This window comes from Stenotrophomonas sp. GD03930 (genome assembly GCF_029839665.1).
Taxonomy (GTDB): domain Bacteria; phylum Pseudomonadota; class Gammaproteobacteria; order Xanthomonadales; family Xanthomonadaceae; genus Stenotrophomonas; species Stenotrophomonas forensis.
The window spans coordinates 1-55,931 of record NZ_JAOCAV010000006.1 but is presented as its reverse complement, the minus strand read 5'-3'; the positions used below and the strand labels follow the sequence as shown (position 1 = coordinate 55,931).

General features: G+C 66.6%; 54 protein-coding genes and 2 tRNA genes (1 of these 56 running past the window's edge). 29 read left to right on the top strand and 27 right to left on the bottom strand.

Annotated features, from left to right (window positions below; genetic code table 11):
- Positions 1–59, bottom strand: the 5' portion of a protein-coding gene (pgaA, locus tag N5C18_RS21460) for a poly-beta-1,6 N-acetyl-D-glucosamine export porin PgaA (protein WP_279945567.1). It extends 1,969 nt beyond the left edge of the window; the window shows 59 of its 2,028 coding nt (coding positions 1–59); the start codon lies at positions 57–59; its stop codon lies beyond the left edge, outside the window.
- A gap of 341 nt (positions 60–400) precedes the next feature.
- Entirely contained in the window at positions 401–1,606 is a 1,206-nt protein-coding gene (locus tag N5C18_RS21455) for an MFS transporter (RefSeq protein ID WP_053511418.1), read from the bottom strand.
- 323 nt (positions 1,607–1,929) lie between these two features.
- Here N5C18_RS21455 and N5C18_RS21450 point away from each other — a divergent pair, with 323 nt between their 5' ends.
- The 10 genes from N5C18_RS21450 (at position 1,930) to N5C18_RS21405 (ending at position 8,844) form a co-directional block, all read left to right on the top strand.
- The gene (locus N5C18_RS21450; protein WP_053511419.1) at positions 1,930–2,352 is read left to right on the top strand and encodes a PAAR domain-containing protein; all 423 of its coding nucleotides are present in this window, start codon (positions 1,930–1,932) and stop codon (positions 2,350–2,352) included.
- A complete protein-coding gene (locus N5C18_RS21445) occupies positions 2,353–2,823 on the top strand; it encodes a DUF4123 domain-containing protein (protein WP_279945565.1) in 471 nt (156 codons plus the stop codon).
- Positions 2,823–3,158, top strand: a complete 336-nt coding sequence (locus tag N5C18_RS21440) for a hypothetical protein (protein WP_180880689.1) — start codon at positions 2,823–2,825, stop codon at positions 3,156–3,158. Before N5C18_RS21445 ends, N5C18_RS21440 begins: the two co-directional genes overlap by 1 nt.
- Before the next feature lie 8 nt (positions 3,159–3,166).
- Positions 3,167–3,967 carry a Tox-REase-5 domain-containing protein gene (locus N5C18_RS21435; protein ID WP_279945564.1) on the top strand — a complete coding sequence of 267 codons (801 nt, stop codon included), beginning with the start codon at positions 3,167–3,169 and terminating at the stop codon, positions 3,965–3,967.
- Entirely contained in the window at positions 3,964–4,713 is a 750-nt protein-coding gene (locus N5C18_RS21430) for an Imm52 family immunity protein (RefSeq protein ID WP_279945563.1), read from the top strand. The genes N5C18_RS21435 and N5C18_RS21430 overlap by 4 nt, the downstream gene beginning before the upstream one ends.
- A gap of 168 nt (positions 4,714–4,881) precedes the next feature.
- Entirely contained in the window at positions 4,882–5,679 is a 798-nt protein-coding gene (locus tag N5C18_RS21425; protein ID WP_279945562.1) for a Tox-REase-5 domain-containing protein, read from the top strand.
- The gene (locus tag N5C18_RS21420) at positions 5,679–6,428 is read left to right on the top strand and encodes an Imm52 family immunity protein (protein ID WP_279945561.1); all 750 of its coding nucleotides are present in this window, start codon (positions 5,679–5,681) and stop codon (positions 6,426–6,428) included. Before N5C18_RS21425 ends, N5C18_RS21420 begins: the two co-directional genes overlap by 1 nt.
- 11 nt (positions 6,429–6,439) lie before the next feature.
- Positions 6,440–7,189, top strand: coding sequence for an Imm52 family immunity protein (locus N5C18_RS21415; protein WP_279945560.1), 750 nt, complete (start codon positions 6,440–6,442; stop codon positions 7,187–7,189).
- A 68-nt stretch (positions 7,190–7,257) separates the two neighbouring features.
- On the top strand, positions 7,258–8,007 hold the full coding sequence (locus N5C18_RS21410) for an Imm52 family immunity protein (RefSeq protein WP_279945559.1): 750 nt from the start codon (positions 7,258–7,260) through the stop codon (positions 8,005–8,007).
- A 483-nt stretch (positions 8,008–8,490) separates the two neighbouring features.
- Entirely contained in the window at positions 8,491–8,844 is a 354-nt protein-coding gene (locus N5C18_RS21405) for a hypothetical protein (protein ID WP_197564299.1), read from the top strand.
- 131 nt (positions 8,845–8,975) lie between these two features.
- On the opposite strand, the gene N5C18_RS21400 is transcribed toward N5C18_RS21405, so the two are convergent.
- From N5C18_RS21400 to N5C18_RS21380, 5 genes are all read right to left on the bottom strand, one after another.
- Positions 8,976–9,052 (bottom strand) — tRNA-Pro (locus tag N5C18_RS21400).
- Between the two features lie 140 nt (positions 9,053–9,192).
- Positions 9,193–9,269: transfer RNA gene (locus tag N5C18_RS21395), tRNA-Pro, on the bottom strand.
- A gap of 55 nt (positions 9,270–9,324) precedes the next feature.
- A complete protein-coding gene (cydX, locus tag N5C18_RS21390; protein ID WP_008268311.1) occupies positions 9,325–9,441 on the bottom strand; it encodes a cytochrome bd-I oxidase subunit CydX in 117 nt (38 codons plus the stop codon).
- Positions 9,442–9,495: 54 nt separating this feature from the next.
- Positions 9,496–10,647, bottom strand: a complete 1,152-nt coding sequence (gene cydB / locus N5C18_RS21385) for a cytochrome d ubiquinol oxidase subunit II (protein WP_006457007.1) — start codon at positions 10,645–10,647, stop codon at positions 9,496–9,498.
- Positions 10,648–10,662: 15 nt separating this feature from the next.
- A complete protein-coding gene (locus tag N5C18_RS21380) occupies positions 10,663–12,252 on the bottom strand; it encodes a cytochrome ubiquinol oxidase subunit I (RefSeq protein WP_006457005.1) in 1,590 nt (529 codons plus the stop codon).
- Positions 12,253–12,480: 228 nt separating this feature from the next.
- On the opposite strand from N5C18_RS21380, the gene cydD reads away from it, so the two are divergent.
- Both cydD and cydC read left to right on the top strand, forming a co-directional pair.
- Entirely contained in the window at positions 12,481–14,229 is a 1,749-nt protein-coding gene (cydD, locus tag N5C18_RS21375; protein ID WP_164242850.1) for a thiol reductant ABC exporter subunit CydD, read from the top strand.
- The gene (cydC, locus tag N5C18_RS21370) at positions 14,226–15,899 is read left to right on the top strand and encodes a thiol reductant ABC exporter subunit CydC (RefSeq protein WP_164242851.1); all 1,674 of its coding nucleotides are present in this window, start codon (positions 14,226–14,228) and stop codon (positions 15,897–15,899) included. The genes cydD and cydC overlap by 4 nt, the downstream gene beginning before the upstream one ends.
- Positions 15,900–15,970: 71 nt before the next feature.
- Here cydC and N5C18_RS21365 read toward each other — a convergent pair whose 3' ends face one another.
- The 11 genes from N5C18_RS21365 to ccmA form a co-directional block, all read right to left on the bottom strand.
- Positions 15,971–16,315 (bottom strand): DUF1294 domain-containing protein, encoded by a 345-nt coding sequence (locus N5C18_RS21365; protein ID WP_049456024.1) that lies wholly within the window; start codon positions 16,313–16,315, stop codon positions 15,971–15,973.
- Entirely contained in the window at positions 16,316–17,428 is a 1,113-nt protein-coding gene (locus N5C18_RS21360; protein WP_279945558.1) for a homoserine O-acetyltransferase, read from the bottom strand. It abuts the gene before it with no gap.
- A gap of 153 nt (positions 17,429–17,581) precedes the next feature.
- Positions 17,582–18,571 (bottom strand): tetratricopeptide repeat protein, encoded by a 990-nt coding sequence (locus tag N5C18_RS21355; protein ID WP_279945557.1) that lies wholly within the window; start codon positions 18,569–18,571, stop codon positions 17,582–17,584.
- On the bottom strand, positions 18,565–19,014 hold the full coding sequence (locus N5C18_RS21350) for a cytochrome c-type biogenesis protein (RefSeq protein WP_279945556.1): 450 nt from the start codon (positions 19,012–19,014) through the stop codon (positions 18,565–18,567). Before N5C18_RS21350 ends, N5C18_RS21355 begins: the two co-directional genes overlap by 7 nt.
- A gap of 4 nt (positions 19,015–19,018) precedes the next feature.
- The gene (locus tag N5C18_RS21345) at positions 19,019–19,636 is read right to left on the bottom strand and encodes a DsbE family thiol:disulfide interchange protein (RefSeq protein WP_006456733.1); all 618 of its coding nucleotides are present in this window, start codon (positions 19,634–19,636) and stop codon (positions 19,019–19,021) included.
- 8 nt (positions 19,637–19,644) lie between these two features.
- Positions 19,645–21,564, bottom strand: a complete 1,920-nt coding sequence (locus N5C18_RS21340; RefSeq protein WP_279945555.1) for a heme lyase CcmF/NrfE family subunit — start codon at positions 21,562–21,564, stop codon at positions 19,645–19,647.
- The gene (ccmE, locus tag N5C18_RS21335; RefSeq protein WP_279945554.1) at positions 21,565–22,026 is read right to left on the bottom strand and encodes a cytochrome c maturation protein CcmE; all 462 of its coding nucleotides are present in this window, start codon (positions 22,024–22,026) and stop codon (positions 21,565–21,567) included.
- Positions 22,023–22,211, bottom strand: a complete 189-nt coding sequence (ccmD, locus tag N5C18_RS21330) for a heme exporter protein CcmD (protein WP_005410342.1) — start codon at positions 22,209–22,211, stop codon at positions 22,023–22,025. The genes ccmE and ccmD overlap by 4 nt, the downstream gene beginning before the upstream one ends.
- Positions 22,208–22,978, bottom strand: a complete 771-nt coding sequence (gene ccmC, locus N5C18_RS21325; RefSeq protein WP_279945553.1) for a heme ABC transporter permease CcmC — start codon at positions 22,976–22,978, stop codon at positions 22,208–22,210. The genes ccmD and ccmC overlap by 4 nt, the downstream gene beginning before the upstream one ends.
- Before the next feature lie 43 nt (positions 22,979–23,021).
- Positions 23,022–23,717, bottom strand: a complete 696-nt coding sequence (gene ccmB, locus N5C18_RS21320) for a heme exporter protein CcmB (RefSeq protein ID WP_006456616.1) — start codon at positions 23,715–23,717, stop codon at positions 23,022–23,024.
- Positions 23,714–24,343, bottom strand: a complete 630-nt coding sequence (ccmA, locus tag N5C18_RS21315) for a heme ABC exporter ATP-binding protein CcmA (protein ID WP_049456031.1) — start codon at positions 24,341–24,343, stop codon at positions 23,714–23,716. Before ccmA ends, ccmB begins: the two co-directional genes overlap by 4 nt.
- Positions 24,344–24,528: 185 nt before the next feature.
- On the opposite strand from ccmA, the gene N5C18_RS21310 reads away from it, so the two are divergent.
- Genes N5C18_RS21310 through N5C18_RS21300 form a run of 3 tightly spaced genes read left to right on the top strand, consistent with a single transcriptional unit; the run spans position 24,529 to position 26,962 of the window.
- Positions 24,529–25,677 carry a pyridoxal phosphate-dependent aminotransferase gene (locus N5C18_RS21310; RefSeq protein WP_005410338.1) on the top strand — a complete coding sequence of 383 codons (1,149 nt, stop codon included), beginning with the start codon at positions 24,529–24,531 and terminating at the stop codon, positions 25,675–25,677.
- Between the two features lie 14 nt (positions 25,678–25,691).
- Complete coding sequence (locus tag N5C18_RS21305; protein WP_164241227.1) at positions 25,692–26,498, top strand: amidohydrolase; 807 nt, start codon at positions 25,692–25,694, stop codon at positions 26,496–26,498.
- A 26-nt stretch (positions 26,499–26,524) separates the two neighbouring features.
- On the top strand, positions 26,525–26,962 hold the full coding sequence (locus N5C18_RS21300) for a hypothetical protein (protein WP_279945552.1): 438 nt from the start codon (positions 26,525–26,527) through the stop codon (positions 26,960–26,962).
- Positions 26,963–27,113: 151 nt separating this feature from the next.
- On the opposite strand, the gene N5C18_RS21295 is transcribed toward N5C18_RS21300, so the two are convergent.
- The 3 genes from N5C18_RS21295 to N5C18_RS21285 are packed head-to-tail and all read right to left on the bottom strand — an operon-like array spanning position 27,114 to position 30,535.
- Positions 27,114–28,748 (bottom strand): pseudouridine synthase, encoded by a 1,635-nt coding sequence (locus tag N5C18_RS21295; RefSeq protein ID WP_164241226.1) that lies wholly within the window; start codon positions 28,746–28,748, stop codon positions 27,114–27,116.
- The gene (gene scpB, locus N5C18_RS21290) at positions 28,741–29,616 is read right to left on the bottom strand and encodes an SMC-Scp complex subunit ScpB (protein WP_279945551.1); all 876 of its coding nucleotides are present in this window, start codon (positions 29,614–29,616) and stop codon (positions 28,741–28,743) included. The genes N5C18_RS21295 and scpB overlap by 8 nt, the downstream gene beginning before the upstream one ends.
- Before the next feature lie 13 nt (positions 29,617–29,629).
- Positions 29,630–30,535 carry a ScpA family protein gene (locus N5C18_RS21285; protein ID WP_006456456.1) on the bottom strand — a complete coding sequence of 302 codons (906 nt, stop codon included), beginning with the start codon at positions 30,533–30,535 and terminating at the stop codon, positions 29,630–29,632.
- A gap of 376 nt (positions 30,536–30,911) precedes the next feature.
- On the opposite strand from N5C18_RS21285, the gene N5C18_RS21280 reads away from it, so the two are divergent.
- The 10 genes from N5C18_RS21280 (at position 30,912) to N5C18_RS21235 (ending at position 44,769) form a co-directional block, all read left to right on the top strand.
- Positions 30,912–31,211: a YciI family protein gene (locus tag N5C18_RS21280; protein WP_049456038.1), complete on the top strand. Its 300-nt coding sequence runs from the start codon at positions 30,912–30,914 to the stop codon at positions 31,209–31,211.
- A gap of 20 nt (positions 31,212–31,231) precedes the next feature.
- Positions 31,232–31,483: a BolA family transcriptional regulator gene (locus N5C18_RS21275; protein ID WP_279945623.1), complete on the top strand. Its 252-nt coding sequence runs from the start codon at positions 31,232–31,234 to the stop codon at positions 31,481–31,483.
- 149 nt (positions 31,484–31,632) lie between these two features.
- The gene (locus N5C18_RS21270) at positions 31,633–32,670 is read left to right on the top strand and encodes a LacI family DNA-binding transcriptional regulator (RefSeq protein ID WP_006456453.1); all 1,038 of its coding nucleotides are present in this window, start codon (positions 31,633–31,635) and stop codon (positions 32,668–32,670) included.
- A 76-nt stretch (positions 32,671–32,746) separates the two neighbouring features.
- On the top strand, positions 32,747–35,803 hold the full coding sequence (locus tag N5C18_RS21265) for a TonB-dependent receptor (RefSeq protein WP_053510485.1): 3,057 nt from the start codon (positions 32,747–32,749) through the stop codon (positions 35,801–35,803).
- A 251-nt stretch (positions 35,804–36,054) separates the two neighbouring features.
- On the top strand, positions 36,055–37,659 hold the full coding sequence (locus N5C18_RS21260) for a glucoamylase family protein (RefSeq protein WP_053450284.1): 1,605 nt from the start codon (positions 36,055–36,057) through the stop codon (positions 37,657–37,659).
- A 4-nt stretch (positions 37,660–37,663) separates the two neighbouring features.
- Positions 37,664–39,004, top strand: coding sequence for a sugar ABC transporter substrate-binding protein (locus N5C18_RS21255; protein WP_053510487.1), 1,341 nt, complete (start codon positions 37,664–37,666; stop codon positions 39,002–39,004).
- Complete coding sequence (locus N5C18_RS21250) at positions 39,001–39,882, top strand: sugar ABC transporter permease (protein WP_005410323.1); 882 nt, start codon at positions 39,001–39,003, stop codon at positions 39,880–39,882. The genes N5C18_RS21255 and N5C18_RS21250 overlap by 4 nt, the downstream gene beginning before the upstream one ends.
- Positions 39,879–40,715, top strand: coding sequence for a carbohydrate ABC transporter permease (locus N5C18_RS21245; protein ID WP_006456347.1), 837 nt, complete (start codon positions 39,879–39,881; stop codon positions 40,713–40,715). Before N5C18_RS21250 ends, N5C18_RS21245 begins: the two co-directional genes overlap by 4 nt.
- On the top strand, positions 40,712–43,879 hold the full coding sequence (locus N5C18_RS21240) for a discoidin domain-containing protein (RefSeq protein ID WP_053510489.1): 3,168 nt from the start codon (positions 40,712–40,714) through the stop codon (positions 43,877–43,879). The genes N5C18_RS21245 and N5C18_RS21240 overlap by 4 nt, the downstream gene beginning before the upstream one ends.
- A 2-nt stretch (positions 43,880–43,881) precedes the next feature.
- A complete protein-coding gene (locus N5C18_RS21235) occupies positions 43,882–44,769 on the top strand; it encodes an endonuclease/exonuclease/phosphatase family protein (protein ID WP_053510491.1) in 888 nt (295 codons plus the stop codon).
- Positions 44,770–45,046: 277 nt separating this feature from the next.
- Here N5C18_RS21235 and N5C18_RS21230 read toward each other — a convergent pair whose 3' ends face one another.
- Positions 45,047–48,337 carry an Rne/Rng family ribonuclease gene (locus N5C18_RS21230; RefSeq protein WP_279945550.1) on the bottom strand — a complete coding sequence of 1,097 codons (3,291 nt, stop codon included), beginning with the start codon at positions 48,335–48,337 and terminating at the stop codon, positions 45,047–45,049.
- Positions 48,338–48,745: 408 nt separating this feature from the next.
- Between N5C18_RS21230 and N5C18_RS21225 the strand changes: the two genes are divergently transcribed.
- Entirely contained in the window at positions 48,746–49,720 is a 975-nt protein-coding gene (locus N5C18_RS21225; RefSeq protein WP_040007401.1) for an RluA family pseudouridine synthase, read from the top strand.
- Positions 49,721–49,833: 113 nt separating this feature from the next.
- Here the strand turns inward: N5C18_RS21225 and zupT are convergent, their stop codons facing one another.
- From zupT to N5C18_RS21210, 3 genes are all read right to left on the bottom strand, one after another.
- Entirely contained in the window at positions 49,834–50,643 is an 810-nt protein-coding gene (gene zupT, locus N5C18_RS21220; RefSeq protein WP_053512032.1) for a zinc transporter ZupT, read from the bottom strand.
- 98 nt (positions 50,644–50,741) lie between these two features.
- Positions 50,742–51,158, bottom strand: a complete 417-nt coding sequence (locus N5C18_RS21215; RefSeq protein WP_053512033.1) for an energy transducer TonB — start codon at positions 51,156–51,158, stop codon at positions 50,742–50,744.
- Positions 51,155–51,505, bottom strand: a complete 351-nt coding sequence (locus N5C18_RS21210) for a 4a-hydroxytetrahydrobiopterin dehydratase (RefSeq protein WP_049466833.1) — start codon at positions 51,503–51,505, stop codon at positions 51,155–51,157. The genes N5C18_RS21215 and N5C18_RS21210 overlap by 4 nt, the downstream gene beginning before the upstream one ends.
- Positions 51,506–51,595: 90 nt before the next feature.
- Between N5C18_RS21210 and N5C18_RS21205 the strand changes: the two genes are divergently transcribed.
- Both N5C18_RS21205 and N5C18_RS21200 read left to right on the top strand, forming a co-directional pair.
- Positions 51,596–52,195, top strand: a complete 600-nt coding sequence (locus N5C18_RS21205; protein ID WP_006456023.1) for an NfuA family Fe-S biogenesis protein — start codon at positions 51,596–51,598, stop codon at positions 52,193–52,195.
- 10 nt (positions 52,196–52,205) lie between these two features.
- Positions 52,206–53,966 carry a hypothetical protein gene (locus N5C18_RS21200; RefSeq protein WP_279945549.1) on the top strand — a complete coding sequence of 587 codons (1,761 nt, stop codon included), beginning with the start codon at positions 52,206–52,208 and terminating at the stop codon, positions 53,964–53,966.
- Between the two features lie 223 nt (positions 53,967–54,189).
- Here the strand turns inward: N5C18_RS21200 and N5C18_RS21195 are convergent, their stop codons facing one another.
- Together N5C18_RS21195 and N5C18_RS21190 are read right to left on the bottom strand one after the other, a co-directional pair.
- Entirely contained in the window at positions 54,190–54,603 is a 414-nt protein-coding gene (locus N5C18_RS21195; RefSeq protein WP_053450276.1) for a barstar family protein, read from the bottom strand.
- Positions 54,603–55,055 carry a ribonuclease domain-containing protein gene (locus N5C18_RS21190; RefSeq protein WP_164241217.1) on the bottom strand — a complete coding sequence of 151 codons (453 nt, stop codon included), beginning with the start codon at positions 55,053–55,055 and terminating at the stop codon, positions 54,603–54,605. Before N5C18_RS21190 ends, N5C18_RS21195 begins: the two co-directional genes overlap by 1 nt.
- Before the next feature lie 219 nt (positions 55,056–55,274).
- Between N5C18_RS21190 and N5C18_RS21185 the strand changes: the two genes are divergently transcribed.
- Positions 55,275–55,886, top strand: coding sequence for a superoxide dismutase (locus N5C18_RS21185; RefSeq protein WP_005410310.1), 612 nt, complete (start codon positions 55,275–55,277; stop codon positions 55,884–55,886).
- Positions 55,887–55,931: the final 45 nt, after the last annotated feature.

Here is a 55,931-nt window from a genome sequence, read left to right as displayed (position 1 = left end):
CAGGCCAGCGCGGTGCAGGCAAGGCCGACGCAGAGCGCCAGCCGGCGGTGGACAACCATTGGGGACCCCCTTGGCTTCCGAACCAGACAACCATGAAAACTGTGACGCACATCACATGCCAGCTTTTGGCGTGGCCGTGGCCCGCGTCACTCCCTTCGTGCATGCCGCCCAGCAAGGACGGGTACAACCCGGACAGCGACCTGCAATGTCTTGTCTGAAACGAAAGTCCCCCGCACACCGAGTGGTGGCCCGGGCGGCGGTGCCGCCCCCATGCCCGATGCCGGCACGCGGCAAGGATGGGCATTCGTGGGCACTATCCGCCGGGAATTGTCAGTCCGGCGTCAAATTGCGCGTGAAGGCAGAGCGCCCCCGGTCGGGGCCGGCACGCGGCCCCGCTGCATCACCACAGGTCTTCCAGTTTGCGCGGCTTGCAGGCCACCCAGGACGCGCACAGCATCAGGGTGGCACAGCCGAACAGGAAGCTGAACGGGAGGGTCCAGCCGTCGCTGACGGTGTGCAGCCAACCGACCAGGAAGGGCCCCAGGCAGCTGAAGCTGTAGCCCACGCCCTGCATGAAGCCGGAAAGCGCCGCCGAACCAGTGGGGGTGCGGGTGCGCAGATTGATCAGGGTCAGCGCCAGCGGGAAGGTGGATGGGCCGACGCCCAGCAGGCAGGCCCACAGCAGCGGGGCCTTCATCGGCGCCAGCAGCAGGCCGGTGAAGGCGATCACGAACGAGAAGAAGCCGATCAGCACCAGCGGGAACGGGTTCTGCAGGCGCACCGCCATCGACGGAATCACCAGCGAGGGCAGCAGGCCCAGGGCCGAGAACACCGCCACCATCACGCCACCGAAGGCGGGCGTGCCACCGGCCTCGACCACGATGCGCGGCAGCCAGGTGAACATCGAATAGGTCATCAGCGAGGTCATGCCGAACATCAGCGTCATGCTCCAGCCCAGCGAGGTGCGCCAGACCTTGCCATGCGGCTGCGCGGTCGGATCAGTGGCATCGGCCTGCGGCTTCGGTGCGCGCGTGGCCAGCACCAGCCACGGCAGCGCGGCGGCCAGCGCCAGCAGGGCCCACATGCCCAGCGACACCCGCCAGCCCGCGGCGTTGGCCACCGGCACCGCCAGCAGCGCCGGCAGCATCGTGCCCAGCTGCAGCACGCTGATGTAGAGCGTGCTCATGGTGCCGACCTTGTTGGCGAAGTAGCGCTTCACCAGCGGCGGCACCACCACGTTGCCGATGCCCATGCCGGCCAGTGCCACCACCGAACCGAGCAGCAGCGTGCCGACATTGCCGGCGCTGGAGCGCAGCAGCAGGCCGGCCATCGCCATCACCATCGCCAGCAGCGTGGTGCGCTCCAGGCCCAGGCGTCGCGCCAGGGCCGGCGTGGCTACGCCGAACAGCGCGAACGAGGCGGTCGGCAGCATGCCCAGCACGCCGGTCATGGTGGTGCCGAAGCCGAACTGCTGGCCGAGCACGTCCAGCAGCGGCGTGATCGAGGTGACGGCGGTGCGCAGGTTGATCGCGGCCAGCAGGATCGCGGCGAACGCGAGGACGCGACCGTGCAGCAGCGACGGCGAATCGGAAGGGGAGGAACTCATCGGTGGTCCTTGCAGGTGTCGCATGCCGTGTCTTGGCGTGCAGCGCCGCACCGGGCTGTGCCGGCGCGGTGGGTGGGGGAAGGCCCATTGTACGTGGCTGGCGGGGTGAGGTCCCGTCGGCGCGATCTGTCGCGTTCTGCATAGCCGGGTGAGGGCGGCCAGTGCACCATGGATATGCGCCGTGATCCAGCCAACCCCTTGCGTTGCGGGCCATTGCGCGCGTTTGGCCGCGGCATGCACGCCGTGATGGACGCCGCAATGAAGTGCAGGGGGTGTGGGGCGTTGCTAGGTTCGGGCCACATCCATGGGCGAAGGATTGCAGGGTGGCAAGGACGTTGATTGTGGTGGGTGATGCAACCACGGGCGGTGGCAGGGTCATCTGCGGATCGCCGGTTACCGACATCGAGGGCATGCCGGTTGCGCGGGTGGGCGACAAGGCCACCTGCCCCAAGCACCAGCGCGTGGCCACCATCGTCAGTGGCGACATCACGCTGACGTTTGAAGGCCAGCCCGTCGCACGCCATGGCGACAGGCTCTCGTGCGGCTGCTCGCTGATTGCCGGCAAGCAATCCCGCGTCTATGTGGACATGGGCGGGGGAGGTGGCGGGGCTGACGGTGTGTGGCCCGCCGCTGCTGCCTCGGATCTGGCCCCGTTGCCCGTAGCGCTGCAGGCTGCCAAGGAGCCTGTGTGTGAGGAATGCCTGCTGGCCGCTTCGCGCTCCGGCGCACCGTTCCTGGGGCGCTGAATGAATCGATACGTGATTGTCGACGCAGCGGCGTACGCCGACACGCCCAAGGCGCTGGCCTGGTACGCCCAGGACCTGCCGCACCGGTCCCTGTTTGCGCGCCAGCCCGAGGCTGCGCACGCATCCGTCGGCCCGTGGCTGCTGCAGTTGCCCGCGCAGTCCCACACCCAGGTGGATGGATGGTTGCGGGCGCTGGAACTGGACAAGCCGGTCGTGGCCTGGCTGCGCAGTGAGGCCGGCTTTGAAGCCGTGTTCCAGCACCTGGAAGCCTGCCTGGACCTGCACCGCCCCAACGGCACGCTGGCACTGCTGCGCTACTGGGATGGCCGCGTGTTCCTGCGCTTGCAGCGGGCCTTCACGCTGCAGCAGCGCAGGCAGCTGATGGGCCCGCTGCGGCAATGGTGTTTCCAGATGCTGGGCGAGCGCTACACCCTGGATCGCGAAGCGCTGCATGCAACGGAGGCAGGCTGATGTTTGAGATTACAAAGGAACAGGAAGCCCTGCTGCGCCTGCCTGACCCCTCCACGTTCTTCCCGCTGTTGTGCCGGGAGATCCGCGAGGAGTACCCCCGTCAGGTCGGCCATCTGAGCGATGCGGCGCTGATGGACGACGTGGTGAAGAGCCATGACCACGCGGCCTATGTGCGGCGTATCACCCACCTGCCGGTGCTGGTGCGCTGGGTGAAGGCGGACGTGGCATGGGCGCGCGGTCTGCGGGCCGTCCCGGCAGCGGACATGTGGATGCGCAGCGCAAAGAACCCGAACCTGGCAGCGGCGGATCTGCTGTCGAATCTGGCAGGACACTAGGAGCAACGATGGGCACCAGAATCATCGGCCCGCGGCCTTGGCTTGGGCCCGGCATGGGAGGCGGTAACGGCAACGTGGATGAAGACGGCAACCCGGTGGACCCCTATGGCGGGCCGACCACCGGTGACGTGGCCGATGGCATTTGTGATGTAGTGGGCGATATCCAGCAGCGGGTGCGCGGCAAAGCCAAGCCGGATGCGCGCGCTGAGCCGACGGCCAAGGCGCGGGAAGTGGACTGCTCGCAGATGCCCGACGAGACCGCGTGCAACGAGTGCCTGCTGAAGGAAGGGTTCATTGGTCCACCCCGCAGTGGGCGCTATGTCACCCGGCGCAATCTGATCAACTACGAGTACCAGCTGTACATCGCCAACCTGCGCTCGGCACCGCTGCGCTTTGGATTCATGGTGGCGGACAAGGCCGATCCGGCGCGGACGTTCTTCTCAGTGGATACGTTGTTTGACTATCTGCACCGGAAGGGCTTCTCCCGTACGGTGCAGGAGTGGCACTTCAACGCCTGTGAGTTTGATGGGTTCTGGTTGAAGGACTGCACGGTGGTGGAGGCTAAGGGGAGGTATGACCAGTTTCTGGATGAGAACGGAAAGGCGAAATACAAATTTGTGCGGCCCGGGGTCTTCGAGCCGCTAGGGTTGCAGATGACTCGACAGCGTTCCGCTATCGCGATCGCTGAGCCACAGGGAAAGCTCCTGTGGTTTTTCATGCAGCAAAAGACGATGGCAGCGGCCATGCAAATGGGCAACTTGGATCCTTCTCTCTGCAGATATGAACCCTTTCCTGGAGGTGGTGCATGATTCTTGGAGTGGAAACGAAACTCTGGACAACGCCTGTTTCAAAAACACCGGACGAGCTGCTGCGCATCGCTGTGAATTTGACCGCGCTGCTGGCCGAGGTTCACCCGCTGATGAACCGATGGTACGCGCTGCCTTCAAGTAGTAAGGAGGATTCAATTCCGCTGGATGACGAGAATGGTATCTTGGCGCAAATGGCGCAGAAGATTCAAAAAAATCGAAAGCGTTTTGGTGACTTCGAAGAGCTTGGCGCTTCTGTCATGCTGTCCAATGTTGACAATGATCGTGATTGGAAAAAGCCGGGGGTAGTGGTGCTCGGCTTGAATCCGACAACCGGTTTCAATTTCCTCAGCGTGGATGGAATTGACCCATTTGGAGCGTCACTCCCGTCCCTATTGCGCAATGCACTGACGGAAATGGTGAAAGTGGTAGACCCATTCTTCGCAGCTACGGATGTCAAGGCACGATCGCCGGACAAAGGTTTGGTGGATTACCAGCTGGACCGGCGGCTCTACCAGCACAGGCGGTTCTTTGGCTGGATGGGCTTCGTGCCCGCGCAGATCGCCCACGCGCAGATACGCGACGCGCATGCCGTCCACCCGGTCGATGGCCTGGGTACGGTGATCGTCTCGGTGCCGGGTGTATTTGACCCCACCGACGACGCGCAGGTGGACAAGGTGCACCGCGTCGAAATGGATCTGGCCAGCTATGACCTGTTGCCGGTGACAGATCCTAACCTCAAGGGCTGAACAGACCATCCATCTGCCGGTGCTGGTGCGCTGGGTGAAGGCGGACGTGGCGTGGGCGCGCGGTTTGCGGGCCGTCCCGGCAGCGGACATGTGGATGCGCAGCGCAAAGAACCCGAACCTGGCAGCGGCGGATCTGCTGTCGAATCTGGCAGGACACTAGGAGCAACGATGGGCACCAGAATCATCGGCCCGCGGCCTTGGCTTGGGCCCGGCATGGGAGGCGGTAACGGCAGCGTGGATGAAGACGGCAATCCGGTGGAACCCTATGGCGGGCCGACCACCGGTGACGTGGCCGACGGCATTCGCGATGTAGTGGGCGATATCCAGCAGCGGGTGCGCGGCAAAGCCAAGCCGGATGCGCGCGCTGAGCCGACGGCCAAGGCGCGGGAAGTGGACTGCTCGCAGATGCCCGGCGAGACCGCGTGCAACGAGTGCCTGCTGAAGGAAGGGTTCATTGGTCCACCCCGCACTGGGCGCTATGTCACCCGGCGCAATCTGATCAACTACGAGTACCAGCTGTACATCGCCAACCTGCGCTCGGCACCGCTGCGCTTTGGATTCATGGTGGCGGACAAGGCCGATCCGGCGCGGACGTTCTTCTCAGTGGATACGTTGTTTGACTATCTGCACCGGAAGGGCTTCTCCCGTACCGTGCAGGAGTGGCACTTCAACGCCTGTGAGTTTGATGGGTTCTGGTTGAAGGACTGTACGGTGGTGGAGGCGAAGGGGAGGTATGACCATATTTTGAATGAAGCAGGACTTCCCAAGTATGAGTTTGTGGAGCATGGAGTGTTCAGGCCTTGGGGGGTGCAGATGAACAGGCAGCGCGGCGCTATCGGTGTTGCTGGTCGGCAGGCAAAGCTACTGTGGTGCTTCATGCAGCATCGAACGATGGCGGCAGCCATTGAAACGGAATACGTCGATCCAATGCTTTGCAGGCACATACCATTCCGTGGAGATATTTGATGATTGTCAGTGCTCAAACAAACATGCGAACGGATCCTGTTTCTCGAACACCTGACCAGTTGCTCAGTTTGGCGGTACAGGCGACGCAACGTCTCGCGCCGCTTCACCCGTTGATGGCACGGTGGTATGCGCTGCCATCGAACGCAAAGGAAAAGTCAATACCGTTTGAGAATACTGGTGCGATCCTCGCCAGGATGGAGCGGAATATCGAGAAGGATCGAGACAGATTTGGGGATTTCGATGAGCTGGGCGCTTCACTGTTGCTGGCCAACGTAGACAATGATCGTGATTGGCGCACGCCAGGCCTTGTCGTGCTCGGCTTGGATCCCACACTTGGCTCCCATAAGTTTCGTCTTGTTGGGATTGAACCATTTGGTGAGGCTGCGCCAAATTTAATGCTCAATGCAATGATCGGCTTGGTGGAGGAAGTCAAGCCGCGCTATGCCTGTACGGATGTCAAAGCGATGACGCACGAGAAAGCTTTGGTGACGTACCAACTTGATCGGCGCCTGTACCAACACCGTCGGTACTTTGGCTGGATGGGCTTTGTGCCCGCGCAGATCACCCACGCCCAGATACGAGACGCGCACGCCGTCCACCCAGTTGATGGCCTGGGTACGGTCATTGTCTCGGTGCCGGGCGTGTTTGACCCCACCGATGACGCTCAGGTGGACAAGGTGCACCGCGTCGAAATGGATCTGGCCAGCTACGATCTGTTGCCGGTGGCAGATCCGAACCTCAAGGGTTGAAGGGCCAGCCTATGATCCTTGACGCTCAAATAAATCTACGCACATCGATTGTCTCCCGTACACCGGATGATGTGCTGAGCAAGGCCTTGGATCTGACGGAAAGATTGTCCCGCCTGCACTCTTTGATGAAACGCTGGTATTCGTTGCCATCGCGAAGAAAGGAGAAGTGTATTGCCCTGGAAGATTCTGCTGCAATCCTGTACAGGATGGAGCGGGATATCGAGAAGACGCGTAGGCAATTTGGGGGGGGCGAGGGATTTGGTGCCTCACTGTTGTTGGCCAACGTAGACAATGACCGTGACTGGCGTGAACCCGGGTTGGTTGTGCTCAACGTGAGTCCCGGCGGTGGCTGGACCAGTTTGAGAATTAATGGGCTGGAACCCTTTGGAGAGGACATCTCCTCAATCATGCTTGGCGCGATGATCGAATTGGTCAAGGTAATCCAGCCTGATTTCGCCTGTACCGATGTAAAAGCGCGATCGCCTGAAAGCGAATTGACCTACTACCAGATACACAGACGCCAGTATAAGCATCGGGATTTCTTCGGCTGGATGGGGTATGTCCCGGCTCGGGTTGATCAGACGCAGCTCCCGGATGCGCACGCTGTCCACGCTGTGGACGGCTTGGGCACGGTCATCGTCTCCGTGCCAGGCGTATTTGATCCCTGCGATGATGCGCAGGTGGAGCGCGTTCATCGGCTCGAAAGGGATCTAGCCAGCTACGACCTGTTGCCGGTGACCGATCCTCACTTCAAGGGCTGAGCACGACCACGGCCAGCCCTGTCGCCCCCTCGCGAAGCGCTTCCGTCGCCTATCCATGGAGGAAGCAGATGATCATTCGTGCCCAGGAAAGTCTGTGGACCACCCCCGCCTCACGTTCACCGGATGAGGTGCTGAGCTTGGCCTCGCTAACAGTACAAGGCCTCGCACTACTGCACCCATCGCTGAGAAGATGGTATGCACTGCCTTCAAGTCCTAAGGAAGAGTGTATTTCACTCGACGATTCGAGTGCGCTCCTGTTTCGAATGGAGCAGGATGTTGGCAAAGATCGTAGACGGTTCGGTGATTTTGAAACGTTGGGTGCCTCCCTCACGTTGGCCAACGTGGACAATGATCGGGACTGGCGCAAGCCGGGATTGGCCGTGTTGGATTTGAACCCAACAACAGGATTCAATTCCTTCAGTCTCGTCAGGCCCGAGCCCTTTGGCGAGGCAATTCCTTCCCTGATGGTCAACGCTTTAATTGGGCTGGTGAAGACAATACGGCCCTCGTTCGCGTGCGTTGATGTGAAGTCCCGAACGCCCGAGAAGGGGCTTGTGACCTATCAGATAGACCGCCGCCTGTATCAACACCGGGAATTCTTCGGTTGGATGGGCTTTGTGCCCGCGCAGATCACCCACGCGCAGATCCGCGACGCGCATGCCGTCCATCCGGTTGATGGCCTGGGAACGGTGATCGTCTCGGTGCCGGGTGTGTTTGACCCCGCCGACGACGCGCAGGTGGAGCGCGTTCATCGGCTCGAAAGGGATCTGGCCAGCTACAACCTGTTGCCGGTGACCGATCCTCACTTCAAGGGCTGAGCACAGCCACGACCGGCCCGCACCCACGCGAAGCGCCTCCGCCGCGCGCAGGGTGACGTAATCCGCACGACCCCCATCCTGCCGCGCGCCACAACGGCGCCTGCGGCTTAACACCTGCCAAGCCATTGCGCCCCTAGGTTCTGGACGTCCGCAGGGGCTGTGCAACAATGTCGCGAATCGTACGAATTGTTGCAGTGGCGCGTTTGCCCATTGGCACATCGTACGTTGGCGTTTACACCTTCGCATGCCACCGGAAAAGGGTGGCCGGGACTGCAAACCCGAGCTTCAGCGTGTTTTACGCTTGCCAGCCGGCGTCGCTTCACGCGGCGCCGGCTGGCATTCCGTCCGCGTTCCATGGCGGGCGGTGCGTGGGGGTGTGCGCGAGCACATCCGCCCGAACGCTGAAGCCGGGTTTTTGCAGCCACGTATCGCCCGCCGCCCTTGTTCGGCGGCATCACCGTGTTCCTTGCATGGAGAATGCCCATGAAGACGTCTGATTCTTCCTTCCCGCCTACCGGTCACGCGCCGGCCAATGCCGATGTGGCAGGCGAGCCCATCACCTTCGTCGCGCAGTTGTGTGGCATCGACAGCGGGGGCGCATCGGATGGACGGCCCTGGCCCGAACGCCAGCTCAATCCCGGCCGTTGCATGGCCCTGGCCGATGCCGATTGCGCATTGGCCGGGCTGCGCACCGTACATGCCATTCTGCTGGCTGCCGAGCGGGCGCGGCAGGATGGCGGGCCGGACCAGGATGTGGGCGACCACGTGATCGAGGGTCTGATCCAGGCCAGTCGCGCGCTGGGCCTGTATGCCGGCCTTAACGTGCGGCCCTGCTGACTCCGGGCCGTGTGGCGGGGCAGGGCGGCTGCCTTGTCCCGTTGCTGCCATTCACTGGCAGTTGCCGGGGCGCCAGGCACAAAAAAACCCGGAGGACTGTTGTCTTCCAGGCTTCTTGGTGACCACCGAAGTGGTCGGGGAGACAGGATTCGAACCTGCGACCTCTACGTCCCGAACGTAGCGCTCTACCAGACTGAGCTACACCCCGAAGGGAGCCGCCTATTCTAGCGATCTACCCCGATGGCGGCAAGGGGTAAATGCTGTTTTCTTCACACTGCCGAAGCAGTGCCACTTCAGGGAACAAAAAAGCCTGGACGACTTCACCAGGCTTCAATGCGACCACATGAGTGGTCGGGGAGACAGGATTCGAACCTGCGACCTCTACGTCCCGAACGTAGCGCTCTACCAGACTGAGCTACACCCCGAAGGAGCCGCCTAAGATACCGTGTGAAGGCCAAGGCGGCAAGGCTTTTTTACGACTCAGTGACGATTTTCCTTCTCGATACGGTTCTGCTCGCGGGCTTCGAACCACATGCCGTTGAGGATGGCCACCGTCGAGGCGAGGCCGGCACCGAGAATCCAGGCGAAATACCACATGATCAATCTCCTTTGTCCAGGGGATGTGCCGGCCGTGGGCCGGCACACCGGCCATCAGTAAGCGTTCGGGTTGTTGCCCATCTCTTCGCTGGTGGTCTTGCCCTTCAGCACGCGGTACACCCAGGTGGTGTAGGCGAGGATGATCGGCAGGAACACCGCCGTGGCCAGCAGCATGATCCACAGGGTCAGGTGGCTGGACGAGGCATCCCACACGGTCAGGCTGGAGGTGGGCTGGCTCGAGGACGGCAGCAGGAACGGGAAGATCGCAAAGCCGACGGTCAGGATGATGCCGGCGATCGCTGCACCCGAGGCGATGAAGGCCAGGCCGCCGCGACGGGCACGCAGCAGCACCGCACTGGCCAGCAGTCCGGCCAGGCCGAGCAGCGGGGCCAGGATCGTGGCCGGCATCGCGCTGTAGTTGCGCATCCAGCCACCGGCGGCGCCGAGTTCGGCGGTCTTCAGCAGCGGGTTGGTGGCGCCATCGGTGACCACCTGCGAGGTGATCTGGTAACCCGGCAGGCCGAAGGCCACCCAGGCACCGCCGACCGCGAACAGCACGAAGGCGATGATCGCGGCGATGCTGCCGAAGCGGGCGGCACGTTCGGCCACCGGGCCGTCGGTCTTGATCACCAGCATGGCGGCACCGTGCGCGACCAGCATCGACACGCTGAGCAGGCCGGCCAGCAGTGCGAAGGGCATCAGCAGGCCGAAGAACGAGCCGGTGTAGAAGATGCGCATGCTGTCATCGAAGTGGAACGGCACGCCCAGCACCACGTTGCCCACCGCCACGCCCATGATCAGCGCCGGGATGAAGCCGCCGATGAACAGCGCCCAGTCCCAGGTGTTGCGCCAGCGTTCGCTGGGCATCTTGCTGCGGAACTTGAAACCGACCGGACGCAGGATCAGCGCGAACAGGATCACGAACATCGCCAGGTAGAACCCGGAGAAGCTGACCGCATACAGCGGCGGCCAGGCGGCGAAGATCGCACCGCCACCGAGCACCAGCCACACCTGGTTGCCTTCCCAGACCGGGCCGATGGTGTTGATCACCAACCGGCGCTCGGCATCGTTGCGGGCGACGAAGGGCAGCAGCGTGCCCACGCCCAGGTCGAAACCATCCATCACGGCGAAGCCGATCAGCAGGATGCCGAGCAGCAGCCACCAGATCACGCGCAGCGTGGTGTAGTCCAGAAGAATGAAATCCATCTTGGTTCTCCTGCCTCAGGCCTGGCCGGCGGCCGGCGCCGAGGCATTGTGGGAAGCATGCGGCTGGGGCGACTGCAGCGACGGCAGCACCTCGTCCGGACCCTTGCGGATCGCCTTGAGCATCAGCTTGATCTCGACCACGATCAGCGCGGTGTAGATCGCGGTGAAGCCGGCCAGGGTCAGCACGATTTCGTGCAGGGCCAGGCCTGATGCCGCATAGAAGGTCGGCAGCACGCCATCAACCGCCCACGGCTGGCGACCGTACTCGGCCACGAACCAGCCACACTCGATGGCGATCCACGGCGCCGGCAGCGTCCACAGGGCCACCTTCAGGAACCAGCGCTTGTCCTGGAAGTTGTTGCGGCACGAGTAGTAGAAGGCCAGCGCGAAGAAGGCGATCAGGTAGAAGCCGAGGCCGGCCATCACGCGGAAGGTCCAGAACAGCGGCATCACGCGCGGCACGGTGTCCATCGCCGCCTGCGAGATCTCCTGCGGGGTGGCGTTGAGGATGTCATCGCGGTAGCGCTTGAGCAGCAGGCCGTGGCCCAGGTCCTGCCAGTGGCGATCGAACATCTCGCGCGCTTCCACGTCGTTCTTGTTGGCGCGCAGGCGTTCCAGTGCGCCGTAGGCCAGCTGGCCGCCACGCACGCGGTGCTCGGCACGCTCGACCAGCTCCAGGATGCCCGGAATCGGCTGGTTCAACGAGCGGGTGGCGATCAGGCCCATCAGGTACGGGATCTTCACCGCGTAGTCGTTCTGGTGGGTCTGCTGGTTGGGGATGCCGAAGGCGGTGAAGTCGGCCGGCGCACGCTCGGTCTCCCACATCGCTTCGATCGCAGCCAGCTTCATCTTCTGGTGTTCGCTGGCGGCGTAACCGCTCTCGTCACCCAGCACCACCACCGACAGCGAGGACAGCAGGCCGAACGCTGCGGCCACCGCGAACGAGCGACGGGCCAGGTCCTTGTGCTTGTTGCGCAGCAGGAACAGGGCGCTGATCGCCATCACGAACACCGCACCGGTTACGTAACCGGCGCTGACGGTGTGCACGAACTTGGCCTGTGCCACCGGGTTGAACACCACCGCCATGAAGTCGACGACTTCCATGCGCATGGTTTCCGGATTGAACACCGCACCGGTCGGGTTCTGCATCCAGCCGTTGGCGATCAGGATCCAGATCGCCGACAGGTTGGTGCCCAGCGCCATCAGCCAGGTCACCATCAGGTGCTTGACCTTGCTCAGGCGGTTCCAGCCGAAGAAGAACAGGCCGACGAAGGTGGCTTCCAGGAAGAACGCCATCAGGCCTTCGATGGCCAGCGGCGCACCGAAGATGTCACCCACGTAGTGGCTGTAGTAGGACCAGTTCATGCCGAACTGGAATTCCATCACGATGCCGGTGGCGACGCCCATGGCGAAGTTGATGCCGAACAGGACGCCCCAGAACAGGGTCATCCTGCGCCAGATCTCCTTGCCGGTCATCACGTACACGCTCTCCATGATGGCCACCATGAAGGACAGGCCGAGGGTGAGCGGTACGAATAGGAAGTGGTACATCGCGGTCAGCGCGAATTGCAGCCGCGACAGTTCTACGACTGTCTGATCAATCATGGCCTGGCTACCTCGTTGGATAGTGCCGTTGCAGGTGGCGGGAAGGGTGGTCTACGACGTGAATGATGTGACCGACTACTTCAAACAGCCTTGATCCAGATCAATGTATGAACAGGTGACCCGGTTGATCGTATGCCAACCTGATGAAGACTGCGACTGCCGGCCGCAGGGGCCGGCTATTGCCTGCGCCTACAATGCCGTGTCTCCCCCGCTGCCCGTGAAGACCTCTTGAGCGCTGCCGAAACAACCCCCGACGGCCTTTCCCAGGAAGCCGAAACGACCCGCCAGCGGCGCGCCCGCACTGCATGGCTGGCCGATCTGGCGCGGCCCGCCCGGGGCCGCCAGCGCCTGGCGGCGCTGTGCATCAGCCTGTCCGGGGCGCTGCTGATCGGCCAGGCCGCCGCCATTGCCTGGCTGGTGCAGCAGGTGCTGGTGGAGCGCGCGCCGCTGGCGTCGGGCCTGCCGGTGCTGGGCGGACTGGCGCTGATCCTGGTGCTGCGCACGCTGCTGGGCAGCGCCACCCAGGCCGCAGCCGGTGATGTGGCCGATGCTGCGCGGCTGGCACTGCGCGAACGTGTGTTCGCGCGCCTGCTGGGCCATGGCCCGCTGTGGCTGCGCCAGCGTCGCACCGGCGAGCTGGGCGAACTGGTGCTGCATCACGGCGATGCGATCGAGAATTATTACAGCGGCTTCCTGCCGGTACGCACCGAGGTGGTGGTGGTGCCGCTGCTGATCCTGGCCGCAGTGGCCTGGGTCGACTGGGTGGTGGCGCTGATCCTGTTGTTCACCGCGCCGCTGGTGCCGTTCTTCATGATGCTGGTCGGGTGGGGCGCTGAAGCGGCCGGTCGCGCCCAGCTGGGGGAACTGGCGCGGATGAGCGGCCACTTCGCCGATCGCATCAAGGGCCTGGGCCTGCTGCGCCTGTACGGCCGTGGCGAAGCCGAACTGGCCGGCGTGGAGGCCGCCGCCGAAGGCGTGCGCCTGCGCACGCTGAAGGTGCTGCGGATCGCGTTCCTGTCATCCACGGTGCTGGAATTCTTCGCCTCGGTGAGCGTGGCGATGGTTGCGCTGTACCTCGGCCTGAGCTACCTGGGCATGATGTCGCTGCATGCAGCGGTGCCGACGCTGGGCGCCGGCCTGTTCTGCCTGCTGCTGGCCCCGGAGTTCTACGCACCACTGCGGCGGTTGGCCGCGCACTACCACGACCGTGCCAACGCCCTGGCGGCGGCCGCCGAAGTGGAGCGCCTGCTGCAGTCGCTGCCCGACGAACAGGGCCTGCTCCTCGACAACGAGGGCGCCGCGCTGGCGGTGGAGCCGGCCGAGGCCGCCTTGCCGCCGCTGCGCGCGCAGGGGCTGGTGCTGCGTCCGCTGGGCGCACCGCACGATGTGCTGCAGGATCTGGATGTACTGCTGGAACCGGGCCAGCGGCTGGCCCTGGTGGGCCCCAGCGGGTCTGGCAAGAGCACGCTGCTGGAAGCGCTGGCCGGCTGGTTGCCGCCACGCGCCGGCAAGCTGCAGCTGCGCCCCGGCGTGCAGGTGGCCTATGCCAGCCAGCGTCCCTACCTGTTCCACGGCAGCATTGCCGACAACCTGCGGTTGGCCGACCCCGGTGCCAGCGATGCACGGCTGCGCGCGGTGGCCGAGGCGGCGCAGGTGCTGCAGTTCGCGCAACGACTGCCGCAGGGGCTGGACACGGTGATCGGCGAGCGCGGCTTCGGCCTGTCCGGTGGCGAAGCGCGCCGCATCGGCCTGGCGCGCCTGCTGCTGCGCGACCCGCAGGTGCTGCTGCTGGACGAGCCGACCGCCTTCCTCGATGCCGATACCGAAGCCGCGCTGCTGCGCAGCCTGGCCGCGTATGCGCGGGGCCGCAGCGTGGTGGTCGCCACCCACAGCCCGGCGGTGATCGCCTGGGCCGACCGTTGCCTGCTGCTGCCGGAAGGACGCTTGGTCGAGCCGGCACAGGCGGTGCGCGCATGAGCCGTTCACCCGATTCACTGCGTGCAGTGTTCCTGCGCCATCGTCCGCGTCTGCTGCTGACGATGCTGCTGCTGTGGACCACGATGCTGGCCGGCACCGCGCTGCTGGGCCTGTCCGGTGGTTTCCTTACTGCGGCCGCGCTGGCCGGTGCCGCCGGGCTTGGCCAGGGCTTCAATTTCTTCTCGCCCTCGGCCGGCATCCGCGGCCTGACCATGGCACGCATCGTGTCGCGCTATTTCGAGAAACTGGTTGGACACGACGCCACCCTGCGCATTGCCCGCGACCTGCGCGTGTGGTTCTTCCGCCGCGCGCTGCCACTGGCGCCGGCACGGTTGGGGGCCACGCGTACCGGCGACCTGCTGGCACGCCTGCTCGGTGACATCGGAGAGGTGGATGGCCTGCTGGTGCGTGCCATCGGGCCCTTGGTGGCGCTGGGTGCGTTGTCGCTGGTCGCGGTGGTTTCAGCAGCGCTGATCCTGCCGTCGGCGGCCGTGCTGCTGGCGGTGCTGGCATTGCTGATCGCCGTCGGTGTGCCGTGGCTGGGCGTGCGCGGTCGCGATGATGAAGAAGCAGACCGCGCCGCGCATCGCGCCGCGTTGCGCACCGCTGCATTCGAAGGACTGGAAGGGGCCGGGGATCTGGCCGCGCTGCATGCCGATGCGGCGTGGCAGTTGAAGGTGCGGGTAGCGGCCAAGCAGCTGGCCTCGCGCGACCGTCGCCGGCGCTGGCGCCTGATCGCAGCCTCGACCCTGCATGGCCTGGTGGCTGGGCTCGGCCTGGTGGCGATGCTGGCGTTGGCCCTGCATGCGGCCGAACAGCAGCGCATCGCGCCGGAAATGGCCGCCGGCCTGGTGTTCCTCACCGTGGCGTTGATCGAGTTGTGGGCGGGCATGGGCCTGGCCTGGCAGTCGCTGCAGTCCGGGCGCATCGCCGCCGATCGCTTGCAGGCCATCGTTGAGCAATCGCCAACGGTGGAGGATCCGTCGACGCCGCACGCCGTACCACAGGCGGCGCGCGTGCATTGGGACGATGTGCATTTCCAGTGGCCGGGCGCGGCGCGGCCGGTGCTGTCCGGCCTGCAGCTGACCCTGGCACCGGGCGAGCGCATCGCGATCCGTGGCGACAGCGGCAGCGGCAAGACCACCTTGTCCAGCCTGCTGCTGCGGCTATGGGATCCGCAGCAGGGGCGAATTACCTACGGCGGCCGCGACCTGCGCGATTTCGCCCAGGCCGAGTGGCATCGGCAGCTGGCGTGGCTGCCGCAGAACGCGCCGGTGTTTGCCGGCACGGTGGCCGAGAACCTGCGGCTGGGTGATCCCGACGCCAACGACGTCGAGCTGTGGGCAGTACTACGCCGGGTACGCCTGGCCGAATGGGCCGAGCGCAATGGCGGCCTGCAGGCCTGGGTTGGTGAGAACGGTGCGACGATGTCGGCCGGGCAGGCGCGGCGCCTGGCACTGGCGCGCGCGCTGTTGCGCAATGCGCCGATCCTGTTGCTGGACGAACCGACCGAGGGGCTGGACGTGGATACCGCACGCGCGCTGCTGCAGGACCTGTCCGGACTGCTGGACGGTCGCAGCCTGCTGATGATCACCCATGATGATCTGCCCGACGGCGTGGTCGATGCGCAGTACCGGTTGCGTGACGGGGTTCTGATCCGCGAACCGTGAATGGTAGTGCCGGCCGCTGGCCGGCAACCCCATGATTGCCGGCCCGCGGCCGGCACTACCGATTGCGAGCGTTACCGCGAGAATTCGCGCAGCATCACCGCGATCGAGGCCACGTTGGCCAGCACGCACAGCCAGAACACCCACTGGAACGCGGCCTTGCGATGCTTGTGACGAAACAGGGCCTGGCCCAGCAGCGCGCCTGGCCAGCCTCCGGCGAAGGCCAGCAGCTGCAGGGTGCGCTCGGGAATGCGCCATTGCTTTCGCTGCGCCGCACGCTTGTCATGGCCATACAGCCCGAACGACACCACGCTGGCCAGCAGGCACCAGCCGCCCAGCCACAGTGGCAGCACGCCGCTGACCATCAGCGCGATCAGCGCACCGAAGGCGGCGAGCCCGAGATTGCGCCGCCACGCCACTTACAGCGCGTCGAGGAAGCCGCGCACGGCCGGGCCGAAACGCTCGAAATCAACAAGGAACGCATCGTGGCCCTGCGGCGACTCCAGGCCGACGAAGCGCGCATCGGCACCGCCGGCACGCAGGCCGTCGGCGACCTGTTGCTGCTGCTGCACCGGGAACAGGATGTCGGTGTTGGCGCCGATCGCCAGCGCCTTTTCCACCCGGATCTTTGCCAGGCCAGCCAGCACATCGCCATCGGCGTACTCGGCCAGATCGAACCAGTCCATCGAGCGGCTCAGGTACAGGTAGCAGTTCGGATCGAAGAAGCGCACGAAGCGCCGCGCGTGGCCCTCCAGGTAACTTTCCACCTGGAATTCAAGGCCGAACGGATCATCGTCGGCCTGGTCCGAATCCAGCCGCACGCGGCCGAAACGACCATCCCATTCCAGTGCCGAGCGATACGTGATGACGCCCAGCTTGCGCGCCATGCGCATGCCCGACTCGGGGTACTCGGCATCATCGTAGTGGCCAGCGTTCCAGCGCGGGTCGAGGCGGATCGCCTCGCGCTGCAGCGAGCGGATCGCGATCGAGAACGGCAATGCCTGCGCGCTGCCGGAGATGTTGACATGGCTGCGCGCGATGCCCGGGTGCAGCATCAGCACCGCCAGCGCGGTCATGCCGCCCATCGAGTTGCCGACCACGCAGGCCAGCTGCGTGATGCCCAGCGCGCGCACCACCTCGATGGCAGCGCGCGCGCCGTCTTCGATCGACAGCTCGGGGAAATCGAGGCGGTAGGGTTCACCGGTAGCGGGGTTGAGCGAGGCCGGACCGGTCGAGCCCTTGCAGCTGCCCAGCGAGTTCACGCACACCACGAACCAGCGATCGGTATCGATCGGCTTGCCGGGCCCGACCATCGCCTCCCACCAGCCCGGTGCCGGGTTGGCATCGTTGGCTGCGGCATGCGCGTCCGGTGACAGGCCGGTCACGATCAGGATCGCATTGCTGGCATCGGCGGCCAGCGTTCCCCAGGTTTCGTAGGCCACGCGTGCGCCATGCAGTGCGCCACCGCGCTTGAACGGGAATGGCGAGGGCAGGGCGTGGAAGCGGGTGCCGGGCGGGATGAATTCGGTCATGCAGTCATTCTAGCGGGGCCGCATGTGGAGCTGGCGACACGCTGGTTTCCATCGACGATGCACCCGGTAGTGCCGGCCGCTGGCCGGCAACCCCATGAACGCTGATGCATCTGCGTGGTTGCCGGCCAGCGGCCGGCACTACCCTGGGGTGTGCTACGGGAACCGCAGTTCCACCACGCCCTCATGCGGCAGGCTCACCTTCACCGGTGTGCTCTGCAGGTCGTCCTCGCTGCGGTTGGCGCTGCCGCTGCGCGAAATGCGTGCCAGCACTTCCACTTCGCGATGCGCCGACAGCGGCGCGGTCGGCATCGGGCTGTCGCCGTCGCCGAGCCCGACCGTGGCCGGGAAGTCCGCCAACGGGAGTTTGCGCGCGGCCACCGGCATCGGCGGCCCACCCACGGCGCGGGCCAGCACGAACACCCGGGTGCTGGCCGGCCACTCCGAGCCCTGCAACGCAGGCAGCTGTACGCGCACCTGCAGCAGTGCCGGTGGCGGCGCAGCGGTTGCATCGGGCGCCTGGCCGGCGGCCTCGCGGGCGATGGCGATCTGTGCCTGCAGCGCCTGCGCGGCGCCGGGCTCCAGCCGCGGCAGCAGGCCGCTCCAGATATCGGCGGCCTCGGCATTCCGGCCGCGCTGGCGCAGCGCGATGCCGAGCAGCCAGCTGGCGCGCTCGGCGTCCGGGGCCAGCGTGCGCGCCTGCTGCAACCAGCCGATTGCGGTGTCATCGAACTGTTTCCCGGGGTCGGCCTGGGCACGTGCCTGTGCGGCTTCCACCAGCACGCCGGGGTCGTCCGGAGCCAGTGCGGCAGCACGTGCGAAGGCCTCTGCGGCGGCGACGGCATTGCCCAGCTCGGCCTGCGAACGGCCCAGCAGTGCCCAGCCATCGGCCCGCTGCGGGTCGCGCTTGAGTGCATCCTGCAACGCCTGCACGCCATCGCGCAGCGTCGCGACCGACGGTGCCGGCTGTACCTGCGCGGCGCGCGGGTCGCCCACCAGCAGGTACAGGCAGGCGCCGGCCACACCGAGTGCCAGCACGCCCACGGCGAAACCCCTGCGGCCGTGGCGGCGCAACGGCCACAGCACCAGCGCCGCCATCAGTGCGGCAACCAAGCCGGCCAGCAGCGGCAGCCAATGACTCACCATTCCTCTCCTTGGTCGGCCTGGCTGGCCGGCGTGGCGGCGACCGTGCGGCCACGCCGCCGGACGATGCCGAACACCACCAGCGCACCGGCCCCCAGCACCAGCAGCGGGCCGCCCCACAGCAGCCAGGTACCCGGCTGCAGCGGTGGCTGGTACAGCACGAACTCACCATAGCGAGTCACCAGGAACTGCTTGATCTGCGCGTCGTCGTGGCCCTGCTGCATCAGCTGCAGTACCTCGCGGCGCAGGTCCTGCGCGATCTGCGCGTTGGAATCGGCCAGTGACTGGTTCTGGCACTGCACGCAGCGCAGCTGTGCGGCCAGGTCATGGAAGCGACGCTCCTCGGCGTCATCGCGGAACTGCAGGGGCTGCGGATCGTGCAGCGGCTGCTGGGCCAGCACGGCCAGCGGCAGCAGTAAAAGCAGCATCGTCAGCAGCCAGCGCATCGGCTCAGGGCGCCGTGTGCAGCGTGCTGCCGGCACTGCCCTGGGCCTTCTCGATCTTCTCCAGCGCCGGAATCAGTTTCTCGTCCACCACGCGCTGGGTCATCGCGCCGCTGTACTTCCAGCGCACGATGCCGCTGCCATCGACCAGGAAGGTTTCCGGTGCGGCGGTCACGCCCCAGTCGATCGCGGTGCGGCCTTCAACATCGCTGAGCACCACCATGAAGGGATTGCCCAGCTGTTCCAGCCAGTGCAGCGCGTCGGTCGGATCGTCCTTCCAGTTGTAGCCGATCACGCGCACGCGCTTGCTCTCGGCGAAGCGGGTCAGCACCGGGTGTTCTTCGCGGCAGGCCGCGCACCAGCTGCCCCACACGTTCAGCAGGTAGGGCGCGCCGCGCAGGTCGTCGCTGTGCACGATCATTTCCGGGTCATGCAGCACCGGCAGCGCAAACGCCGGCGCCGGCTTGTCGATCAGGGCCGAGGGCAGCACGTCGCGCTGCGGATCGCCCGATTTCATCACCCCGTAGATCATCAGCCCGAGCAGGCCGAAGAAGAACAGCACGCCGATCACGATGGCTACCGGCGGCAGCGGGCGGGAGGGGCGCGGGGCGGGGGACTCGGACATGGGAACTCCTACGGACGACGGAAACGGCGGTCGGCGGCGGTGATGAATCCGCCCAGGGCCATCAGCAGCGCGCCCAGCCAGATCCAGCGCACGAACGGCTTGATGTGCACCCGTACCGCCCATGCATTGTTGCCCAGCGGCTCGCCCAATGCCACGTAGACATCACCGTCGAAGCGTGCGTCGATGCCGGCCTCGGTCATCACCTGGCCACCGCTGGCGTACTGGCGCTTCTCCGGATGCAGCAGCGCCTGCTCGCGGCCGTTGCGGAACACCCGCAGATGGCCGCGGTCGGAAATGAAATTGGGGCCTTCGCGATGGTCCACGCCTTCGAAGCGCACTTCATGGCGGCCGACCACCAGCTGCTGGCCCGGTGCCAGCGCCACTTCACGCTGCACGTTCAGTGCTTCCACCAGCAAGGCGCCAGCCAGGAACAACGCGATGCCGGCGTGGGCGACGATCATGCCGAGCATCTCGGCGGTGAAGCGGCCGTTGCCGCGCAGCCGCTGCCAGACGAAACGCGCGGTACCGAACCCGACCCAGGCCGCCGCGGCCACGCCGAGGCCGGCCTTCCAGCCATTCTGCGGCGCCTGCCACCAGGCCAGTGCGCCGAGCACGATGGCCAGTGCCAGCCACGGTGCCAGCAGCGCGAAGGCACGCGAGGGCTGGTCGCGCTGCCACTTCACCAGTGGGCCGAACGGCAGCAGCAGGATCATCGGTGCCATCAGCAGCAGGAACAGGCTGCCGAAGTAGGGCGGACCGACCGAGATCTTGCCCAGCGACAGCGCATCGGCCAGCAGCGGGTACAGCGTGCCCAGGAGCACCATCGCGCAGGCGGTGGCCAGCAGCAGGTTGTTGGCCAGCAGCAGGGTTTCGCGCGAGGTGGCGGTGAAGCCACGGCGCGGATCGTCGGCGTCCACGCTCAGCTGGCTGGCGCGCAGCGCATACAGCAACAGGCTGCCACCGACCAGCACTGACAGGAACACCAGGATGAACAGGCCGCGCGACGGATCTGCAGCGAACGAATGCACGCTGGTCAGCACGCCGGAGCGCACCAGGAAGGTGCCGAGCAGGGACAGCGCGAAGGCGGCGATCGCCAGCAGCAGGGTCCAGCTGCCGAAGGTGCCGCGCTTTTCGGTGACCGCCTGCGAGTGGATCAGTGCTGCACCAACCAGCCACGGCATGAAGCTGGCGTTCTCCACCGGGTCCCAGAACCACCAGCCGCCCCAGCCCAGCTCGTAGTACGCCCACCAGCTGCCCAGCGCGATGCCCAGGGTCAGGAAGCCCCAGGCGACGTTGGTCCATGGCCGCGTCCAGCGCAGCCAGCGCGCGTCGACGCGGCCTTCCAGCAGCGCCGCCACCGCGAACGCGAACGGTACCGCGAAGCCGACATAGCCCAGGTACAGCATCGGCGGATGGATGATCAGCCCCGGGTCCTGCAGCAGCGGATTGAGGTCGCGGCCTTCCAGTGGCACCGGATTCAGGCGCAGGAACGGGTTGGAGGTGAAGATCAGGAAGGCGAGGAAGCCGACGCTGACCACACCCATCACCGCCAGTACGCGCGCCTGCACCGGTGCCGGCAGGTGCCGCGAGAACAGCGCTACCGCGCCGGTCCACAGCGCCAATACCAGTGCCCACATCAGCAGCGAGCCTTCGTGCGCGCCCCACACCGCCGAATAGCGGTAGATCATCGGCAGCAGCGAATTGGAGTTCTCGGCCACGTAGCGCACCGAGAAATCCTGCTGCACGAATGCGGCGGTGAGCACGGCGAACGCGCCGGCGACCAGCAGCAGCTGGGCAAAGGCGGCCGGTCGCGCCACCGCCATCCAGGCCGGGTTGTTGCGATGCGCGCCCACCAGCGGCAGGCCAGCCTGCAGCAGCGAGGCCAGCAACGCGCACAACAGCAGGACCTGACCCAGTTCGGGCAGCACTCAGCGCACCTCGGGTGCCGTCACCGGCACGTCGTGCTTGCGATGGGCATCGCCCATCTTGTCGGCCACTTCCTTCGGCACGTACTTCTCATCGTGCTTGGCCAGCACTTCATCGGCGACGAAAATCCCGTCCTGCAGCCGGCCGCTGGCGACCACGGCGGTGCCTTCGGCAAACATGTCCGGCAGGATCCGCGAGGTGGTCACCGGCAGCTGTGCATCGCCGTCGGTCACTTCGAAGCGCGCCTCCAGCGAGCCGACCGGGCGATTGAAGGAGCCTTTCACCACCATGCCACCGAGGCGGAAGCGCGACTGCGCATCGACATCGCCACGCAGCACTTCGGCGGGCGTGTACAGGTAGGCGATGTTGCGCTCCAGCGCCATCGCCACCAGCGCGGTGGCCAGGCCGGACGCGAGCAGGGCAAGCAGTACCCACACCAGGCGGCGACGCTGAACCGGGGTCATCGTTCCAGCTCCGTCGACAGCGGCGCGGCCGCATCCTGCCGGCCGGCACGGGTCTGCTGGCGCTGCTGCCGGGCCAGGGCCAAGCGGCGCGCCACGCGCAGGCGCAGCCACGAGCCGATGGCGTCGGCGCCAAGTACCAGCACGAACACGGCGTAGGCGCCGATCACATAGGGCAGGTGGGTCATGGCTGGGCCTCCCGGGCCGGGTGCGTGGCATCGACGCGACCGCCGACCCAGGCCTTGCCGGCCTCGCGGTCGAGGTTGTCGGCGCGCGCCTTGGCCAGTACCGAACCGGCGAACCAGAACTTGGTGCCGATCACCATCCACCACAGCGGCGCGATCATCGCGCTGCTGATCGCCGATTCACCGAACACGTTGATCGACTGGCGCTGGTGCAGGCCACCCCACCAGTCCACCGAATAGCGGATCACCGGCAGCAGGCTGACGCCGACGATGGCCAGCAGGCCGGCCGCGCGTGCGGCGCTGCGGCGGTCCTCGATGGCGTGGTACAGGCCGATCACGCCCAGGTACAGGAACAGCAGCACCAGCTCGCTGGTCATGCGCGGGTCCCAGTCCCACCAGGTGCCCCAGGTGCCCTTGCCCCAGATGCTGCCGGTCAGCAGGGTGATCAGGGTGAAGCCGGCACCCATCGGCGCACAGGCCATGGCCAGGATCTCACAGACCTTGATCCGCCAGATCAGGGCAATGGCGGCATACAGCGCCATCAGCGCGAATACGAACAGGCTCATCCAGGCACTGGGCACATGGATGTAGAGGATGCGGAAGCTGTCCAGCTGCTTGGCTTCCGGTGGCACCACCAGCAGCGCCTGCCACATGCCGACCAGCAGCACCGGTACCGCGGCGAGATAGAACACCCGCGACCAGCGGGCAGCGAATCGGTCGAACGTGGGGGGCGAACCGAGTTGGTGGAACCAGCGGACAATCGGATTCATGCGTGGCGGCTATCCAGCAGGGGTGGATTGGCTCTCAGCTCGGTCAACTCAGAGAAATGCGTATTGCAGCGGCGGTGGCCAGCGGAGCCAGCACCAGCGCGACCAGCAGGCCGGCGCCCAGCATCAGCAGCGCACCGACCGGATCCTGTCCGCGTCCGGCTGCCGCCAGGCTGCCCGCGCCGAACACCAGCACCGGCACGTACAGCGGCAACGACAGCAACGCCACGAGAATACCAGAGCGTCGGATGCCTACGGTCAGCGCGGCGACCACGCCACCGATCAGGCTCAGCAACGGCGTTCCCAGCAGCAACGATGCCAGCAACATCGGCAGCTGGTCATGCGGCAGATGCAGCATTTCCGCCAGCAACGGGCTGACCACGATCAACGGCAGCGCGGTGGTGGCCCAATGCAGCAGCACGCGCACCAGCACCAGCCACGCCAACGGTACCGGCGCCAGCAGCCATTGCTCCAGCGAGCCGTCTTCGGCATCGGAACGGAACAGCGAATCCAGCGACAGCTGGCCGGCCAGCAGCACCGCCAGCCACAGCACCGCACCGGCGGTGGCGGCCAGCAGTTGCGGCTCGCGGCCCTGGGCCAATGCGAACAACACCACCACCAGCACGGCAAACAGCAGCGGCTGCAGTGCATCGCCGCGACGGCGCCAGAGCAGGCGCAGGTCGCGCTTGAGCAGGGCGCCCGCGGTCTGCCACAGGCCCGGTTCGGTGCCCGGCGCGATCATGCGGCACCGCCGAGGTCGAGCTGGCGGGTGCGTACCGGCGGCGCGGCATAGGCGCCATGGGTGGTGACCAGCGCCGCGCCCCCGGCGCGCAGATGCGCCGAGATCATCCGGTTGACCAGAGTGATGCCCTCCAGGTCGAGGTTGGCGTAGGGTTCGTCGAGCAGCCACAGCGGTGCGGGCGACAGCCAGATGCGCGCCAGCGCCAACCGCCGCTTCTGCCCGGCGGACAGGTGACGGACCAGGGTGTCCTCGTAGCCGGCCAGGCCGACGATGGCCAGCGCGTTGCCGGGCATCTGCCGTGCACGGCGGCCGTGCAGGCCACACAGGAAGTGCAGGTTCTCCAGCGTATCCAGATCCGGCTTCAAGGCCGGCAGATGGCTGAGGTAGGCGACGTAGCGCGCGCGCTCGGCAGTGCTGGCCGGCTTGCCGTCGATCCGCACCTGGCCCGCGCCGGGCCGGGCCAGGCCGGCCAGCACGCGCAGCAGGGTGGTCTTGCCGGCGCCATTGCCGCCCTGCACCAGCAGGGCTTCGCCGGCGTCCACGTGGAAATCCAGCGGGCCGAACACGGGCTCGTCATTGCGGGAGAAGCTCAGGCCGCTGGCGGCCAGCAATGCAGGGGTGTTCAAGGGGCAGGGATCTTCATGCCGGAGTGCGGCGGCAATTGTAGCGGCGAATGCCCGTGGTAGTGCCGGCCGCTGGCCGGCAGTTCGCCCGGCGCCGGTTGTCTGGCCGCTGTTGCCGGCCAGCGGCCGGCACTACGGAAGCACGGATTGCGTAAACTCGCAGGTCTGTTCCCCCACAGCCCAGGCCGATGCAACCGAACACCAAGCTGCCCAAGGTCGGTACCACGATCTTCACCGTGATGTCCCAGCTCGCCGCCGAACACGGCGCGGTCAACCTCGGCCAGGGCTTCCCGGACTTTTCCGCGCCGCAGCGCCTGATCGATGAAACCGCCAGGGCGATGGCCGCCGGGCTGAACCAGTACCCGCCGATGACCGGCGTGGCGCCGCTGCGCCAGGCCATCGCGCAGAAGGCGCTGGACTGCTACGGCGCGCAGGTGGATGCCGACAGCGAGATCACCGTCACCAGCGGCGGCACCGAGGCCATCTTCAACGCCATCCACGCCGTGGTGCGTGCCGGCGAGGAAGTGATCGTGCTCGACCCGGCCTACGACTGCTACGAGCCGGCGATCGACCTGGCCGGCGCCAAGGCCGTGCATGTGTCGCTGGACCCGCAGACCTTCGCCGTCGACTGGGATCGCGTGCGTGCGGCGATCACCCCGCGCACCCGCATGCTGATCGTCAACACCCCGCACAACCCGTCCGGCGCGATGCTGTCGGCGCAGGACATGCAGGCGCTGGCCGAGCTGCTGCGCGGCACGCAGATCTACCTGATCTCCGATGAGGTGTACGAGCACATCATCTATGACGGCCGCCGCCACGAGTCGGCGCTGCGCTACCCGGAACTGCGCGAGCGTGCGTTCGTGATCTCCAGCTTCGGCAAGACCTACCACTGCACCGGCTGGAAGATCGGTTATGCGATCGCGCCGCCGGCGCTGACCGCCGAGTTCCGCAAGGTCCACCAGTACAACACCTTCACCAGCTTCGGCCCGGCACAGTACGGTTTCGCCGCGATGATCCGTGACGAGCCCGAGCATCACCTGGAGCTGGGCGCGTTCTACCAGGCCAAGCGCGATCGCTTCCGCGAGCAACTGGCCGGCACCCGGCTGAAGGCGCTGCCGGTGCCGGGCGGCTATTTCCAGCTGGTCGATTACTCGGCCATCAGCGATCTGCCGGACCATGAGTTCGTGAAGTGGCTGACCATCGAGAAGGGCGTCACCGCCATTCCGCTGTCGCCGTTCTACGAGAACCCGCCGGCCGGCCAGCGCCTGGTGCGGCTGTGCTTCGCCAAGAACGAAGCGACCATGGACGCGGCGATCGAACGCCTGCGTTTGCTGTGAGTGGGGCGCTGAACATGCAGGACCTGCGCATTTCCCTCGTCCAGGGCGACACCCGCTGGCACGACCCGGCCGCCAACCGTGCCTATTACGGTGCGTTGCTGGCGCCGCTGGCCGGCACCACCGACCTGGTGATCCTGCCGGAGACCTTCACCAGTGGCTTCTCCAACGAAGCCATCGCCCAGGCCGAAGGCATGGACGGCCCGACCGTGGCCTGGGTGCGTGAGCAGGCCAAGGCGTTGAACGCGGCAGTGATCGGCAGCGTGCAGCTGCGTGAGGGCGAGGGCGTCTACAACCGCCTGCTGTTCGCCACGCCGGACGGTGCACTGCAGTACTACGACAAGCGTCACCTGTTCCGCTATGGCGGCGAACACGAGCGCTATGCCGCCGGCCGCGAGCGCCTGAGCGTGGAGTGGAAGGGCTGGCGGATCAATCCGCAGGTCTGCTACGACCTGCGCTTCCCGGTGTTCTGCCGCAACCGCTACAACGTCGAGCGCCCCGGGCAGCTGGACTTCGACCTGCAGATCTTCGTCGCCAACTGGCCGTCGGCGCGTGCCTACGCGTGGAAGACGCTGCTGCGTGCGCGGGCCATCGAGAACCTGTGCTTCGTGGCGGCGGTCAACCGCATCGGCGTGGACGGCAACCAGCTGCATTACGCTGGCGACAGTGCCGTGATTGATTTCCTTGGCCAGCCGCAGGTGGAGATCCGCGAGCGCGAGCAGGTGGTGACCACCACGATCTCTGCCGAGGCGCTGGCCGCGCACCGCGCACGCTTCCCTGCGATGCTCGATGCCGATGCCTTCCACCTGGACGAGCGCGCCTGAGTGCTGCCTTCCCGCCGGATGACACCATGAAATTCTCCCTGCTGCTGGCCCTGGGCCTGCTCGCCACCGCGCTGACCGCTCCTGCGGCGCAGGCGGCCGGCAACATCGACTGCGACCTGCGCTACAACCTGTCCGGCTGGTCGCTGTTCTACAAGACCGCCTCGGGTACCGGCACCATCCAGTGCACCAACGGCGCGCGCATTCCGGTGCGCATCAAGGTCACCGGCGGTGGCCTGACCGCTGGCAAATCGAAGATCGTCGACGGCAAGGGCCGCTTCACCGGCGCCTATTCGCTGGACGACCTGCTCGGCAAGTACGTGGCGCTGGGGGCGCACGCCGGCGCGATCCGCTCCGGTGGTGCCGTGGCGATGACCAAGGGCGACGTGTCGCTGGCGCTGGCCGGTAGCGGCCGTGGCTGGGACCTGGGTGTGGACGGCTCCTCGTTCGTGATCCGGCGCCGCTGAACCCGCGAAAAGGGGACGGAGGGAATTAAGTCGTTTTTGCCGTTCGGCGCGCACTGTGGCAAAAACGACTTAATTCCCTCCGTCCCCTTTTTCTTGCGCAACGAAAAACCCCGGCCGGAGCCGGGGTTTCTCATTTCAAGCGTATCGGCGATCAGCCGCCGCGCGGGCCGCTGCGGCGCGGGCCGCCCGGACCGCGGTTGCCGCCGGGGCCACCCGGGCCACGGTTGCCACCCGGACCACCGGGACCACGGTTACCGCCCGGGCCACGGTTGCCGCCGCCCGGACCACGGCCGCCCGGACGTGCACCGTGTGCCGGCTTCGGGCTGCCGTACGGGTTGAAGCCCGGGGTCGCGTGATCGGACGGGAAGCTGGGGGCATTGCCCGGATGGCCGTACGGGTGCTTGTTGCCCTGGCCCTGCGAGCGGTTGCCCGCGCCGGCCGGACGACCCTGGCCGCCTGCGCCGCCACGGCCTTCACCACCGAAACCGCCACGGCCCTGGCCGCCACCGGCGCCTGCGCCCGGACCCTTCGGCTTGCCGTACGGACGGCCCTGGCCGCCTGCACCCGGACCACGGGCACCCGGGCCACGCGCGCCCGGACCGGCGTTGCGATGGCCGCTCGGGCCGGTGCTCACGCCATCCGGCACGTACCAGGTGCGGAATGCCGCCGGATTGCCTTCCGGCAGCGAACGGTCGTTCTTCTGCGCGCGCTGCTTGAACGGCTTCTGCGACTGCTTGGCCGCGGCTTCACCGCTGACCGTCAGGCCGCCCTTGAAACCGCCGCCCTTGCCACCGCGACCACGGCCGCGATCTTCGCGCACGTTGTCGAAGCGACGCAGCTCGCGGCCTTCATCAGCGGTGTTGTGGCCGTTGACGTAGGCATTGCCACGGCCACCCTCGCGCACGCGCACGGTGGTCTTGGCGGCGCGGCGCTGGCCGATCACCGGCTGCAGGGTCAGCGCCGACGGCGCGCCTTCTTCCAGCTTCAGCTGCGCGCGCAGGGCTTCCACCTGGGCGGTACCCAGTTCCACCGAATGGCCGCGGGCCAGTTCGCGCGGCAGGCTGACCTTGCCGTAGCGGGTGCGCTTCAGGCGGCTGACCTGGCAGCCCTGCGATTCCCACAGGCGGCGCACTTCGCGGTTGCGGCCTTCCTTCACCACGACGCGGAACCAGTCGTGCGAATCCGTGCCGCCGATGCGCTCGATCTCGTCGAACTTGGCCGGGCCGTCTTCCAGTGCAACGCCGCGGGAGAGGCGGTCGACGATGGCATCGGAGACCTTTTCCTCGCCTTCCGGGGCACGCACGCGCACCACGTACTCGCGCTCGACCTCGAACGACGGGTGCATCATGGCGTTGGCCAGCTCACCGTCGGTGGTGGCCAGCAGCAGGCCGGTGGTGTTGATGTCGAGGCGGCCGATCGCGATCCAGCGCGCGCCCTTCAGCGGCGGCAGCGATTCGAACACGGTCGGGCGGCCTTCGGGGTCTTCGCGGGTGGTCACTTCGCCTTCCGGCTTGTTGTAGACCAGCACGCGCGACGGCTCGGCCAGGGCGGTGGCGACGAAGCCGCGGCCGTCCAGCTCGATCTTGTCGCCGCTCTTGACCGACATGCCGGTCTGCGCGACTTCACCGTTGACCTTGACCAGGCCTTCGGCGATGCGCTGTTCCAGCGCGCGGCGCGAGCCGAGGCCGGCCTGGGCCAGCACCTTGTGCAGGCGCTCTTCCAGCTTGAACTGTTCGGAGGTGGCTTCGCGCTTCAGCGAGAGCTTGTTACGGGGGGTGTCACTCATCAGTTTTGCTCCGGCCGACGGTTTCGAGGTCGGCCTCTGGTTCGGAATCGGCTTGGTCAACAGCCACGGTCGTCATCGCGACGGCGTTGTCTTCGCGTTCGTTCACTGGCACCGCGCGCTCGCCCGGCGCGGAATCGGGATGCCCATCATCGAAGGGCGAAGGTGCTTGCTCATCGGAGGCCGAGGCAGGGGCTGCATCGGCGGAATCGGGGGTGTCACTGCCGGAACTGCCGGCATCATCGTTTGCGGCAGCGCCATCGGCGCCGGCCGAGATGTCCGGACCGTCAGCACCGGCGGCGGCCGGTACGTGGCGGTCCAGGGCCAGCTGGGGGTCCAGCTCGCCCAGGTCCTTCAGTTCCGACAACGGCGGCAGTTCGTCCAGGCGCTTCAGGCCGAAGTAGTCCAGGAAGCCCTTGGTGGTACCGAACAGGGCCGGCTTGCCGGGTACGTCGCGGTGGCCGACCACGCGGATCCACTCGCGCTCTTCCAGCGCCTGGATGATGTTGCTGCTGACCGCCACGCCACGCACCTGCTCGATCTCGCCGCGGGTGATCGGCTGCCGGTAGGCGATCAGCGCCAGGGTTTCCAGGGTGGCGCGGGTGTAGCGGGTCTTGCGTTCGGTCCACAACCGGCTGATCCAGCCATGCACTTCGCCGGTGACCTGGTAGCGGAAGCCGGAGGCGACCTCGACCAGTTCCACGCCGCGGCCTGCGCAGGCTTCCCGCAGGCGTTCCAGCGCACGTTCGATGCTGCCCGGCGGTGCCGGTTCCTCTTCCGGGAACAGGTCCTTCAGCTGGGCCAGGGTGAGCGGCTGGCTGGAGGCCAGCAGGGCACCCTCGACAATGCGGTCGATCAGCGATTGATCCATCGGCAGTCAGCGCTCACTCGTCCGCATTGGCGGCGTCGTTGTCGTCGAACTCGCTGCTGAACTGCAGCGGGGCATTGGTGTTGCCGGCCGCCAGCGACTTCACGTAGATCGGCGCCAGCGGTTCTTCCTGGACGATGTCCAGCAGCTGTTCCTTGGCCAGTTCCAGCACCGCCAGGAACGTGACCAGCACGCCCAGCTTGCCTTCTTCAGCAGTGAACAGCCCTTCAAAACGATAGAACTTGCCATCTTCAAGCCGGCCGAGCACTTCGCCCATGCGTTGCCGCACGCTCAGTGCCTCGCGCTTGATGGCGTGGCCGCTGAACAGCTCGGCGCGCTTGAGCACGTCGTGCAGCGCCAGCAGCATTTCCTTCAGGTCCACCGGCGGCGGCAGCTTCACCGTAGCGCGTTCGGGCATGAAGGCGTGTGCCAGGCTGGTGTCGCGGTCCTGGCGGGGCAGGGCGTCGATGTCCTCGGCGGCCTGCTTGAAACGTTCGTACTCCTGCAGGCGGCGCACCAGTTCGGCGCGCGGGTCGGCTTCGTCGCCTTCCTCGCTTACCGGGCGCGGCAGCAGCATGCGCGACTTCACCTCGGCCAGGATCGCGGCCATCACAAGGTATTCGGCAGCAAGCTCGAAGCGCAGCTCGCGCATCACGGTGATGTATTCCACGTACTGCCGGGTGATCTCGGCCACGGGGATGTCCAGCACGTCCAGGTTCTGCCGGCGGATCAGGTACAGCAGCAGGTCCAGCGGGCCTTCGAAGGCATCCAGGATGACTTCCAGCGCGTCCGGCGGAATGTACAGGTCCTGCGGAATCTGCAGGACCGGTTGCCCATGCACCACAGCCAGCGGCATTTCCTGCTGCTGGGGGGCGGGCGGCCGGGTTGGCGGGTTCGCGTCGAGCGCGAGTTCGGAAGTCATCTAATGGACATCAGGATTGCAACGGACCAGTCGCGGCACCAGGATCGCCGGGCCATCGCCACGGAGCCCCAAGGCACCAGACACGCCGGGATCGGCGCGATTCCACACATATCAAACAGCAGGACGCGCCGCAGGGAACGGCAGCGACAGAACTACGGGGAGGTCGTCTACGTGGCCCGGCCAGGTGGTCCGGTTTTGAAGCAGCGGGACGGTCGTCGGGGGCTGCGTTGGCCGCAAAAACCGACGGGCTGCTGCATCCAGCCACGTGCAATGGAGTCTAGGGTAAGCCTTTGTCGCGCCAGTGTCCAGCCGGGCCGGGGCAGCGGGCGCATTGGCTAGAATCTGCGCACCCGACAACGCAAGCGAGGAAATGCCGGTGTGGTATGTGATCGAAGGGTATGACGGCCAGGACGTGCTGGCGCAACGGCTGCAGGCGCGGCCGGAACACCTGGCGCGGCTGCACGCGCTGCGTGACGAGGGGCGCCTGCTGCTGGCCGGGCCGTGCCCGGCGGTGGACAGCGAAGACCCCGGCCCGGCCGGTTTCAGTGGTTCGGTGGTGATCGCGCAGTTCGAATCGCTGGTACAGGCCCAGGCCTGGGCCGATGCCGATCCGTACGTGGCCGCAGGCGTCTACACCCGCGTGCAGGTGCGTCCGTTCCGCAAGGTACTGCCGTGAACGCGGAACGGATCGAACGGATGCGTGATGCGCTGCAACAGGCACTGGCGCCGAGCGTGCTCGAGATCGAGGACGACAGCCATCGCCATGCCGGGCATGCCGGCGCGCGCGACGGGCGCGGCCATTTCAACGTGCATGTGGTGAGTGAACGCTTCGCCGGACTGGGCCCGCTGGCCCGGCATCGCGCGGTCTACGCCGCGCTGGGGTCGATGATGGACGCCGATATCCACGCCTTGTCCATCCGCGCACAGACCCCGTCAGAACAGGGCTGAGCCCTTGTCCCGCACTGTCCTGGCCGGTCCCTGCGGGGCCCCGCCATGGACAGATTTCCATGTCCATTTCAGGACATTCGCCTAACGGACTGTTTACAAGCCCAGATGGAAACGCTTACATTCCGCGCCAATGCTGGTAGGTCCAAGCCGTGGAGGGCGGCTTCGTGAACAAGGCAGCTATCACAATCAAAGACGTCGCTCGCGAAGCCCGGGTCTCCGTGGCCACGGTTTCCCGCGCGCTCAACGGGCATGAAAATGTCGCCGAACCGGTCCGCCAGCTTGTGCTGGAGGTGGCCGCACGGCTGCGTTACACCCCGCACGCCGCCGCCCGCAGCCTGAGCAGCCGCCGCACCAATACGGTGGGCGTGGTGCTTCCGGACCTGTACGGCGAATTCTTCTCCGAGCTGATGCGCGGCATCGACAACGTTGCCCGCAACCGCCGCCAGCACCTGCTGGTGTCCAGCTACCACGGTGACCAGGAGCAGCAGGGCGCGGCCCTGCGTGCCATGCGCGGCCGCGTCGACGGCCTGCTGGTGCTGTCGCCCTATGCCGAGAGCCCGGGCTTCCTGACCGACAACCTGCCGCAGTCGCTGCCGACGGTGTTGATCAACACCTATCTGCCCGGGCAGGACCACCCGGTGCTGAGCATCGACGACCATGCCGGCGCGATGGCGATGACCCGCCACCTGCTGGATGCCGGCCACCGCCGCATTGCGTTCATTTCTGGCCCGGACCTCAACTTCGACGCGCGCGAGCGCCTGCGCGGCTTCCGTGACGCGCTGGCCGCATTCGGCAGTGGCGCCGAGGGCATCGAGCTGCCCGGTGATTTCGACGAAGCTTCCGGCCATCGCGCCGGTCAGGAGTTGCTGGCAGCCGGAGCGCTGCCCGATGCCGTGTTCGCCGCCAACGACATGATGGCCCTGGGTTGCCTGTATGCGTTCACCCAGGCAGGGGTCCATGTGCCGTCCGATGTCGCCCTGGCGGGTTTCGATGACATTCCACTGGCGCGTTTCGTCCACCCGTCGCTGACCACCATGCAGGTCAGCATCGCCGAGCTTGGCGATCGGGCCATGACGCGCCTGATGCAGTTGATGGACGGCACCTCCACGGACGGGACAGGGGACAAGCAGACCCTGGTTCCCCGCTTGATAGTTCGCGATTCCACCACTCCGCCATCCGGCCGTTGAAGCCAGAGGCGTTCCTTCTTTTTTGATTGATCGCAGGGACCGCGCAAGCGGTCACCGCCACCCGGAGATTGAGTTGATGATGCACACCACCTTCCGCACGCCGGCACGCCGGCTGCTGAGCACCGCACTGGTCAGCTGCCTGATGCTGGCCGCCGCTCCGAACGTCATGGCGCAGTCGGCCAATGCCAGCCTTCGTGGCCAGGTGGCCGGCGCCCAGGCAGGCACCGAAGTCACCGCCACCAACGTGGCCACCGGCATCGTCCGCCGCGGCACCATCCGTGCCGATGGCAGCTACTCGCTGATGGGCCTGGACCCGGGTACCTATGACGTGGTCGCCAATGGCCAGTCGCAGAAGGTCACCGTCACCGTGGCCTCGACCGCTACCCTGAACTTCGCCGGTGCGGCCAGCAGCACCCCGGGTTCGACCGCAGCGACCAACCTCGACACCGTCAATGTCGTCGCGCCGACCCTGCTGCAGGAAGTGCGCACCTCCGAAGTCGGCAAGACCGTCAGCCTGCAGCAGATCCAGACCACCCCGCAGGTCTCGCGCAACTTCCTGGAGTTCGCCGACGCGGTCCCGGGCATGATCTTCACCCGTGATGCCAAGGGCAACACCTCGCTGCGCGGCGGTGCCACCAATGCCGATGGCACCAATGTCTACATCGATGGCGTGGGCCAGAAGAGTTACGTGAAGGGCGGCGGCGTCGCCGGCCAGTCCGGCAGCGCGGGCAACCCGTTCCCGCAGCTGGCCATCGGCGAGTACAAGGTCATCACCGGCAACTACAAGGCCGAGTATGGCCAGGTCTCCAGTGCCGCCGTCACCGCGGCGACCAAGTCGGGCACCAACGAGTTCAAGGGTGAGGCGTTCTACCGCTACACCGATGAAGACATGCGTGCGATGACCCCGGCCGAGCGCCAGCCGAACAAGTCAAAGATGGTCTCGGCCGAGAAGGAATACGGCTTCGCCCTGGGCGGCCCGATCATCCAGGACAAGGCCCACTTCTTCGTCACCTATGAAGCCAAGCGCTTCGACCTGCCGGTGACCATCGCGCCGCACGGCGCGGTGACCAGCAAGGCCGACCGCGTGCCGGCCGACGCACAGGCGGGCCTGGGCCCGGCCAGCCAGCCGTTCCAGCAGGACCTGATCTTCGGCAAGATCGACTTCGAGCCGACCGACAACGACCGCCTGGAACTGACCTTCCAGGACCGTGACGAAACCCAGCAGCAGTTCTCGGACCAGACCGCGCCGATGCACGGCAAGGAAACCAAGAACACCGACCGTCGTTACGCGTTGCGCTGGAACCACAGCGGTGAGCGTTACTACAACGAGCTGATGGTCACCCACGAGGATTCGTTCAACAATCCCAAGCCGCTGAGCATGGGCAACGGCTTCAACTACACTGCTCCGGACGGCGCCAACGAAGAGCGCCCGATCGTCTCGATCGGCGGCTCGTCGGCGATGTCGTCGCAGGTGAAGGGCCAGAAGGGCTGGTCGATCGAAGACAACCTGACCCTGGATGGCATCCAGTGGGCCGGTGACCACACCATCAAGATGGGTGCCAAGTACAAGCAGATCGACCTGTACGCCTCTGATGCGGCGCAGATCAATCCGCAGTTCTACTACACCATCGACAACCCGACCTTCCCGGACAGCATTCCGTACAAGGCGCAGTTCGTGAAGCCGGTGACCGGCGTGTCCGGCGTGTCCGGCGAAGTGCGCTCGAAGGTCAAGCAGATCGGCCTGTTCATCCAGGACGACTGGCAGGTCAACGACCACCTGCAGCTGAACCTCGGCCTGCGCTGGGACTACGAGAAGAACCCGTCCTACCTGGACTTCGTGACCCCGCCGGAAGTGGTCAATGCGCTGTTCGCGCAGGACCCGCGTGCTGCGGCTGGCCAGAGCTACGCCGATACGCTGGCGCTGAGCGGCCTGAACATCAACGACTACATCAGCAACGGCCACAACCGCAAGGCGTTCAAGGATGCCTGGCAGCCGCGCCTGGGCTTCTCGTATGACATCAATGCCGACGAGCAGCACGTGATCCACGGTGGTGCGGGCCGTTCCTACGACCGCGACCTGTTCGACTACCTGCAGCTGGAAACCACCAAGCTGGCGCTGCCGCAGCCGACCATCTACTTCCGCAACCCGGCCACCGGCCAGTGCTTCCAGGGCAACGCCGCCTGCTATGACTGGAATCCGAACCTGCTCAACGGCATCGGCAACCTGCAGAGCCTGGTCGGTTCGACCAGCAATGCCGGCCTGGAAGTGGACCTGCTGAACAACAACCTGAAGGTGCCTTACGCCGACCAGTTCAGCCTGGGCATGAGCAACCAGATCGGCGAGTGGCTGACCGACGCCACCATCTCGCGCACGCTGACCTACGACGGCTTCGCCTTCACCCTGGGCAACCGCTATCCGACCGGCAACTTCTTCGATGACCCGCGCCTGTGCGGCGGTACCCAGGCGGGCCTGGGCCAGGCCTGGAGCTGCAACGTGCCGGGCTTCGGCAGCCTGATCATCGGCCAGCAGGGCATCAAGACCCGCGCCACCCAGATCCTGCTGTCGGCGCAGAAGCCGTTCACCCAGGAAAGCGGTTGGGGCACCTCGATCGCCTACACCTGGACCACCGCCCGCCACAACCGTGACATCAACGAGCACTACGCGTTCGACCGCGGCGTGATCGGTGACTACCCGACCATCCGCTCCAACGGCGCGCCGCGCCACCGCCTGGTGGTGACCGGATCGTACGCGGGCTTCTGGGGCATCACCTTCGGTGGCAAGCTGACCCTGGCCACCCCGACCGCGATCAACGACTGGTACGGCGTGCCGCAGGCCAACGGCTTCGACCTGCCGACCCCGATGGCGGCGGTTCCGGGTGGCAATGGCCGGTTCCTGCTGGGTGGCAAGATCTTCGGCTACCGCTCGGTCGACCTGCAGGCCACCAAGACGTTCAAGATGCCGGGCGATACCGAGCTGTATGCGCGTATCGACATCATCAACGTGTTCAACTTCGACAACTTCTCGAACTACAACTACTACAAGAACGGCAAGCTGACCGCGAGCTACAACGAGACCGGCGACATCGTCGGTACGCCGCGCCAGGTGAAGGCCGAAGTGGGCTTCCGCTTCTAAGCGGTCCAGCCTGCAGCAGTACTCCGATGCCGCCGGTCCGCCGGCGGCATCGGCAGGATGAACAACGGCAATGGCCGGCCCGGTGCCGGTCCATTGCCCACGCCGCTGCCGGCCAGGGGGCAGCGGCGTGGGCAATGATCGCGGTGTCAAACCACGTTTTTCGTGGTTTTTTCAGCCTGCACCTTGTAAACGATTTCAGATCATTGGACGTTATGCTTTCCCATCGATCAGACCACCGGAGGAACCGCGCCATGCAGGCACGCCATCTGTTGTCCGCCGCAGCGTTGAGCCTGGCCGTGGCCGCCTGCCAGCCGGCCCAGCAGGAGCCTGCCAAGCCGCGGCCGCCGGTGATCCTGATCGAGGCCGATGCACCGCCGCGGCCGATGAAGCCGGAGCTGCCGCCGCTGTTCGACGACATCGAGCGCCGCACCTTCCAGTTCTTCTGGGACACCACCAACGAGATCAACGGCCTGACCCCGGACCGCTATCCGTCGCGGCCGTTTGCCAGCATCGCCTCGGTCGGCTTCGCGCTGACCGCCTATCCGATCGGCATCGAGAACGGCTGGGTCAGCCGCAACCAGGCGATCGACCGCACCCTGACCACGCTGAAGTTCTTCCGCGACGTGCCGATGGGCCCGCAGCGCACCGGCAAGGCCGGCTACAAGGGCTTCTACTACCACTTCCTGGACATGCAGGAAGGCCGTCGCTACGACAGCTGGGTCGAGCTTTCGTCGGTGGATACCGCGTTGCTGATGATGGGCGTGCTGTTCGCGCAGTCGTACTACGATGGCGACGATCCGCGCGAGAAGGAAATCCGCCAGATCGCCGACACGCTGTACAGGAAGATCGACTGGCCGTGGCTGCAGCAGCGTGCACCGCTGATCTCGATGGGCTGGTTCCCCGAAAGCGGCTTCATCGACCATGACTGGATGGGCTACAACGAGGCGATGATGGTCTACATCCTTGCCCTGGGCTCGCCGACGCACCCGGTCAGCCCGGATGCCTGGACGGTATGGACGCGGACCTACGACAACGACTGGGGTGTCTACCAGGGCCAGGAATACCTGTCCTTCGGCCCGCTGTTCGGCCACCAGTACAGCCACGTCTGGATCGACTTCCGCGATATCCAGGACGCGTACATGCGCGAGCGCGGCAGCACCTATTTCCTCAACAGCCGTTCGGCCGCGCTGGCCCAGCGCGAGTACGCCATCGCCAACCCGATGCAGTGGAAGGACTATGGCGAGAACGTGTGGGGCCTGACCGCCAGCGACGGCCCGCAGAACACCACCCAGGAATACCGCGGCGAGCAGCGCCAGTTCCGCCATTACTCTTCGCGCGGCGCCGGCCTGCGCGAGAACTTCGATGACGGCACCATCGCCCCGACCGCCGCGATCGCGTCGGTGGTGTTCGCGCCCGAGCAGGTGATCCCGGCCACGCTGGAGATGCACAAGCGCTATGGCGACTACATCTATTCCAGCTACGGTTTCCTGGATTCGTTCAATCCCAGCTTCAACTACGACATTCCGATCAAGACCGGCCGCCTGGTGCCGGATCGTGGCTGGGTCGCCAGTGACTACATCGCCATCGACCAGGGCCCGATCCTGACCATGATCGCCAACTACCGGAATGATTTCGTGTGGGAAGTGATGAAGAAAAATCCGTACATCCGCAAGGGGCTGGAGCGGGCCGGGTTCAGTGGTGGCTGGCTGGCGCCGGAAGGCTCGTTCCAGCCGCTTGAACTGCAGAAGGACGAAAAGGCCGCGGCGGCACGCGCGGTGGGTATCGCCGAATCACGCGCGGCTGCCGCGCAGGAACAGAAGAACAATGCCAACCGCACCACAGGCCAGGGCAAGTAACCCGATGCCGAACTGGATCGACCGCCTGCGCCGCTGGGCGCTGCCTGCCCTGGCCGCACTGGCCATGGCCGGCTGCGCCCGTACCGAGCCGGGCACCACCACCGTGCGTTTCTGGGCGATGGGCCGTGAAGCCGAGGTGGTCAGCGAGCTGATCCATGAGTTCGAGGCCGAGAACCCCGGCATCAAGGTGGATGTGCAGAACATTCCCTGGACCGCCGCGCACGAGAAGCTGCTGACGGCGTTCGCCGCCGACGGGCTGCCCGACGTATGCCAGCTCGGCAACACCTGGGTGCCCGAGTTCGCCGAACTCGACGCGCTGACGCCGCTGCAGCCGTTCGTGCAGCGTTCGTCCGTGGTGGACCCGAAGGACTACTTCCAGGGCATCTGGGATACCAACGTGATCCATGGCGAGCTGGTCGGCGTGCCGTGGTATGTCGATACCCGCCTGATCTACTACCGCAAGGACCTGCTGGCCAAGGCCGGCTACGACCATCCGCCGCGCACCTGGCAGGAGTGGGACGAGCAGATGGCCGCGATCAAGAAGATGCAGGGGCCGAACCGCTACGCGGTGCTGATGCCGATCAACGAGTTCGAGCAGCAGCTGTCGCTGGCGCTGCAGCAGCCCGATCCGCTGCTGCGCGACGATGACACCCGCGGCAATTTCGCCAGCCCGGGGTTCCGCCGCACGCTGGCCTTCTACGCCAACATGTTCGAGCAGGGCTGGGCGCCGAAGATGTCCGAGACGCAGATTTCCAACGTCTGGGACGAGTTCTTCCGGGGCTTCAACGTGTTCTACATCTCCGGCCCCTGGAACATCCGCGAGTTCAAGAAGCTGCAGCCGAAGGAGCTGGAAGGGCAGTGGGGCACCGCCGCATTGCCGGGCCCGGACGGCCCCGGGGCCGGCATCGCCGGTGGCACCAGCCTGGTGATCTTCCGCAAGTCGCAGCAGAAGGAAGCCTCGTGGAAGCTGATCGAGTTCCTGTCGCGGCCGGAAATCCAGGCGCGCTTCCACTCGATCATCGGTGACCTGCCGCCGCGCCGCAGTACCTGGAATGCGCCGTCGCTGGCCAACGATCCGCTGGCGGTTGCGTTCCGTGACCAGCTGGAGCGGGTCAAGCCGACGCCGAAGGTGCTCGAGTGGGAGCGCATCGTGCAGGAAATGCGCATCGTCACCGAGAAGGTGGTGCGTGGTGGCCTGCCGCAGGACAAGGCGGTGGAAGAGCTGGACCAGCGCGTGGACAAGGTGCTGGCCAAGCGCCGCTGGATGCATGAACAACAACGCCTGCAGCAGCGTGCGCCGTCGCCGCAATCAAGCAGTGCCGTGGCCGCCGGGAGCGCGCAATGAAACGTACTTCACTTGCCGGCTGGATCTTCGCCGGCCCTTCGCTGATCGTGCTGGGGGTGTTCTTCGGCCTGCCGGTGGCCTCGGCGCTGGCGCTGAGCGTGACCGACTTCGACCTCTACGCGCTGGCTGACAGCAGCAACCTGCGCTTCGTCGGCCTGGGCAACTACATCGATCTGCTGCAGACACCGATGTTCTGGAAGTCGTTGTGGAACACCACCTACTTCGTGCTGATCGGCGTGCCGTTGTCGATCGGCGTGTCGCTGGGCGCGGCGATGCTGCTCAATGCACCGGCAGCGCGCTTCAAGGCGCTGTTCCGCACCGCGCTGTTCGCCCCGGTGGTGACCACCCTGGTGGCGGTGGCAGTGATCTGGCGCTACCTGTTCCATACCAGCTACGGGCTGGTGAACTACGGACTGGGCCATCTGGGCATCAGCCCGATCGACTGGCTGGGCGATCCCAACTGGGCGATGCCGACCATCATGCTGTTCGCGGTGTGGAAGAACTTCGGCTACAACATGGTGATCTTCCTGGCCGGCCTGCAGGCGATCCCGCATGACCTTTACGAGGCCGCGCGCATCGACGGCGCCTCGCGCTGGAAGCAGTTCCTGCACATCACCCTGCCGATGCTCGGCCCGGTGCTGCTGGTGGTCGGGGTCATTACCGTGTCCGGCTACTTCCAGCTGTTCGCAGAGCCTTACGTGATGACCCGTGGCGACCCGCTGCAGAGCACCGTCAGCGTGCTGTATTTCATGTTCGAGGAAGGCTTCAAGTGGTGGAACCTGGGACGCGCCTCCGCGGTGGCGTTCCTGCTGTTCCTGATCATCCTGGCGGTGACCACCGTGATGCTGCGTTTCGGCCGCAAGAGGCAGTTGGTATGAGTCGTGAAATCGGCCAGTCGCGCTGGTACCCGTGGATGATCAATGGTGCGTTGCTGGTGCTGGCCCTGGTCAGCCTGGCGCCGCTGCTGTGGATGGTGTCGGTCTCGTTCATGCCGCAGGGCGAGGCCAGCCATTTTCCGCCGCCGCTGCTGCCTTCGAGCATCACCACGCACAACTACCATGAGCTGTTCGCGCGCACCGGCATGGGCGGCAACTTCGCCAACAGCCTGCTGGTGTCGCTGGGCATCACCATCGGTTCGCTGCTGCTCAACACCATGGCCGGCTATGCCTTCGCCAAGCTGAACTTCGTCGGCCGCGAGCGTCTGTTCCAGGTGCTGATGGCCGCGCTGGTTATCCCGGCGCAGGTGGCGATGCTGCCGCTGTTCCTGCTGATGAAGCAGCTGGGCCTGGTCAACAGTTTCGGCGGCGTGATCGTGCCGGCGCTGGCCAGCGTGTTCGGTATCTTCCTGGTCCGCCAGTACGCGCGTTCGATCCCGGACGAGCTGCTGGAAGCGGCGCGCATCGACGGGGCAGGGGAGCTGCGCATCTTCTTCCAGATCGTTCTGCCGATGCTCAAGCCGGTGCTGGTGACCTTGGCGATCTTCACTTTCATGGGCGCGTGGAACGATTTCATGTGGCCGTTGATCGTGTTGACCGACCAGGAGCACTACACTTTGCCGGTGGCACTGGCCACCCTCTCGCGCGAACACATCATGGACGTGGAAATGATGATGGCCGGCGCGGTGGTCACCGTGGTCCCGGTGCTGGCGCTGTTCCTGGTGCTGCAGCGGTATTACATACAAGGTCTGTTGCTGGGGAGCGTCAAAGGATGAAGCGAGCGATCGCCGTTGGACTGGGCCTGTTGTGGACCTCCCTGGCGATCGCCGCGCCGCCGGCGCTGCCGGCACCGAAAGTGCTGGACGATTTCGACGATATCGGCGCCTGGAAACTGGTGCTGTCCGACCAGGTCAGTGGTTCGTTGCGCCCGGTCAGTGGTGCCGGTGGTGGCCGCGCGCTGTGCCTGGACTACGATTTCCACAAGGTTTCCGGCTACGTCGGCATCCGTCGCGCGCTCAACATCGAGTACCCGGTCAACTATCGCTTCGGCTTCCAGCTGCGCGGTGATTCGCCGGGCAATGACCTGCAGTTCAAGCTGATCGACGCCAGCGGCGACAACGTGTGGTGGGTCAACCGTCCCGGCTACAGCTTCCCCAAGGCGTGGACGCCGGTCGAATACCGCCGCCGGCAGATCGACAAGGCATGGGGGCCGTCGCCCGAGAAGGAGATGGCGCGCAGTGCCGCCGTCGAGTTCACGATCTACAGCAAGGTCGGCGGCCGGGGCACGGTGTGCTTCGACAGGCTGACCCTGCAGGGCCTGCCGCCGCAGGATGATTCAGCGCTGGTGCCATCGGTGATCGCCGATACCGCCACCGCGCTGCAGGACCGCATGATCGACGGCAAGAGCGATACGTTCTGGATCAGCGGGGGCGTCAAGCAGCAGACCATCAGCCTGGACCTGCACAAGAGCCGCGAAATCGGCGGTGCGGTGGTCGACTGGCTGCCGGATCTGGAAGCGCGCCGCTATACCGTGCGTACCTCGGAGGATGGCCGCGACTGGCGCACCGTACGCGAAGTGACCAGCGGTGCCGGTGGCCGCGACTGGCTGGCGCTGCCGGATACCGACGCACGCTACGTGCGCTTCGACCTGCAGGATGGCCCGAACTGGCGCTATGGCATCCGTGACATCGCGCTCAAGCCGCTGGCCTTCGCTGCCACTCCGAATGCGTTCCTGTCGTCGGTGGCCGCCGACCTGCCGCGTGGTGCACTGCCGCGCGCCTATGTCGGTGAACAGCCGTACTGGACCCTGCTGGGCCTCGATGGCGGCCAGGAGCAGGCGCTGATCAGTGAGGACGGCGCACTGGAGCCGGCCAAGGGCAGCTTCAGCATCGAACCGTTCATCCGGCTCGATGGCAAGCTGCTGGACTGGTCGAAAGTGGCCATCACCCAGTCGCTGCAGGACCACTATCTGCCGATCGCCAACGTCGACTGGGTACACGAGAAGGTCGGCCTGGCCGTGACCAGCTTCGTGCAGGGCACGCCGGAGCGCGCGCAGCTGATCGGCCGCTACCGGCTGAGCAATCCGGACAAGGTCGCGCACGAGTACACCCTGGCACTGGCGATCCGCCCGTGGCAGGTCAACCCGCCGACCCAGTTCCTCAACACCGTCGGCGGCTTCAGCCGCATCGATGCGCTGGATGTCGGCGAACAGCTGGTGCGGATCAATGGTGAGCCGCGCATCTACCCGCTGCAGGTGCCGGACGCGCGCTTCGCCAGCACGTTCGACGGCAAGCTCGATGCGATGCATCTGGCCAGCGGCAAGTACCCGGCCACCACGGCGGTGAAGGACAGCACCGGCATGGCGTCGGGCGCGCTGATGTATACGATCAAGCTGGAGCCCGGCCAGAGCCGCGAAGTGGCGGTGGTATTGCCGCAGACCGGTGGCTGGGCGCCCAAGGCGCTGGATGTGGCCAAGGCCCAGGCACAGGTGGCCGAGCAGTGGCGACAGAAGCTGGGCGTGGTCTCGCTGCAGGTACCGGCGGCCGGCCAGGCCCTGGTCGACACCCTGCGTACCGCGGTGGCGCACATGCTGATCTCGCGCGTTGGGCCGCGCCTGCAGCCGGGTACGCGTTCCTACGCGCGCAGCTGGATCCGCGATGGCGCGATGATTTCCGAAGGCCTGCTGCGCATGGGCCGTAGCGACGCCGTGCGTGACTACATCAACTGGTATGCGCCGTACCAGTTCGAGAACGGCAAGGTGCCGTGCTGCGTCGATGCGCGCGGCAGCGACCCGGTGCCGGAGAACGACAGCCACGGCGAGCTGATCTACAGCATTGCCGAGTATGGGCGCTACACCGGCGACAGCACCTTCGTCGAACTGATGTGGCCGCACGTGCAGGGCGCCTACACCTACATGGAGCAACTGCGCGCCAGCGAGCGCACCGAGGAAAACCGGGCGCGCAACCCGGCCTTCTACGGCATGATGCCGGCCTCGATCAGCCACGAAGGCTATTCGGCCAAGCCGATGCATTCGTACTGGGACAACTTCTGGGCACTGCGCGGTTACAAGGACGCCGCGCTGCTGGCGACCCAGCTGGGCAAGGTCGAGGCGATGCAGATCGCCGAATCGCGCGACCAGTTCCGCGATGACCTGCAGGCGTCGTTGCTGTCTGCGATGCAGCAGCACAACATCGATTACCTGCCGGGTTCGGCCGAGCTGGGCGATTTCGATGCGACCTCGACCACCATCGCGCTGGCCCCTGGCGGTGAGCAGGGCCGCCTGCCGCAGCAGGCACTGGAAGCAACCTTCGAGCGCTACTGGAAGGAATTCGTGGCCCGCCGCGATGGCAAGCGGGAGTGGAAGGACTACACCCCGTACGAGTGGCGCAACGTGGCCGCGTTCGTGCGCCTGGGCTGGCGCGACCGTGCCTGGCAGGCCACCGGGTTCTTCTTCAAGGACCGTGCGCCGCAGGCCTGGAACCAGTGGGCCGAAGTGGTGTCACGCACGCCGCGCAAGCCGTTCTTCGTGGGTGACCTGCCGCATGCCTGGGTTGCCTCGGACTTCGTGCGCTCGGCGCTGGACATGTTCGCCTACCACCGCGACATGGATGACGCCCTGGTGCTGGCCGCGGGCGTTCCGGCCGCGTGGCTGCAGGGCGAAGGCATCGCCGTGCAGGGCCTGCGAACGCCGCAGGGCCAGCTGAACTACCGCCTGCAGCGCAGTGACAAGCAGCTGGTGCTGGAGCTGCAGCCGGGCCTGGTACCGCCGGTGGGCGGCGTGGTGCTGCCGTGGCCGTATGCCGGTGATCCGGGCGATGCCACCGTCAACGGTGAGGCGGTCGAGTGGATCAACAAGGAACTGCACGTGCACCAGCTGCCGGCGCGGGTCGAGATCGACGTGCCGAGCGCGGTGCGCCGCGCCGAACGCAAGGGACAGTAACGATGAAGCTGCAGCGGGCGAGGGTGCGCACGTCGGTGCGTGCCCTGGGGTTGGCGATTGCAATGGCACTGCCGGGCGTGGTGATGGCGGTCGAGCCCGCGGCCACCGCCGCGTCGGCTGAGGTGAGCAATGCGCCTGGCATGAGCATGGTCACCTTCAACCTGCATCACGACCGCGAAGACTGGCCGAGTCGGCGCCGCACCATCCTGGCCGAGCTCAAGCGTCTGCAGCCGGATGCGGTTGCCCTGCAGGAGGTGATCCAGCGGCGCAATGTCCGCAACCAGGCCCAGTGGCTGGCCAGCCAGCTCGGCTACCGGTATGTGTTCGTGTCCACCGATCCGGTCGGGGCCCCCAAGCGCTACGGCAACGCGTTGCTGACCCGGCGTCCGATCCTGGCTCGCGGCGATCACCTGCTGCAGCCGCTGGACGATTACCGTACCGTCGCCCATCTGCGCATCGACGTCGATGGAACGCCAGTGAATGTCTACGCCACGCATCTCAACGAGCGCAACGACGAGCGTGGCCAGGGCATCCGTCGCAGCCAGGTGGAGGACCTGCTGCGCTACATCACCACGACGTCGGCCGGTGCGCCCGTGGTGATCGCGGGCGATTTCAATGCACTGGTGGATGCCGGCGACCTGAGTGCGCTGCGCAGCCGTTACGGTGACAGCTATGGCAGCGTGCACGTCAATACGGACCTGGCCGGGGTCAGCACCTTGAACCGGCACTATTACCAGGCGCCCTCGCGGATCGACCACATCTTCTTCCAGCAGGACGAGATGGTCGCGCGCGAGGCAAAGCTGCTGTTCGACCAGCCCGACGACAGCGGTCGCTGGGCCTCGGACCACTACGGCGTGTGGACCCGGTTGCAGTTCGCTCCGGCGCGCTGATGTCCCGGTAGGTGCCAACCTTGGTTGGCACGGGCGTGTCCGCGTGCATTCAATCAACGGCGCCAACCCAGGTTGGCCTCTACCAGGGCAGTGACCGTGCGCAGGTGGTGCCCTGGTGGGTGCCAACGTTGGTTGGCACCGGCGTGTCCGCGTACATTCAATCAACGGCGCCAACCAAGGTTGGCCTCTACCAGGGCGAAGCCAGCGCCAATCACACAAACAAAAACGGCGGGGATCATCGATCCCCGCCGTTTCGATTCACACGATCAGGACGCGATCAGTGCGCCGGCGGCGTGCGCTTGGCGGCTTCTTCGTCTTCTTCGTGGGCCTTGGCTTCGGCGGCTTGGGCCGCAGCGTCGGTGTGACCATCGGCAACCGGGTCAATCGACGGTGCCACCACGGCCTCGGCGACCGGGGCAGCGGCTTCCACCGCAGCGGCCTCGACCGCCACCGGGGCGACCGGCTGTTGGGCGACCGACGCGGTCTCGACGACCGGCGTGGCTTCAATCGCCACAGCGGCGTCCACCGCCGGAGCGGTCTCCACCACCGGAGCAGCCTCAACGGCCACCGGCTGGGCTTCCGCCACGGGGGTAGCGTCAACAGCCACCGGCTTCGATTCCACCACCGGCGCAGCCTCGACCATGGTCGGCTTCGCCTCAACCACCGGAGCGGCTTCGACGGCCGGAGCAGCCTCGACCACCGCCGGCGACGTTTCCGTCACCGGAGCCGTAACGGCCACCGGCTGCACCGGGGTCGCAGCGTCGATGGCATCGAGCATGCTGGTCTGCACCGGCGAAGGTGCCGGTTCGGCCTTGGTGGCGGCTTCAATCGGAGCCTGCACCTCGGCCACGACCGGGGCGGCGGCTTCGACCACGGCGCTGCTCACCACGGCAACCGGTGCGGCGGCAACGGCGGCGGCAGCGCGAACCGGCTTTGCGGCGTCGGCAGCGGCGGGCTCGACTTCATCATCGAAATCGAATTCCGGCTGCGAACGGACCGGCTGCGCAGTGGCGGCCGGCGCAATGCCGGCAGCGCTGTCGACGTTCGGCTCGGCGCCATCAGCATCATCACCGTCGTCACCGTCGTCCTGGTCATCGCCCAGGACGTCGCTGCCGGCAGCGTTCTCGGCACCACCGCGACGGCGGCGGCGGCCACCACGACGGCCACGACGACGGCGGGTCGCGCCTTCGCCCGCCTGCTCGCCATTGGCGTCGGCTGCAGCCTCTTCAGCAGCGACCGCAACCAATTCGGCCTCGCTGGCCGCATTGGCAGCGGTCTCGACCGGTGCTGCGGCGTCCACCGGAGCGGCGGACACCGGGACCACCGGCGCCACCGGTGCAGTCGCTTCCTGCGCAGTCACCACGTTGGCGGCGACCGCCGTGGCGGCCACGGCTGCAGCCGCAGTCACGGTTTCGGCCGGGACCTCGGCGGCGTTGCGCTGCGGCTTCTCGGCCGGCTTGTCGCCATCCTGCTGCGGGCGCGGCTGCTTCGGCTGCTTCAGCTTCGGCTGCTGCGGGTTCTGGCCCTGCTGCTCGTTGCGCGGCTTGTTCTGCTGCTGCGGCTGCTGGCCATCCTTCTGCTGTGGCTCCTTCTGCTTGCCCTGCTGCGGCTGCTGCTGGGCATTGCCGTTGTTACCGTTGCGGCCGTCCTTGCGCTGCTCACCGCGGTCCTTGCGGTTACCGCCGTCCTTCTGCTGCTGCGCGTTGCCGTTGCCGCCATTGCCACGGTTGTCGTCGCGGCGGTCCTTGCGGTCCTTGTTGCGATCCTTGTTGCGGTCCTTGCGGCCGCCGTCCTGCTGCTGGCGTGCCGCCGGCGCCGCCGGTGCCGGTGCGGGGGCGGGGGCCGGTTCGCCACCGAACACGCGCTTGAGCCAACCGATCACGCCACCGCTCGGAGCCTGCGCCACCGGCGCGGCCACGACCGGGGCCGGAGCAACTGCCGCCGGTTCCACTTCCTCGCGCACCGGGGCCGGAGAGGTGTGCTTGACCTGGGTCACCGCCGGCGGCGGGATGTTCAGCTGGCCCTTGGTCAGGGCGTGCACCGGCAGCTTGCGCGGGGTGCCGCGCTGGTAGCTGGGCTTGTTGCTCTCTTCACCCAGCTCGTTCTCGCGCAGGCGGGTGACGGTGTAGTGCGGGGTGTGCAGCTGCTCGTCGGCGACGATCACGATCGGCGCTTCGTGGCGCTGCTCGATCTCGCGCAGGGCGCTGCGCTTTTCGTTCAGCAGGTAATTGGCGATCTCCACCGGGGCCTGGACCAGCACCTGCCCGGTGTTCTCCTTCATCGCATGCTCTTCGGCGACGCGGATGATCGACAGCGACAGCGACTCGACGCTGCGCATGCGGCCGTGGCCGTCGCAACGCGGGCAGACGATCTGGCTGGACTCGCCCAGGCTCGGACGCAGGCGCTGGCGGCTCATTTCCAGCAGGCCGAAGCGCGAGATGCGGCCGACCTGCACGCGGGCGCGGTCGTACTTCAGCGCGTTGGCCAGGCGGTTCTCGACCTCGCGCTGGTGCTTGTTGGAGGCCATGTCGATGAAATCGATCACCACCAGGCCGCCGAGGTCGCGCAGGCGCAGCTGGCGGGCCACTTCCTCGGCCGCTTCCAGGTTGGTCTGGAACGCGGTGTCCTCGATGTCGCTGCCCTTGGTGGCGCGAGAGGAGTTGACGTCGACCGCGGTCAGCGCTTCGGTCTGGTCGACCACGATCGAGCCACCCGACGGCAGGCGCACGTTGCGCTCGTAGGCGCCTTCGATCTGCGACTCGATCTGGAAGCGGTTGAACAGCGGGATGTCGTCCTTGTAGTGCTTGAGCTTGCGCAGGGTCTGCGGCATCACCTGCTGCATGAACTCGCGGGCGTGCTCGTACATCTCCTCGGTGTCGACCAGGATCTCGCCGATGTCGGCGCGCAGGTAGTCACGCAGGGCGCGTACGATCAGGCGCGATTCCTGGTAGATCAGGAACGGGGCCGGCTTGCTCAGCGCGGCCTCGGCGATGGCACGCCAGACGTTGAGCAGGTAGTCCAGGTCCCACTGCAGCTCTTCGGCATCGCGGCCGACGCCGGCGGTGCGGATGATCACGCCCATGTCGTCGGGGATGTTCAGCTTGTCCAGGGCGTCCTTCAGTGCGGCCCGGTCTTCGCCTTCGATGCGACGGGAGACACCGCCCGCGCTCGGCGAGTTCGGCATCAGCACCATGTAGCGGCCGGCCAGCGAGATGAACGTGGTCAGGGCGGCGCCCTTGTTGCCGCGCTCTTCCTTGTCCACCTGGACGACGATTTCCTGGCCTTCCCGCAGCAGCTCGCGGATGCCGGCCTTGTTGTGGTCGACACCGGCCTGGAAGTAGTCGCGGGAGATTTCCTTCAGCGGCAGGAAGCCATGGCGGCCACCACCGTATTCGACGAAGGCCGCTTCCAGCGAGGGCTCGATGCGGAAGATCCGGCCCTTGTAGATGTTGGACTTCTTCTGTTCCTTCGACGGCTGTTCGATGTCGATGTCATACAACGACTGGCCATCCACGATGGCAACACGCAGCTCTTCAGCCTGCGTGGCGTTGATCAGCATTCGCTTCATTGTTGCGTTCCTCGCAAGCGGCTACCGCGCGGAACGCCATGGGGTTTCGCCTCTGGACACGGCTCGCCGCCCATTCGCGCAAGCGCGGGGAGGGCGGCTTGGGTTTCCAGCGCTACGACACCACGGCAGGCCGCGGGAGCGCTTCACTCTTATGGGTTTTTGGGTGTTGCAGGGCCGCAGGCAGCTGTCAGCCAGGCTGGAGCGCCACGCGGGACATGTTCAGCACGGTTGCGTGTCAGGCATCCGGCGATGGCCGGGAAGGCCGGTGAGCCGCTAACATGGCCGCCCCGCGGGCGGTGGTCGCGCACTGTGCCGGATTCGTCGGAAGCTGGGCTTCTGGCCCTGAGTAACTTCCAACGAAATCAATCCCTTATCTCGCCCCCCGAGTGTAACAGAATAAACAGCCTGATGACCGCCCAAGACCCCACCAAGCCCGCTGGCGACAAGCCTTCCGTGCGCATGATCACCGTTCCCGCCGACCGCGCCGGCCAGCGCCTGGACAACTTCCTGCTTGGCCAGCTGAAAGGCGCCCCGCGCAGCCTGGTCTACAAGCTGGTGCGCAGCGGACAGGTGCGGGTGAACGGCGGCCGGGCCAAGGCCGAACGCAAGCTGGAGGCCGGAGACGAGGTGCGTGTGCCGCCGGTTCGTCTCACCGAAGAGGGAGACAAGGCAGGTCCGCCGGAGGCGTTCATGCGCCGGCTGGAGCAGGCCATCGTCTTCGAGGACGCCCGCCTGCTGGCCCTGAACAAGCCCACCGGCGTGGCCAGCCACGGTGGCAGCGGCATCAGTTTCGGCGCCATCGAGACCCTGCGTGCGCTGCGCCCGGGGCAGACCCTGGAGCTGGTCCACCGGTTGGATCGCGACACATCGGGCCTGCTGATCGTGGCCAAGAAGCGCTCGGCGCTGAGCGAGCTGCAGGCGCTGCTGCGTGAAGACCACGGCGCCGGCATCCGCAAGCGCTACCTGACCCTGCTGACCGGGCGCATGCCCGACGGCGTGATGACGGTCGATGCGCCGCTGCACGTGGGCCTGCGCCAGGGCGGCGAGCGCCATGTGCAGGTCAACGCGATCGGCAAGGAATCGATCAGCCACTTCCGCGTGCTGGAGCGTCGCGGAGGGCATTCGTACTGCGAGGTCCGCATCGAGACCGGCCGCACCCACCAGATCCGCGTGCATGCCCAGCACCTGGGGCATCCGGTGGCCGGTGACGACAAGTACGGCGATCCGGTCGTCAATAAGCGGCTTCGTGAGCAGATCGGGCTGAAGCGCCTGTTCCTGCACGCAGCCTCGCTGGAGTTCGCGCTGGACGACGGCAAGAGCCCGTACGTGCTGAACGCGCCGCTGGCCGATGAGCTGGTCGAGGCGCTGGATCGGCTGAAGTAGGCAGGACAGGCAGCGCGCCGTATCCCCTTGTAGAGTCGAGCTTGCTCGACTGCTGTTCGGTCGAGGAATGTCAGTCGAGCAAGCTCGACTCTACGGGGCGGGCCTGGAATTGCTCACCACTTGAACAGCACCAGGCTGATTGCCAGCGTGCCCATGCCCGCAACCAACCCGTACACGGTTTCGTGGCCCTTGGCATAGCGCTTGGCCGCCGGCAGCAGCTCGTCCAGTGCCAGGAACACCATCACGCCGGCAATCAGCCCGAACACCCAGCCGAAGGTGGCGTGCGACAGCGATCCGGACAGCAGCCAGTAGCCCAGCGCCGCGCCCACCGGCTCGGCGAGGCCCGACAGCAGGCTGGCGCTGAACGCATAGAGCTTGTTCTGGGTGGCGAAGTACACCGGCACCGCGATCGCGATGCCCTCGGGGATGTTGTGGATGGCGATGGCGAAGGCCAGCGGCATGCCCACCGACGGGCTCTCCAGGGTCGCGAAGAACGTTGCCAGCCCTTCCGGGAAGTTGTGCGCAGTGATGGCGATCGAGGTCAGCAGCGCGACCCGCTTCAGGTACTCGCGGCTGTTCTCGCGGAACGCAGGGTCCTGCTTGTCCAGGCTGTCATGCGGGTTGGGGATGAAGTGGTCGATCAGCACGATCACGATCACGCCCAGCAGGAACGCCAGGGTGCCGTAGGTGAAGCCGGTGCGCTCGCCATAGGCCAGCGCGAAGGATGTAATGGACTTGTTGAGGATCTCCGACAGCGACACATACACCATCGCGCCGCCGGCGAAGGCCAGGCCGAAGGCCAGCAGGCGCGGATTGGGCCGGCGCGAGAACAGCACCAGCAGGCTGCCGATGGCGGTGGCCAGACCGGCCGCGAGGGTGACCGCGAGCGCGATCCAGACGTTTTCCGGGGGAATCTGCAGCATGTACCGACGCGATCCTGGTCAACAGACAACCGCCCTGGGCAAGGCCGGGGCGGCGAGGGCGAGGCGGGCGTCGGCTTGCCTCGTCGGGGCGCGCGCGATCAACCGCCGCGGCGCAAGCGTTCTTCGATGGCGAAGCACTGGTCCGGCTTCGGCTGCGGTGGGTTGAAGCTGACCGGCACCTGGATGGTGGCCGGCACCGGCTGGCCGTTGCGGGTGGCGGCGTTGAACTGCCAGCCCTGCACGGCGGCCTTGGCCAGCTCGTCCAGCTGCGGGTTGCCGGCGCCGGTCAGAAGGGCGACCTCGCTCGGCTTGCCGTCGGTACCGATGGTGACCTTGAAGGTGCTGGTGCCGCCCACGCCCATGCAGGCCAGTTCCAGCGGGTACTGCGGCGGCGGCGTCTTCACCGCGGCCACTTCGGTCGGCGGCGGCGGTGGCGGTGCCGGCGGTTCGGATGCGCCGCAGCCGGCCAGGCCGGTCGCAGCGAACAGGGACAGGCTCAGCAGGCGTACGTTCATGGCAGTTGCTCCGTCAGGGCCGAAGTCTTTGCCGCGCAGATGAAGTCGTTCTCGCTCAGGCCGCCCACGTCGTGGGTGGAGAAGCGCACGACCGCGCGGTCGTAGTGCACGCCCAGGTCCGGATGGTGGTCCTCGCGGTGGGCGATCCAGGCCAGCGCGTTCACGAAGGCCATGGTGGCGTAGTAATCCTTGAAGCGGAAGGTGCGCGACAGGGCCTGGCCACCCTCGCTCAGCTCCCAGCCGGGAACCTGCGGCAGCAGTTCGGCCAGGCGGGCTTCGCCAAGCTTATGGTCGCTGCCTTTGCGCGGCACGCAACGGGCCTGGGCCAGTGGAATCAGGTCGGCCATGGGAATCTCCACCTCGTGTTGACTGAACAATGCGCCGGACGGTGTATAAACCGAATGAGCGGCTGACGCTTACTTGGCTAGAATAGCCTGATGATCCAGATCTCCGACACTGCCCAGACCCATTTCCGCAAGTTGATCGAACGCGAGGGCGTGCCCGGCATGGGCGTGCGTCTCAGCGCGGTCGATCCCGGTACCCCGCGCGCCGATGCCCGGCTGGAATTCGCCGAACCGACCGATCTGCTCGGCGACGAGTGGGCGGTGGACTGCGATGGTTTCACCCTCTATGTCGATGCCAGCAGCGTCGGCTGGCTCGATGGCGCCGAGATCGACATCGTCGCCGGCACCGCCGGTGCCCAGCAGCTGACCATCAAGGCGCCGCGCATCAAGGGCGAAGCGCCCGGCGATGCCGCCTCGCTGGTCGAGCGCGTGCATTGGGTGGTCGAGAACGAAATCAATCCGCAGCTGGCCTCGCATGGCGGCAAGGTGGCCGTGCAGGAAGTCTCGGCCGACGGCGTGGTGCTGCTGCGCTTCGGTGGTGGCTGCCAGGGCTGCGGCATGGCCGACGTGACCCTCAAGCAGGGCATCGAGAAGACCCTGATGGGCCGCGTGCCGGGCGTGACCGCTGTACGTGATGCGACCGACCACGACAGTGGCCACGCGCCGTACATCCCTCGCGGCAACGCCGCCTGATCGCTGACGCGTGCCACTGACCCGGGCCGAGCAGCTCATCGACCTGCTGCTGGCGCGCCAGCAGCCCGGGGCCGTCCTCGAGAAAACCACGCGCCTGCCGTATGGCTGGGCGCTGTGGCTGCGCTCGCTCGGTCCATTGCCGCGGCCGCTGCATGCGCGGGACGTCATCGACGTGCTGCTGCCGCGTCCGTTGCCCGGGCCGCCCGGGCAATCGCCGCGTTTGTCCCCGTGGCAGGCGCTGCGCCGGCTGTTCTGGCAGGACTGGGATGCCGCACCGCGTGATCAGCGCTGGATGCGCTGGACCTCGGCTCTGGCCAGTGCGCTGTTGCATCTGCTGTTCTTCGTGCTGCTGCTGTGGGTGGCGGTGATCCGCACCACGGCGCCGGAGGAAGAGGGCGCTGAAGGCGAGCGCGTGCAGGTGGAATTCGTCGGCCGCGCTACCCAGGAAGGCGGTGGCGACCAGCCGGGCGCCGAAGCCGCTGCCGCCGCGCCGGCAGGGCAGGTGGCGGCCGGCCGCGAGGCGGGAGCCGCCACCGCACCGCAACCGCGTCCCGCCGCAGCGCCGGCGCCGATGCCGGCACCTGCAGCGACCGCCAGCGCGCCAGCACCGCCGGCTGAAGCCGAACCCGCACCGGTCGCGGCGCCGCCGCCGTCGCCGGTGCAGGCCACCGACGTGGCCCAGGCCAGCACCGACTTCGTGGTGCCTCCGGTCAGCGTGCCACGTACCGAGGTCAGCATAGTGCCGCGCGACACCACGCCCACCGTGCGCGAGCGCAGCGTGCAGCCGTTGCAGGCGCCCCCTGTGCCGACGCCGCTGCATGCACCGGCCGTCGCGGTGCGCACGCCGCAGTTGCGTGACATCCAGGTACAGGAGCGCGAAGTCAGTACGGTCGACGCCCCGGTGGCGCCGCAGCCGCTGCGCACCGCGGATGTGCAGGTACGCCTTCCGCAACAGGAACTGCAGGTGCGCGAACGCGAGGTGCAGGCAGTGGTCGATCCGCAGGTGCGGATGGCGACCGTGGCCGGCCGTGAGCCGACTGTACATGCGCCGGCGGGTCGTGATGTGCAGGTGCGCGAACGCGAAGTCGCCTCGGCACCAGCGGCGGCGCCATCACCTTCCAGTGGCAGTGCCCCCGCGGCAACTGCTGCGCCTGCGGCCAGCAGCAGCGCGGCGCAGGCCAGCAGCACGACAGCGCGCACGTCGGCATCCAGTACCGCACCGGCCCAGGCCGGCGCGCGCCCAGCACCCGACCCGGGCAATTGGGCCACGCCTGCCAAGAGCGATGACTGGGGTGCCTCCAGCCGCAACCGCGACGGTGCGAGCAGTGGCGCACACCAGGCCAGTACTTCCGGCAAGGGCAGCGGTCTGTTCAATGCCGATGGCAGCGTGCGGGTGCCGGGGCAGGAGGGCGACGGGCACGCCGAACGGGGCGCACCGGGCGGTGCCAACGATGGCTGGACCAAGGAGCGTATCGCCCAGTCCGGCACCTGGTTGAAGCGGCCGCCGTACGACTACACGCCTACCTCGTTCGACAAGTACTGGGTGCCGCAGGAATCGCTGCTCGCCGAGTGGGTGCGCAAGGGCATCAAGTCGATGGAGATTCCGTTGCCGGGCACCGGCACGAAGATCTCCTGCGTGATCTCGATCCTGCAGGCCGGTGGTGGCTGTGGCCTGACCAACCCGAACATGCAGGACCAGCCCGCGGTGGCGCGTCCGCCGCCGGACATCCCGTTCAAGAAAGAGCTGCAGGAAGACAATGGGAGCCGCTAGCGGCTCCCATTGTCCACGCATGTTTCCTTATCCCCGCGCCGTTGGCGCGCCCCCTTGAACAACAAGGGGGCTCCTCGCCGGAACCATCACGGGATGTGACGGTCGTGCTGACGCGCTTTGGTAGGTGCCAACCTTGGTTGGCACGGAAGCGCCGACCAAGGTCGGCCTCCACCAGGGCATCAGCGCATGCCGACCAAGGTCGGCATCCACCAGGGCAGTGACCTCACGCGCTCTGCGACAGGAACACCCAGAACGGCACGTCACGGCCAACCCAGTCGCGGCTGGTTTCGTCCATCACCTCCAGCAGGGTGTCGAAGTCCTTCTGCGTGGCGGCACGCAGTGCATCGACGTCGGCCAGGAACAGTGCATAGCCGTTGGCCGGCAGCCATTGCAGGTCGCGCAGGTTGTCCGACAGAGCATCCCAGTTGCCGCCGAAGCCTGCCGGGAAATCCAGCTGCGCGGCCAGTCGTGCCAGCAGGGTGCGCTTGTCGGCCACGCCTTCCAGATCGATGCGGATCACCTTCAGGCCGGCATCGCGCATCGCCGCCGCCAGCGCGTCGATGTCGTCGCTGTCGATGGCGTAGACGCCGGCATTGTTGATGTCATGCAGGCCGAGGCCGAAATCATCGTGGCTCATCACTGCGCTCCCTGGGCCGGTACGGTGAAGCTGCGGAACGATTCATAGTGGTCGTCGGTGTAGTACCACGCCTCTGGCGGATCGCCACCGGTGACGATGCGGCGCGTGCCACGGGTGCGTGCGCCAGGCGTGTCGACGGTGTACTCGCGGTAGTAGCCGCGCGCGCGCTGCGGCAGCTGCTGCTCGCGGTTGCCGAAGGTGCTGCCGTCCTGGCGGTGCGGGAACGGACCACCGCGCTGTATCAGCGCGATGGTCTGGCGCGCCTCGGCGGGCAGGAACGCGGGCAACCCGCCATCGGTGCGGGCTGCCGGCGTGGCCGGGGCCTTCGCGGCAGGCGCGCCCTGCAGTTCGGGCGCGAACTGCGGCGCTGGCGCACGCTGCATGAAGTGGTTGGCGACCAGGCCGAGCAGCAGCAGGGCGATGGCGGTGATCAGCAGCCGGGGGTTGCGCATGGGCACGGGCAGGCGAGGGCAAGGCACGCACTGTAACGCCTGCGCGCTGCATGGGGCATGAGGAACGCGCAGCGTCACCGCTGCGTAACAATTGCCGGCATGCTCACCGGCAGGACGCAATTTCCTTTACATCCCCCTTGGTAATCTTGCGGTCTGTCCCCATCATTCACCGCGCACTGCCCGACACCGTCGGGTGCCCTCGCAATCAGGAGATGCATCATGGCCTACACCCTGCCCAAGCTGTCCTACGCCTACGACGCGCTGGAACCGCATATCGATGCGGCGACGATGGAAATCCATCACACCAAGCATCACCAGACCTACATCAACAACGTCAACGCGGCGCTGGAAGGCACCGAGTACGCTGACCTGCCGGTCGAAGAGCTGGTGAAGAAGCTCAAGTCGCTGCCGGAGAACCTGCAGGGCCCGGTGCGCAACAACGGGGGTGGCCATGCCAACCACTCGCTGTTCTGGACTGTGATGGCGCCGAACGCGGGTGGCAACCCGGTGGGCGACGTGGCCAAGGCGATCGACAAGGACCTGGGTGGCTTCGACAAGTTCAAGGATGCCTTCACCAAGGCTGCGCTGACCCGTTTCGGCAGCGGCTGGGCATGGCTGAGCGTCACCCCGGACAAGAAGGTCGTGGTCGAGAGCACCGGCAACCAGGACAGCCCGCTGATGGAAGGCAACACCCCCATCCTCGGCCTGGATGTGTGGGAACACGCGTACTACCTGAAGTACCAGAACCGCCGTCCGGAATACATCGGCGCGTTCTTCAACGTGATCGACTGGAACGAAGTCGAGCGCCGTTACCAGGAAGCGATCGCCTGATCGGCGTCGCGGGTTGAAATGAAAAGGCCGGGGGAAACCCCGGCC

What these genes read in the sequence shown, in the direction of transcription:
- N5C18_RS21455 (WP_053511418.1), bottom strand. Translation starts at nt 1,606, where the DNA reads ATGAGTTCCTCCCCTTCCGATTCGCCGTCGCTGCTGCACGGTCGCGTC.
- N5C18_RS21445 (WP_279945565.1), top strand. Translation starts at nt 2,353, where the DNA reads ATGAATCGATACGTGATTGTCGACGCAGCGGCGTACGCCGACACGCCC.
- N5C18_RS21440 (WP_180880689.1), top strand. Translation starts at nt 2,823, where the DNA reads ATGTTTGAGATTACAAAGGAACAGGAAGCCCTGCTGCGCCTGCCTGAC.
- N5C18_RS21435 (WP_279945564.1), top strand. Translation starts at nt 3,167, where the DNA reads ATGGGCACCAGAATCATCGGCCCGCGGCCTTGGCTTGGGCCCGGCATG.
- N5C18_RS21430 (WP_279945563.1), top strand. Translation starts at nt 3,964, where the DNA reads ATGATTCTTGGAGTGGAAACGAAACTCTGGACAACGCCTGTTTCAAAA.
- N5C18_RS21425 (WP_279945562.1), top strand. Translation starts at nt 4,882, where the DNA reads ATGGGCACCAGAATCATCGGCCCGCGGCCTTGGCTTGGGCCCGGCATG.
- N5C18_RS21420 (WP_279945561.1), top strand. Translation starts at nt 5,679, where the DNA reads ATGATTGTCAGTGCTCAAACAAACATGCGAACGGATCCTGTTTCTCGA.
- N5C18_RS21415 (WP_279945560.1), top strand. Translation starts at nt 6,440, where the DNA reads ATGATCCTTGACGCTCAAATAAATCTACGCACATCGATTGTCTCCCGT.
- N5C18_RS21410 (WP_279945559.1), top strand. Translation starts at nt 7,258, where the DNA reads ATGATCATTCGTGCCCAGGAAAGTCTGTGGACCACCCCCGCCTCACGT.
- N5C18_RS21405 (WP_197564299.1), top strand. Translation starts at nt 8,491, where the DNA reads ATGAAGACGTCTGATTCTTCCTTCCCGCCTACCGGTCACGCGCCGGCC.
- cydX (WP_008268311.1), bottom strand. Translation starts at nt 9,441, where the DNA reads ATGTGGTATTTCGCCTGGATTCTCGGTGCCGGCCTCGCCTCGACGGTG.
- cydB (WP_006457007.1), bottom strand. Translation starts at nt 10,647, where the DNA reads ATGGATTTCATTCTTCTGGACTACACCACGCTGCGCGTGATCTGGTGG.
- N5C18_RS21380 (WP_006457005.1), bottom strand. Translation starts at nt 12,252, where the DNA reads ATGATTGATCAGACAGTCGTAGAACTGTCGCGGCTGCAATTCGCGCTG.
- cydC (WP_164242851.1), top strand. Translation starts at nt 14,226, where the DNA reads ATGAGCCGTTCACCCGATTCACTGCGTGCAGTGTTCCTGCGCCATCGT.
- N5C18_RS21360 (WP_279945558.1), bottom strand. Translation starts at nt 17,428, where the DNA reads ATGACCGAATTCATCCCGCCCGGCACCCGCTTCCACGCCCTGCCCTCG.
- N5C18_RS21355 (WP_279945557.1), bottom strand. Translation starts at nt 18,571, where the DNA reads ATGGTGAGTCATTGGCTGCCGCTGCTGGCCGGCTTGGTTGCCGCACTG.
- N5C18_RS21350 (WP_279945556.1), bottom strand. Translation starts at nt 19,014, where the DNA reads ATGCGCTGGCTGCTGACGATGCTGCTTTTACTGCTGCCGCTGGCCGTG.
- N5C18_RS21345 (WP_006456733.1), bottom strand. Translation starts at nt 19,636, where the DNA reads ATGTCCGAGTCCCCCGCCCCGCGCCCCTCCCGCCCGCTGCCGCCGGTA.
- ccmE (WP_279945554.1), bottom strand. Translation starts at nt 22,026, where the DNA reads ATGACCCCGGTTCAGCGTCGCCGCCTGGTGTGGGTACTGCTTGCCCTG.
- ccmD (WP_005410342.1), bottom strand. Translation starts at nt 22,211, where the DNA reads ATGACCCACCTGCCCTATGTGATCGGCGCCTACGCCGTGTTCGTGCTG.
- ccmC (WP_279945553.1), bottom strand. Translation starts at nt 22,978, where the DNA reads ATGAATCCGATTGTCCGCTGGTTCCACCAACTCGGTTCGCCCCCCACG.
- ccmB (WP_006456616.1), bottom strand. Translation starts at nt 23,717, where the DNA reads ATGATCGCGCCGGGCACCGAACCGGGCCTGTGGCAGACCGCGGGCGCC.
- N5C18_RS21310 (WP_005410338.1), top strand. Translation starts at nt 24,529, where the DNA reads ATGCAACCGAACACCAAGCTGCCCAAGGTCGGTACCACGATCTTCACC.
- N5C18_RS21305 (WP_164241227.1), top strand. Translation starts at nt 25,692, where the DNA reads ATGCAGGACCTGCGCATTTCCCTCGTCCAGGGCGACACCCGCTGGCAC.
- N5C18_RS21300 (WP_279945552.1), top strand. Translation starts at nt 26,525, where the DNA reads ATGAAATTCTCCCTGCTGCTGGCCCTGGGCCTGCTCGCCACCGCGCTG.
- N5C18_RS21295 (WP_164241226.1), bottom strand. Translation starts at nt 28,748, where the DNA reads ATGAGTGACACCCCCCGTAACAAGCTCTCGCTGAAGCGCGAAGCCACC.
- scpB (WP_279945551.1), bottom strand. Translation starts at nt 29,616, where the DNA reads ATGGATCAATCGCTGATCGACCGCATTGTCGAGGGTGCCCTGCTGGCC.
- N5C18_RS21285 (WP_006456456.1), bottom strand. Translation starts at nt 30,535, where the DNA reads ATGACTTCCGAACTCGCGCTCGACGCGAACCCGCCAACCCGGCCGCCC.
- N5C18_RS21275 (WP_279945623.1), top strand. Translation starts at nt 31,232, where the DNA reads ATGCGTGATGCGCTGCAACAGGCACTGGCGCCGAGCGTGCTCGAGATC.
- N5C18_RS21265 (WP_053510485.1), top strand. Translation starts at nt 32,747, where the DNA reads ATGATGCACACCACCTTCCGCACGCCGGCACGCCGGCTGCTGAGCACC.
- N5C18_RS21260 (WP_053450284.1), top strand. Translation starts at nt 36,055, where the DNA reads ATGCAGGCACGCCATCTGTTGTCCGCCGCAGCGTTGAGCCTGGCCGTG.
- N5C18_RS21255 (WP_053510487.1), top strand. Translation starts at nt 37,664, where the DNA reads ATGCCGAACTGGATCGACCGCCTGCGCCGCTGGGCGCTGCCTGCCCTG.
- N5C18_RS21250 (WP_005410323.1), top strand. Translation starts at nt 39,001, where the DNA reads ATGAAACGTACTTCACTTGCCGGCTGGATCTTCGCCGGCCCTTCGCTG.
- N5C18_RS21245 (WP_006456347.1), top strand. Translation starts at nt 39,879, where the DNA reads ATGAGTCGTGAAATCGGCCAGTCGCGCTGGTACCCGTGGATGATCAAT.
- N5C18_RS21240 (WP_053510489.1), top strand. Translation starts at nt 40,712, where the DNA reads ATGAAGCGAGCGATCGCCGTTGGACTGGGCCTGTTGTGGACCTCCCTG.
- N5C18_RS21235 (WP_053510491.1), top strand. Translation starts at nt 43,882, where the DNA reads ATGAAGCTGCAGCGGGCGAGGGTGCGCACGTCGGTGCGTGCCCTGGGG.
- N5C18_RS21230 (WP_279945550.1), bottom strand. Translation starts at nt 48,337, where the DNA reads ATGAAGCGAATGCTGATCAACGCCACGCAGGCTGAAGAGCTGCGTGTT.
- N5C18_RS21225 (WP_040007401.1), top strand. Translation starts at nt 48,746, where the DNA reads ATGACCGCCCAAGACCCCACCAAGCCCGCTGGCGACAAGCCTTCCGTG.
- zupT (WP_053512032.1), bottom strand. Translation starts at nt 50,643, where the DNA reads ATGCTGCAGATTCCCCCGGAAAACGTCTGGATCGCGCTCGCGGTCACC.
- N5C18_RS21215 (WP_053512033.1), bottom strand. Translation starts at nt 51,158, where the DNA reads ATGAACGTACGCCTGCTGAGCCTGTCCCTGTTCGCTGCGACCGGCCTG.
- N5C18_RS21210 (WP_049466833.1), bottom strand. Translation starts at nt 51,505, where the DNA reads ATGGCCGACCTGATTCCACTGGCCCAGGCCCGTTGCGTGCCGCGCAAA.
- N5C18_RS21205 (WP_006456023.1), top strand. Translation starts at nt 51,596, where the DNA reads ATGATCCAGATCTCCGACACTGCCCAGACCCATTTCCGCAAGTTGATC.
- N5C18_RS21195 (WP_053450276.1), bottom strand. Translation starts at nt 54,603, where the DNA reads ATGAGCCACGATGATTTCGGCCTCGGCCTGCATGACATCAACAATGCC.
- N5C18_RS21190 (WP_164241217.1), bottom strand. Translation starts at nt 55,055, where the DNA reads ATGCGCAACCCCCGGCTGCTGATCACCGCCATCGCCCTGCTGCTGCTC.
- N5C18_RS21185 (WP_005410310.1), top strand. Translation starts at nt 55,275, where the DNA reads ATGGCCTACACCCTGCCCAAGCTGTCCTACGCCTACGACGCGCTGGAA.